The sequence below is a fragment of the Bizionia hallyeonensis genome (assembly GCF_042657385.1).
Lineage (GTDB): Bacteria > Bacteroidota > Bacteroidia > Flavobacteriales > Flavobacteriaceae > Algorimicrobium > Algorimicrobium hallyeonense.
The window spans coordinates 229,309-286,979 of sequence record NZ_JBHSLA010000003.1 but is presented as its reverse complement, the minus strand read 5'-3'; the positions used below and the strand labels follow the sequence as shown (position 1 = coordinate 286,979).

At 35.7% G+C, this 57,671-nt stretch carries 55 protein-coding genes (1 of these 55 running past the window's edge); 22 read left to right on the top strand and 33 right to left on the bottom strand.

The window, feature by feature from the left end; translation table 11 throughout:
• From ACFPH8_RS09395 to ACFPH8_RS09375, 5 genes are all read right to left on the bottom strand, one after another.
• Positions 1-261: the start of a rhomboid family intramembrane serine protease gene (locus ACFPH8_RS09395; RefSeq protein WP_376860791.1), read on the bottom strand. The gene continues 507 nt to the left of window position 1, outside the view; 261 of the gene's 768 nt are visible here — the first part of the coding sequence; it begins with the start codon at positions 259-261; the stop codon falls past the left edge of the window.
• Positions 262-274: 13 nt separating this feature from the next.
• Complete coding sequence (gene mutL, locus ACFPH8_RS09390; protein WP_248395032.1) at positions 275-2,128, bottom strand: DNA mismatch repair endonuclease MutL; 1,854 nt, start codon at positions 2,126-2,128, stop codon at positions 275-277.
• Positions 2,128-2,412 (bottom strand): riboflavin synthase subunit beta, encoded by a 285-nt coding sequence (locus tag ACFPH8_RS09385; RefSeq protein WP_376860431.1) that lies wholly within the window; start codon positions 2,410-2,412, stop codon positions 2,128-2,130. Before ACFPH8_RS09385 ends, mutL begins: the two co-directional genes overlap by 1 nt.
• Before the next feature lie 378 nt (positions 2,413-2,790).
• Positions 2,791-3,270 (bottom strand): 6,7-dimethyl-8-ribityllumazine synthase, encoded by a 480-nt coding sequence (gene ribH, locus ACFPH8_RS09380; RefSeq protein ID WP_376860429.1) that lies wholly within the window; start codon positions 3,268-3,270, stop codon positions 2,791-2,793.
• Between the two features lie 3 nt (positions 3,271-3,273).
• On the bottom strand, positions 3,274-4,047 hold the full coding sequence (locus ACFPH8_RS09375; RefSeq protein ID WP_248395035.1) for a tetratricopeptide repeat protein: 774 nt from the start codon (positions 4,045-4,047) through the stop codon (positions 3,274-3,276).
• A 123-nt stretch (positions 4,048-4,170) separates the two neighbouring features.
• On the opposite strand from ACFPH8_RS09375, the gene recF reads away from it, so the two are divergent.
• From recF to ACFPH8_RS09360, 3 genes are read left to right on the top strand one after another with little or no spacing between them, the layout of a single operon-like run.
• Complete coding sequence (gene recF / locus ACFPH8_RS09370; RefSeq protein ID WP_376860427.1) at positions 4,171-5,250, top strand: DNA replication/repair protein RecF; 1,080 nt, start codon at positions 4,171-4,173, stop codon at positions 5,248-5,250.
• Positions 5,251-5,263: 13 nt separating this feature from the next.
• A complete protein-coding gene (locus ACFPH8_RS09365) occupies positions 5,264-5,695 on the top strand; it encodes a hypothetical protein (RefSeq protein ID WP_376860425.1) in 432 nt (143 codons plus the stop codon).
• Positions 5,695-5,991 carry a DciA family protein gene (locus ACFPH8_RS09360; protein ID WP_376860423.1) on the top strand — a complete coding sequence of 99 codons (297 nt, stop codon included), beginning with the start codon at positions 5,695-5,697 and terminating at the stop codon, positions 5,989-5,991. Before ACFPH8_RS09365 ends, ACFPH8_RS09360 begins: the two co-directional genes overlap by 1 nt.
• A gap of 107 nt (positions 5,992-6,098) precedes the next feature.
• On the opposite strand, the gene ACFPH8_RS09355 is transcribed toward ACFPH8_RS09360, so the two are convergent.
• Together ACFPH8_RS09355 and ACFPH8_RS09350 are read right to left on the bottom strand one after the other, a co-directional pair.
• Entirely contained in the window at positions 6,099-8,672 is a 2,574-nt protein-coding gene (locus tag ACFPH8_RS09355) for a M4 family metallopeptidase (RefSeq protein ID WP_376860421.1), read from the bottom strand.
• A gap of 99 nt (positions 8,673-8,771) precedes the next feature.
• Positions 8,772-9,191, bottom strand: a complete 420-nt coding sequence (locus ACFPH8_RS09350) for a nucleoside-diphosphate kinase (protein ID WP_066255829.1) — start codon at positions 9,189-9,191, stop codon at positions 8,772-8,774.
• Positions 9,192-9,344: 153 nt separating this feature from the next.
• Between ACFPH8_RS09350 and ACFPH8_RS09345 the strand changes: the two genes are divergently transcribed.
• From ACFPH8_RS09345 to ACFPH8_RS09335, 3 genes are read left to right on the top strand one after another with little or no spacing between them, the layout of a single operon-like run.
• Positions 9,345-10,364, top strand: coding sequence for a DHH family phosphoesterase (locus ACFPH8_RS09345; protein ID WP_376860418.1), 1,020 nt, complete (start codon positions 9,345-9,347; stop codon positions 10,362-10,364).
• Entirely contained in the window at positions 10,357-10,902 is a 546-nt protein-coding gene (gene gldI, locus ACFPH8_RS09340) for a gliding motility-associated peptidyl-prolyl isomerase GldI (RefSeq protein ID WP_376860416.1), read from the top strand. The genes ACFPH8_RS09345 and gldI overlap by 8 nt, the downstream gene beginning before the upstream one ends.
• 31 nt (positions 10,903-10,933) lie before the next feature.
• Positions 10,934-12,094: a peptidylprolyl isomerase gene (locus ACFPH8_RS09335; RefSeq protein ID WP_376860414.1), complete on the top strand. Its 1,161-nt coding sequence runs from the start codon at positions 10,934-10,936 to the stop codon at positions 12,092-12,094.
• A 74-nt stretch (positions 12,095-12,168) separates the two neighbouring features.
• On the opposite strand, the gene ACFPH8_RS09330 is transcribed toward ACFPH8_RS09335, so the two are convergent.
• Positions 12,169-13,632 (bottom strand): aminoacyl-histidine dipeptidase, encoded by a 1,464-nt coding sequence (locus ACFPH8_RS09330; protein WP_376860412.1) that lies wholly within the window; start codon positions 13,630-13,632, stop codon positions 12,169-12,171.
• Positions 13,633-13,705: 73 nt separating this feature from the next.
• Here ACFPH8_RS09330 and ACFPH8_RS09325 point away from each other — a divergent pair, with 73 nt between their 5' ends.
• The 5 genes from ACFPH8_RS09325 (at position 13,706) to ACFPH8_RS09305 (ending at position 21,359) form a co-directional block, all read left to right on the top strand.
• A complete protein-coding gene (locus ACFPH8_RS09325) occupies positions 13,706-14,767 on the top strand; it encodes a DUF3810 domain-containing protein (protein ID WP_376860410.1) in 1,062 nt (353 codons plus the stop codon).
• An 88-nt stretch (positions 14,768-14,855) separates the two neighbouring features.
• Positions 14,856-17,831 carry an amidohydrolase family protein gene (locus ACFPH8_RS09320; RefSeq protein ID WP_376860408.1) on the top strand — a complete coding sequence of 992 codons (2,976 nt, stop codon included), beginning with the start codon at positions 14,856-14,858 and terminating at the stop codon, positions 17,829-17,831.
• Positions 17,832-17,850: 19 nt separating this feature from the next.
• A complete protein-coding gene (locus ACFPH8_RS09315; protein ID WP_376860406.1) occupies positions 17,851-19,146 on the top strand; it encodes an amidohydrolase family protein in 1,296 nt (431 codons plus the stop codon).
• A gap of 87 nt (positions 19,147-19,233) precedes the next feature.
• Complete coding sequence (locus tag ACFPH8_RS09310) at positions 19,234-20,031, top strand: TrmH family RNA methyltransferase (protein ID WP_376860404.1); 798 nt, start codon at positions 19,234-19,236, stop codon at positions 20,029-20,031.
• A gap of 95 nt (positions 20,032-20,126) precedes the next feature.
• On the top strand, positions 20,127-21,359 hold the full coding sequence (locus ACFPH8_RS09305) for a M48 family metallopeptidase (protein WP_376860402.1): 1,233 nt from the start codon (positions 20,127-20,129) through the stop codon (positions 21,357-21,359).
• Here ACFPH8_RS09305 and ACFPH8_RS09300 read toward each other — a convergent pair.
• Entirely contained in the window at positions 21,356-22,006 is a 651-nt protein-coding gene (locus ACFPH8_RS09300) for a sterol desaturase family protein (RefSeq protein WP_376860400.1), read from the bottom strand. The two genes, ACFPH8_RS09305 and ACFPH8_RS09300, sit on opposite strands and share 4 nt — an antisense overlap.
• Before the next feature lie 114 nt (positions 22,007-22,120).
• Here ACFPH8_RS09300 and ACFPH8_RS09295 point away from each other — a divergent pair, with 114 nt between their 5' ends.
• The gene (locus ACFPH8_RS09295; RefSeq protein WP_248395051.1) at positions 22,121-22,363 is read left to right on the top strand and encodes a hypothetical protein; all 243 of its coding nucleotides are present in this window, start codon (positions 22,121-22,123) and stop codon (positions 22,361-22,363) included.
• A complete protein-coding gene (locus ACFPH8_RS09290) occupies positions 22,360-22,677 on the top strand; it encodes a DUF3784 domain-containing protein (RefSeq protein ID WP_248395052.1) in 318 nt (105 codons plus the stop codon). The genes ACFPH8_RS09295 and ACFPH8_RS09290 overlap by 4 nt, the downstream gene beginning before the upstream one ends.
• On the opposite strand, the gene guaB is transcribed toward ACFPH8_RS09290, so the two are convergent.
• From guaB to ACFPH8_RS09255, 7 genes are all read right to left on the bottom strand, one after another.
• Positions 22,678-24,150 (bottom strand): IMP dehydrogenase, encoded by a 1,473-nt coding sequence (gene guaB, locus ACFPH8_RS09285; protein WP_376860397.1) that lies wholly within the window; start codon positions 24,148-24,150, stop codon positions 22,678-22,680.
• 73 nt (positions 24,151-24,223) lie between these two features.
• Positions 24,224-24,928, bottom strand: coding sequence for an Insecticidal toxin complex protein (locus ACFPH8_RS09280; RefSeq protein ID WP_376860395.1), 705 nt, complete (start codon positions 24,926-24,928; stop codon positions 24,224-24,226).
• A gap of 40 nt (positions 24,929-24,968) precedes the next feature.
• A complete protein-coding gene (locus tag ACFPH8_RS09275) occupies positions 24,969-25,469 on the bottom strand; it encodes a hypothetical protein (RefSeq protein WP_248395055.1) in 501 nt (166 codons plus the stop codon).
• A gap of 1 nt (position 25,470) precedes the next feature.
• On the bottom strand, positions 25,471-25,992 hold the full coding sequence (locus ACFPH8_RS09270) for an FMN-binding protein (protein WP_376860393.1): 522 nt from the start codon (positions 25,990-25,992) through the stop codon (positions 25,471-25,473).
• Positions 25,993-26,112: 120 nt separating this feature from the next.
• A complete protein-coding gene (locus tag ACFPH8_RS09265; RefSeq protein ID WP_376860391.1) occupies positions 26,113-27,291 on the bottom strand; it encodes a hypothetical protein in 1,179 nt (392 codons plus the stop codon).
• A gap of 155 nt (positions 27,292-27,446) precedes the next feature.
• Positions 27,447-28,310: a hydroxymethylglutaryl-CoA lyase gene (locus ACFPH8_RS09260; RefSeq protein ID WP_376860390.1), complete on the bottom strand. Its 864-nt coding sequence runs from the start codon at positions 28,308-28,310 to the stop codon at positions 27,447-27,449.
• A gap of 51 nt (positions 28,311-28,361) precedes the next feature.
• On the bottom strand, positions 28,362-28,952 hold the full coding sequence (locus ACFPH8_RS09255) for a LysE family translocator (protein WP_376860789.1): 591 nt from the start codon (positions 28,950-28,952) through the stop codon (positions 28,362-28,364).
• A gap of 134 nt (positions 28,953-29,086) precedes the next feature.
• Here ACFPH8_RS09255 and ACFPH8_RS09250 point away from each other — a divergent pair, with 134 nt between their 5' ends.
• Positions 29,087-30,991, top strand: coding sequence for a T9SS type A sorting domain-containing protein (locus tag ACFPH8_RS09250; protein ID WP_376860388.1), 1,905 nt, complete (start codon positions 29,087-29,089; stop codon positions 30,989-30,991).
• Positions 30,992-31,017: 26 nt separating this feature from the next.
• On the opposite strand, the gene ACFPH8_RS09245 is transcribed toward ACFPH8_RS09250, so the two are convergent.
• On the bottom strand, positions 31,018-32,061 hold the full coding sequence (locus ACFPH8_RS09245) for a quinone-dependent dihydroorotate dehydrogenase (protein WP_376860386.1): 1,044 nt from the start codon (positions 32,059-32,061) through the stop codon (positions 31,018-31,020).
• Between the two features lie 116 nt (positions 32,062-32,177).
• On the opposite strand from ACFPH8_RS09245, the gene pepT reads away from it, so the two are divergent.
• Complete coding sequence (pepT, locus tag ACFPH8_RS09240) at positions 32,178-33,419, top strand: peptidase T (RefSeq protein WP_376860384.1); 1,242 nt, start codon at positions 32,178-32,180, stop codon at positions 33,417-33,419.
• Between the two features lie 182 nt (positions 33,420-33,601).
• Here pepT and ACFPH8_RS09235 read toward each other — a convergent pair whose 3' ends face one another.
• Positions 33,602-35,974, bottom strand: coding sequence for a TonB-dependent siderophore receptor (locus ACFPH8_RS09235; RefSeq protein ID WP_376860382.1), 2,373 nt, complete (start codon positions 35,972-35,974; stop codon positions 33,602-33,604).
• Positions 35,975-36,157: 183 nt separating this feature from the next.
• Here ACFPH8_RS09235 and ACFPH8_RS09230 point away from each other — a divergent pair, with 183 nt between their 5' ends.
• The gene (locus ACFPH8_RS09230; RefSeq protein ID WP_376860380.1) at positions 36,158-36,754 is read left to right on the top strand and encodes a YdeI/OmpD-associated family protein; all 597 of its coding nucleotides are present in this window, start codon (positions 36,158-36,160) and stop codon (positions 36,752-36,754) included.
• A gap of 3 nt (positions 36,755-36,757) precedes the next feature.
• Here ACFPH8_RS09230 and ACFPH8_RS09225 read toward each other — a convergent pair whose 3' ends face one another.
• The 8 genes from ACFPH8_RS09225 to ACFPH8_RS09190 form a co-directional block, all read right to left on the bottom strand.
• Entirely contained in the window at positions 36,758-37,345 is a 588-nt protein-coding gene (locus ACFPH8_RS09225) for a hypothetical protein (protein WP_376860378.1), read from the bottom strand.
• 24 nt (positions 37,346-37,369) lie between these two features.
• Complete coding sequence (locus tag ACFPH8_RS09220; RefSeq protein ID WP_376860376.1) at positions 37,370-37,795, bottom strand: hypothetical protein; 426 nt, start codon at positions 37,793-37,795, stop codon at positions 37,370-37,372.
• Positions 37,796-37,797: 2 nt separating this feature from the next.
• Positions 37,798-38,004, bottom strand: a complete 207-nt coding sequence (locus ACFPH8_RS09215) for a hypothetical protein (RefSeq protein ID WP_376860374.1) — start codon at positions 38,002-38,004, stop codon at positions 37,798-37,800.
• A 114-nt stretch (positions 38,005-38,118) separates the two neighbouring features.
• Positions 38,119-38,538 (bottom strand): hypothetical protein, encoded by a 420-nt coding sequence (locus ACFPH8_RS09210; protein WP_376860372.1) that lies wholly within the window; start codon positions 38,536-38,538, stop codon positions 38,119-38,121.
• Positions 38,539-38,635: 97 nt separating this feature from the next.
• Entirely contained in the window at positions 38,636-38,929 is a 294-nt protein-coding gene (gene yajC / locus ACFPH8_RS09205; protein ID WP_248395067.1) for a preprotein translocase subunit YajC, read from the bottom strand.
• 8 nt (positions 38,930-38,937) lie between these two features.
• Complete coding sequence (locus ACFPH8_RS09200; protein WP_376860370.1) at positions 38,938-39,519, bottom strand: DUF1573 domain-containing protein; 582 nt, start codon at positions 39,517-39,519, stop codon at positions 38,938-38,940.
• 49 nt (positions 39,520-39,568) lie between these two features.
• Positions 39,569-40,513 (bottom strand): transcription antitermination factor NusB, encoded by a 945-nt coding sequence (gene nusB, locus ACFPH8_RS09195; protein WP_248395069.1) that lies wholly within the window; start codon positions 40,511-40,513, stop codon positions 39,569-39,571.
• A 76-nt stretch (positions 40,514-40,589) separates the two neighbouring features.
• Positions 40,590-41,693: a Glu/Leu/Phe/Val family dehydrogenase gene (locus tag ACFPH8_RS09190; protein WP_376860368.1), complete on the bottom strand. Its 1,104-nt coding sequence runs from the start codon at positions 41,691-41,693 to the stop codon at positions 40,590-40,592.
• Positions 41,694-41,836: 143 nt separating this feature from the next.
• On the opposite strand from ACFPH8_RS09190, the gene ACFPH8_RS09185 reads away from it, so the two are divergent.
• Positions 41,837-43,594: an ABC transporter ATP-binding protein gene (locus ACFPH8_RS09185; protein WP_376860366.1), complete on the top strand. Its 1,758-nt coding sequence runs from the start codon at positions 41,837-41,839 to the stop codon at positions 43,592-43,594.
• Between the two features lie 162 nt (positions 43,595-43,756).
• Positions 43,757-44,143: a PUR family DNA/RNA-binding protein gene (locus ACFPH8_RS09180; RefSeq protein ID WP_376860364.1), complete on the top strand. Its 387-nt coding sequence runs from the start codon at positions 43,757-43,759 to the stop codon at positions 44,141-44,143.
• A 55-nt stretch (positions 44,144-44,198) separates the two neighbouring features.
• On the opposite strand, the gene ACFPH8_RS09175 is transcribed toward ACFPH8_RS09180, so the two are convergent.
• Both ACFPH8_RS09175 and ACFPH8_RS09170 read right to left on the bottom strand, forming a co-directional pair.
• Complete coding sequence (locus ACFPH8_RS09175; RefSeq protein WP_376860362.1) at positions 44,199-45,230, bottom strand: lysophospholipid acyltransferase family protein; 1,032 nt, start codon at positions 45,228-45,230, stop codon at positions 44,199-44,201.
• Positions 45,227-46,141 (bottom strand): bile acid:sodium symporter family protein, encoded by a 915-nt coding sequence (locus ACFPH8_RS09170; protein ID WP_376860360.1) that lies wholly within the window; start codon positions 46,139-46,141, stop codon positions 45,227-45,229. The genes ACFPH8_RS09175 and ACFPH8_RS09170 overlap by 4 nt, the downstream gene beginning before the upstream one ends.
• 489 nt (positions 46,142-46,630) lie before the next feature.
• Between ACFPH8_RS09170 and ACFPH8_RS09165 the strand changes: the two genes are divergently transcribed.
• Positions 46,631-47,188, top strand: a complete 558-nt coding sequence (locus tag ACFPH8_RS09165) for a thioredoxin family protein (protein WP_248395075.1) — start codon at positions 46,631-46,633, stop codon at positions 47,186-47,188.
• Positions 47,189-47,204: 16 nt separating this feature from the next.
• Here ACFPH8_RS09165 and ACFPH8_RS09160 read toward each other — a convergent pair whose 3' ends face one another.
• From ACFPH8_RS09160 to ACFPH8_RS09150, 3 genes are all read right to left on the bottom strand, one after another.
• The gene (locus tag ACFPH8_RS09160) at positions 47,205-47,909 is read right to left on the bottom strand and encodes a tetratricopeptide repeat protein (protein WP_376860357.1); all 705 of its coding nucleotides are present in this window, start codon (positions 47,907-47,909) and stop codon (positions 47,205-47,207) included.
• Positions 47,910-48,021: 112 nt separating this feature from the next.
• A complete protein-coding gene (locus tag ACFPH8_RS09155; RefSeq protein WP_376860787.1) occupies positions 48,022-48,954 on the bottom strand; it encodes a peptidylprolyl isomerase in 933 nt (310 codons plus the stop codon).
• A gap of 274 nt (positions 48,955-49,228) precedes the next feature.
• Complete coding sequence (locus tag ACFPH8_RS09150; RefSeq protein WP_376860355.1) at positions 49,229-51,430, bottom strand: RecQ family ATP-dependent DNA helicase; 2,202 nt, start codon at positions 51,428-51,430, stop codon at positions 49,229-49,231.
• 256 nt (positions 51,431-51,686) lie between these two features.
• Between ACFPH8_RS09150 and ACFPH8_RS09145 the strand changes: the two genes are divergently transcribed.
• The 3 genes from ACFPH8_RS09145 to lptB all read left to right on the top strand — a co-directional run bounded on the left by ACFPH8_RS09145 (position 51,687) and on the right by lptB (position 55,042).
• Positions 51,687-52,604, top strand: coding sequence for a KpsF/GutQ family sugar-phosphate isomerase (locus ACFPH8_RS09145; protein WP_371922436.1), 918 nt, complete (start codon positions 51,687-51,689; stop codon positions 52,602-52,604).
• Positions 52,604-53,437 carry a twin-arginine translocase subunit TatC gene (gene tatC / locus ACFPH8_RS09140; RefSeq protein WP_376860353.1) on the top strand — a complete coding sequence of 278 codons (834 nt, stop codon included), beginning with the start codon at positions 52,604-52,606 and terminating at the stop codon, positions 53,435-53,437. Before ACFPH8_RS09145 ends, tatC begins: the two co-directional genes overlap by 1 nt.
• A gap of 864 nt (positions 53,438-54,301) precedes the next feature.
• Positions 54,302-55,042 carry an LPS export ABC transporter ATP-binding protein gene (gene lptB / locus ACFPH8_RS09135; RefSeq protein ID WP_248395079.1) on the top strand — a complete coding sequence of 247 codons (741 nt, stop codon included), beginning with the start codon at positions 54,302-54,304 and terminating at the stop codon, positions 55,040-55,042.
• 227 nt (positions 55,043-55,269) lie between these two features.
• On the opposite strand, the gene ACFPH8_RS09130 is transcribed toward lptB, so the two are convergent.
• Together ACFPH8_RS09130 and ACFPH8_RS09125 are read right to left on the bottom strand one after the other, a co-directional pair.
• Positions 55,270-56,148, bottom strand: coding sequence for a DUF808 family protein (locus ACFPH8_RS09130; protein WP_376860351.1), 879 nt, complete (start codon positions 56,146-56,148; stop codon positions 55,270-55,272).
• A gap of 32 nt (positions 56,149-56,180) precedes the next feature.
• Positions 56,181-56,936, bottom strand: a complete 756-nt coding sequence (locus ACFPH8_RS09125; RefSeq protein WP_376860785.1) for a CDP-alcohol phosphatidyltransferase family protein — start codon at positions 56,934-56,936, stop codon at positions 56,181-56,183.
• Between the last annotated feature and the right edge of the window lie 735 nt (positions 56,937-57,671).

Sequence of the window (57,671 nt, the reverse complement as noted above, 5' to 3'; positions counted from 1 at the left end):
CCCAAAACGTTGTTCTACGGCCGTTCCAAACATCCATAACGCAAACATATTAAACAAAATATGCATAAAACCACCATGCATAAACATATGTGTAATTATTTGCCAAGGCTGGAAGGCCACATTTTTAGGAAAGTGTAAGGCAAACCAATCGTAGAACACAGTATTCTCGCCCAATGCCGCTCCTCCAACTGTAAGCGTACCTACAAACATAAGCACGTTTAAAATAATTAAATGTTTGACCGTATCGGTAATATTATTCATCATAAGATTTTACTTATATAAATTTTTTATCTATTTCATCCACGCTTATCGTAACGAAAGTTGCTTGATTTGTTGGTGAACTATTAGGGTCTTTACAAGCAAATAAACTATTCACTAAATGCTCTTGCTCCATCAAAGATAAGGATTGTCCTCTCTTAATAGCCAAACTCTTTGCCATAGATTTTGCCAATAAATCGGTTGCACTAAAATGAGTGTCTGGCACTTCGTTTTCTATGTCACTAATCAGCTGTTCCAAAATAACAGTGACTTCACTCTCCGGAACACTAATTGGAACACCTGAAATTTCAATATGATCATTATGAAAGTTAGCAAATACAAATCCAGTGTGTTCTAAATCTTCTTGTACTTCTTTTATACAATCCATTTCTTGTTGCGATAAAAACACTAATACAGGAAATAACAATTGCTGACTTACACTCTCTTTAATAGTGATATGCTTTAAGAAATTTTCATATAGAATTCGTTGGTGCGCACGATGTTGGTCAATTACCAACATACCCGATTTTATTGTACTAACTACATATTTATTATGAAGTTGATAGGTAGATTGTTTCACATCTAAACTGGAATCGTCTTGAAACATATTACCGGTTTGTTCATCGCTCTCAAAACGCATTTCGTTAAAATCAGATGTCGATTTGGTTCCTTTAGATTCCATTCCAACATACAAACCTTCCCAACTTCCAGCTGGTTCTTTTTTGTACGATGTATTAAAAGATGCTTTAGATCGGGTTTCTTCTTGAAAGGGATTAAACGAACGATCTACTTCTATTTTAGGTGTTTTTGCTTGTTTATTTTCGAAATTATAAGGCGTATCAAAATTGGAATCCCGATCAAAATCTAAAACTGGCGCAATACTAAATTGCCCTAAACTATGTTTGACTGCCGATCGTAAAATAGCGTATAAAGTATGTTCGTCATCAAACTTAATTTCTGTTTTGGTTGGATGAATATTAATATCAATAGTTTGCGGATTTACGGTTAAGTCTAAAAAGTAACTCGCATGCGTTCCATCTTTTAGTAACCCATCAAAAGCAGAATTAATAGCGTGATTTAAATAAGCACTTTTTATAAAACGGTTATTCACAAAAAAGAATTGTTCGCCACGTGTTTTTTTGGCGTATTCGGGTTTTCCAACAAATCCTGAAACGGTTAAAACTTCGGTTGTTTCATTTACAGGCACCAATTTCTCATTGGTTTTTGCCCCAAAGATATTTACAATACGTTGTCTGAAATTACTGGAAGGCAACTGAAATGTTTCGCTGCCATTATGATACATAGAAAACTGAATAGATGGATGCGCTAAAGACACCCGGTGGAATTCATCAATAATATGTCGCAATTCAACCGTATTCGATTTTAAAAAATTACGTCGCGCTGGAATATTAAAAAAGAGGTTTTTTACAGCAATAGACGTTCCTGTTGGTGTTACAACCACTTCTTGTTCTTTTACCTCGCTACCCTCAATAACTATTTGGGTGCCTACATCATCCGCTTCTTGCTTGGTTTTTAATTCCACATGGGCAATAGCGGCAATACTTGCCAAAGCTTCGCCACGGAATCCTTTGGTATGTAATTGAAACAAATCGTCAGCCGATTTAATTTTAGAGGTTGCATGTCGTTCAAAACTAAAACGTGCATCGGTAACACTCATCCCTGAACCATTATCGATTACTTGAACAAGGGTTTTTCCAGCATCTTTAATAAGCAGTTTAATTTCTGAAGCTTGTGCATCAATGGCGTTTTCCAAAAGCTCTTTTACTACGGAAGCTGGTCTTTGAACAACTTCACCTGCAGCAATTTGATTGGCTACATGATCGGGTAATAATTGAATAATGTCTGCCATTAGTTTTCAGGAAGGAATATGGATAAATCGAAACCAATAATCAGTAAAAATATAAAAACTAAAACAGCTATAATGATCAATACACGTCTATTGGCATGTTCATCAGCATTGTTTTTATAATCGTCCCAAGCGGTATTTATCTTTGTTTTTAAACCACCACTACTTCCAACGGTTGAGCGAAAATCATCGAACTTGTGTTTTATTTCGTACGGATTCTCATCACCTTTATAATAACGCGGTGTGTAGCTGTATTTTTTATTTTTTCGCTTACTAAAAACTCCCATAATTCTATATTATTCGTAGCCACTTAATATGTAAATCACTATTAAGATAGCAATCAAAAACAAGACCAAAAATAATGGTGAGGTAAGAAAACTACGTTTTCGCTTTCTATTACCCTTTAAACTTTGCCATTTTGTCTGAATATTATCTGGCTGATTTTTTTCAGGAACATCTTGGAATCTTGGTTTATAATTAAAGCTTTTATTTTTTTTAGCCAATGTACTTTCTAATTAGTTGCTTTAACTTCAAAAGTACTGAATTTACAAGGAAAAAGGACATTCAGATTGCCAAAAATTGTTAACAATATCCTGCTTGCTAGTCCATGAAGCTAGCTCATGTCTATTAAAATATATAAAATAAAATTTAAGAAATTAGGCTATTTACTTGTTTAGTGCTGCCATTTTAATAGCAGCAATAGCCGCTTCAGTTCCTTTGTTTCCGTGTTTTCCACCCGAACGATCAATAGACTGTTGGATATTATTATCGGTTAGTACGCAAAAAATAACAGGGACGTTATGTAAAACGTTAAGGTCCTTAATTCCTTGAGCAACACCTTCACACACAAAATCGAAATGTTTGGTTTCGCCTTGGATTACACTTCCTATGGCAATAACAGCATCAACCGGTTGTTGTTGCATTTTTTTACAACCAAAAATTAATTCATAACTACCAGGAACATTCCAACGAATAATATTTTCTTTTGAAACATTATTATCTAACAAAGCCTCGATGGCGCCTTTGTAAAGTCCTTCTGTTATGGTAGCATTCCATTCTGAAACAACAATCCCAAACCGAAAGTTCTTCGCGTTTGGGATTGTAGCTTTATCGTATTCTGATAAATTGTTATTTTCTGTAGCCATGTATTAGTTACTTGCCAAAGCCTCTGCTTTACCAATAAAGATGTCAATATTAGCACCTTCAGTAGACGTTGGATAGTTTTCTTTAATGTTTTTAAAATGCTTAAGCGCCACATCTGTTTTGCCTAAATCTAATGCTATAACACCTGCTTTGTATAAAAACATAGGTGTGGTAAATTCATTGGAACGCATTTTAGCAGCTTCTTCATAATAGCCTAAAGCATCTTCCTGTTGGTTTAATTGCACAAAGGCATCACCAATACAACCTTTGGCCATAGGCGCCAAAATTTCGTCATCTCCTGAAAAATTTCCTAAATACGAAACCGCATTTTTGTAATCTTTCATATTTAAATAGGCCATACCAGCGTAATAGTTAGCCATATTTGCAGATGGTGTTCCACCATACTCTGAAATAATATCTAACATACCAAATTTCCCTTCACCTCCATTTAAGGCTAAGCTAAATAAGGAATCTTTTTCAGCCGTTGCATTTACTGCTTGGTCATAATATTTTTGAGCTTGGTACATATCATTCATAGCTTCCGTTTGCTTTGGTTTTGCTATAAACTCGTTATACCCTAAATAACCTAAAACTACGGCGGCTACCAAACCTATAATAATGAAAATGTATTTCTGATTGGCAATTACCCAATCTTCAGTTTTGGAAGCACTTTCATCAAGTGTATTAAAAACTTCTGCCGTTGTTGAGTTCTCTTCAACATCATGCTGCTTTTCTTCTTTCGTTTCTGGTTTATATCCTCTCTTCTTGTACGTTGCCATATATTCTAAATTAATGCGGTGCAAAAATATAATATTTCTTTAGATTTGAAAGCCTATTTATTTGTTATTTTTCAATAATTTGCACATCCTTTAAACTGAACACCCTTTTAAGTTTCTTTTTACATGATTTTGAAATCCTTATCGGTACTGAATTATAAAAATTTTGATGAACGCAGCTTTGTTTTCAATGAGAAAATAAACTGTTTTGTTGGAAACAATGGCGTGGGTAAAACGAATGTGTTAGATGCCATCTATCACCTATCGTTTGGGAAAAGTTATTTTAATCCTATTGCATCCCAAAACATTAAACACGACGAAGCTTTTTTTGTGGTAAATGGTGAATATGAAAAGGAAAATACGGCAGAAAAAATTGTGGTGAGTTTAAAACGTGGTCAGAAAAAGATTATAAAACGAAATGGCAAAATTTATGAAAAGTATAGCGACCATATTGGTTTTTTGCCTTTAGTGATTATTTCGCCAGCCGATCGGGATTTAATTATTGAAGGAAGTGCTACCAGACGGAAATTTGTGGATGGTGTTATTTCGCAAAGCGATAAAAACTACCTGAATGCCTTATTAAAATACAATAAAATTTTAGCACAGCGTAATTCGCTCTTAAAGTATTTTGCTTTAAACCATACCTTTAATAAGGATACTTTAGATGTTTATAATTTACAACTCGATCAATACGGACATGAAATTCATGAGAAACGTCAAGCATTTTTAGAGTCCTTTATCCCTATTTTTAAGGCACGTTATGAAGCCATTAGCAGCGGCAACGAATCCGTAGAATTGGTGTATGAAAGTGATTTAACAGATAACCGATTGGAGGCCCTGTTAAAAACCGTTATTAATAAGGACAAGGCCATTCAATACACCAGTGTTGGCATTCATAAAGACGATTTAATATTTAACATCGCCGGACATCCAATTAAAAAATTCGGTAGTCAAGGACAGCAGAAATCATTTTTAATTGCTTTAAAATTGGCACAATTCGATTTTATAAAATCCAAAAGTCAGGTAAATCCTATTTTGCTATTGGATGATATTTTTGATAAATTAGACGAACAGCGGGTATCCCAGATTATTAAATTGGTAGACGATGAAAATTTTGGTCAGCTTTTTATAAGCGATACACATGCAGACCGGACGGAAGCTGTTGTTAAGCAAGTGCATCAATCTTACGAAATTTTTAAACTTTAGAACCGTTTTCATTATGAAACAGAAACGTCAAAACCTCATCTTACTGCTCGTTACTGCGCTTGTTATTTCCAGTTGTACTAATACCCCAGACGAGTCTTTAAAAAATCTTGAAGGGTATTGGGAAATTGAACGTGTTACCCTAAAAGATGGCCGTATTAAAGAATATAATTTTAATGATACAATTGATTTTATAAGTTTAGAGGATTCATTACAAGGCGTCCGAAAAAAAATGAAACCTAATTTCATGGGTACGTTTGAAACTTCTAAAGATGCGGAAACCTTCATTATTAAAATTGAAAATGATAGCCTGAATGTGTATTATACAACACCTTTTGATTCTTGGAAGGAAACCATTTTGTTAGTAACTAAAGAGCAACTAAAAGTCGTAAATAAGCATGAAGCCGTATTTTTGTATAAACGCTACAAACCTTTAAATTTAGACTAATGGCCAAACGTAATAATGAAAACTTAACAATTGCAGACGCACTTAAGGAGTTTGTGGAAACCAACCGGTTAGAACAGGGGTTAAATGCGGTAAACGTGCAGGATGCATGGCAAAGCATGATGGGTAATGGTGTAAATAATTACACGACAGCCATTCAACTTAAAGGCGACACATTGTATGTGCAATTAAGTTCTAGTGTCCTGCGTGAAGAATTAAGTTACGGGAAAGAAAAAATTATTTCTATGCTTAACGAAAATTTAGGGAAGAACATTATTAAAGAATTAGTGCTACGTTAGTTGGTAGTTGTTAGTTCATGAAATATTATTAGAAAAAAGTCCAACTATACGTTTAAAACAAAAAATCCCGCAGTTTGCGGGATTTTTTAGTATAATATAGGACTCAATTAGTCCTTAATCAATTTAATAACGGTATTTGCCGTTTTAGTATAGACTTTCATAAAGTATAAACCAGAGGCCACACGAGAAATATCTAAAGTAGTTGTTTCCTGAATTCCAGATAAATCTATAGACTTCACTAAACGTCCATTGATATCCATAACATCAGCTTTCACTAAATCTAAATTTCCAATATTCTTCATTGTAAATTGACCATTTGATGGATTTGGATATACTTTTATGCCATTTTCCACAGCAGCAAAGTCTTCAACCGATAAGGCGTAGCTACAATTATAAATAGAAATATCATCTACATACCAACCTACTCGACCATTACAGCCATCGGTTCCCATTTCAAATCGAAACTGAACTGTACTTCCTGCTACGACACCAGTAATAGATGACAAATTCACAATACTACGTCCCCAACTTCCGGAATTAGATCCACTATCAGTTCCTGTAAAACCATCTTGACCAGCCAATGGGTTATCATTATCGTCTCTTACAGGGTTAATCCGTGCGTTATATTCATTAGCAGTAAAGGCGGTTTTAGGAAGTAGTCGCCAGTTACCAGAACTGTTTAATCGGTATTTAATATTTCCACCATCCCAACCTTCTTCGGTAGCGATATAATGCATAAACGTCATTTCAAAAGTTCCTGTTAGATAATCGATAGGAATAAAAATTTCAGGGCTTTCTAATCGGATAATTCCATTTTGCATGGAACTGGTACAATTGCCATTTATGGGATCTGCACCAAAAACAGCTTGTCCCAATCTCCCTTGGGGCAGACTACTAGTAACCTCCCAATCTCTAGACTCCCAGGAATTTGAGTTGACTGGTAACTGCTCTAAGGTCCAGTTTCCTAAACCAGATTCCCAATCTTCATAAAATATTGGATTGTTAGTTGAAGCTTCACAAGGATCATTAGTTGCCGCTAAAATAGCTTCATACCCACAAGACTCTGGAAGAATGCGTAATTCCACCGCTAGAATAACTTTCACTAATTCATTATAGTCTACCATAGTCAGAATTTGATTGGATGGTCCAGCAGCAGTTGCTACTGTGGATAAACCTTCTAAATTAATTCCTAATAAATCTGTACACGACGCTTCAAGAGCATCTGCCAACGTGAAAAAATCACTTGTTGAAGTTAGATATGTGCTTTGCGCACGCCAAAAAATATGAGCCGCTTTTGTCAAGCCAATGCCATTAATAGTTTGTCCATTATAGGTACCTCCATCAACCAAAAGTGCATAGGCGTGATTTGGAATTCCAGAATTAGAATGTACACCTCCAAAATCCCCCTCACCACAACGAAATAAGCCATCGGTAACTTTTCCTGGGTCGTTATTACATGGCGGGTTCCACATATCGCGAATAGCACCACCAAAAGCAGTCGCATCTTCGCCAATTCGCCAACGATCAGAACTATTGCAGCCTGTTCGTAAGGAGACATCATCATCTTCATCCGCGTAATCATTTAATAAATCAACCGTTTCTCCCCATATATCTGAAAATGACTCATTCATAGCGCCCGATTGCCATGCGTAAATTAAGCCACTTGTATATTCAGTATAAGCGTGTCCCCATTCATGCGCAACCACGTCATCAGTTGCTGTACCATTACAATAGTTAGCAGAAACTCCATTCCAGTTTGCATTAGGACAATTAAAATTGGGATTGTTACTGTTATTAATGGTTATCATTTGCGCATCCGCATTATTATAAGACACATAACCAAAGGCGTTATTAAAAAAATTATAGACATGCCCTGAAGCTTCCACTTCATTACGTTGCCAGATAGTCAAATTACCTGGAAAAACATCACCCTCTTGCCAAGCAACAGTAGTTGTATCTCCTTCATAAACAATACGATCTAAAGCATGTGGCATACCAGTAAATTGCTCTACCAAAGTACCATCATGCGCATTGACATAAAAATATTCTCTAACATCTGCATTGTTTCTGGCTTCCACCTCATACACCAAATAACTTGATCCTAAATTATTTTCAATAAGGCCTTTTTGAAAAACAAATAAATTTGTTTCATATGCAAAAACGGTTTCACCAGAATAGTTAAGATCCTGTTTAGCTAACATATTTAGAGCAGCAGCATTTGCCGCTTGCTCTGAAATTGAAGGAACAGCATTTACTTTAATATTTGTAATGTAGTTGCCATTTATGGCCGTTAGCTGATTAGAATGATTAAAATGAAATCGCAATTGGCCATCAAAAACAGGAACACCTTGATGTTGCTGATTCAGGGTTACACTTTGAAAACCATAGCTGTCTTTTTTAGCGGGTTGAAATGTAAAGTTGCTTAAATCTTGACTGTCATTAAACAACCCTGTATAGGTTTCTAAAAACGTTCGGATTTTTTCTTGAAGCGTACCACCAGACAACGTTAGTGGTTGATTTGCAGGAAATTTAATAAACTCGGGAACTCCAGATTGGACATTCACCGAAACTTGCGCTTGCGTAACTATTTGTAATTCATTGATAGCTTTTTGAGAGTTTTGGGCTATTAATAAGGTAGAAAACAGGACACAAACTAATAAGGCATAGTTTGTTTTTTTCATAGTATTCTTTTTTTAGAACACAGTAAAGGTAATACTTTGAATAAAAAAAGCCTAAAATGATAAACATTTTAGGCTTTTTAATTTTTATAATGCATGTAACTAAAACATCTCACGTCCAGAAAAATGGAATGCGCTTTCAATAGCAGCATTTTCATCGCTATCACTTCCGTGAACAGCATTTTCTCCCATAGAAGTTGCATATAACTTACGAATAGTTCCTTCAGCAGCATCAGCAGGATTTGTAGCACCAATTAAGCTTCTAAAATCTTCAACAGCATTATCTTTTTCTAATATAGCTGCTACAATTGGACCACGTGTCATGAACTCAACTAATTCACCAAAAAATGGACGCTCGTTATGCACTGCATAAAACGCTTCAGCATCAGCTTGTGTCATTTGTGTTTTTTTCAATGCGACTATTCTAAAGCCTGAAGCATTGATTTTCTCTAAAATTGCGCCAATGTGCCCGTTTTCAACTGCATCTGGCTTAAGCATGGTAAATGTTCTATTTGTTGCCATTCCTTTGTTTAAGTTATATTTCTATTAATGGATTCTAATTAAGAAAAGCTATTTACTATCTAAATTTCTTTCCTTTAAATTTCGTGCAAAAGTAATGTATTTCTTAATAAAAACCATATAAACCAATACTAAAAAATTGTATATTCGTCACCTATGAAAAAAGAAGCTATTTCAGACATCAAACAACTGCTCCGATCACCAAAAAAAATGGTTATTGTTCCGCATAAGAATCCAGATGGTGATGCTATTGGTTCAACCTTAGGACTCTATCACTATTTAAGGATACATAATCAAGAAGCTGTGATTATTGCACCTAATGATTATCCCGAATTTCTAAAATGGATGCCAGGCGAAGACAGCATTTTAAAATATGACACAGATTCAGAAAAATGTGATGCCTTAATTCAGGATGCGGATATCATTTTTACGTTAGATTTTAATGCGTTAAACCGAACGGGCAATATGGAACCGGCTTTGAAAGCCAGCGCTGCCATGAAAATAATGATAGATCATCATCAACAACCAGATGATTATGCCACCTATATGTATTCGGATGTTAGTATGAGTTCCACCTGCGAAATGGTGTATCATTTTATTGCTATGCTGGATGACAAAAACCTTATCAATCAAGATATTGCTACGTGTTTATATACTGGAATTATGACAGATACAGGGTCGTTTCGTTTTGCTTCAACTACAAGCGAAACACACCGTGTTACGGCTTTCTTAATGGATAAAGGTGCCCAACATTCTGAAATCCATAATGCGGTTATGGATGCTAATAGTTTTGAGCGTATGCAACTTTTAGGCTGTGCATTATCTAATTTAAAGGTTATTCCAGAATCTAGGACAGCCTTTATAACGTTATCTCAGGACGAATTAAACACCTACAATTATAAAAAAGGTGATACAGAAGGCTTTGTAAATTATGCATTATCCCTTCAAAATATTATTTTTGCTGCTATATTTATTGAAGATAAACAAAACAATATTATTAAAATATCGTTACGTTCTAAAGGCGACTTTTCCGTGAATGAATTTGCACGTGCACATTTTGAAGGCGGTGGTCATACTAATGCAGCGGGTGGGAAGAGCGATTTGTCGCTTCCAGAAACGGTTGAAAAATTTATTAGTATATTACCCGCTTATAACAATGCCCTGAAAAATGAATAGATTTTTAGTTATAATATGTCTACTATTAACTGCTTTTGCTTGTAAATCACCAGAAGCAAGACGTCCCATTTCTGCTAAATCGGGTTCGTTTATTGATCAGTCTGTAGAACGTAATAAAAATTTAATTAATAAGGAACGCGCTGTTTTTGAAACCATAATGGCTAAAGATTCTGTAACAGATTATATAGCTTCCAACAGTGGATTCTGGTATTATTACCAAACCAAAGCGGCAGACTCATTAATAACTCCTGAATTTGGGGATATTGTGACTTATAACTATACTATTAAAGATATTAATGAAACAGTAATATATAGTCAAGCCGACTTAAAGCAGCAAACCTACATCATGGATAAGCAGGAATTGTTTACCGGATTGCGCGAAGGTTTAAAACTAATGCGTGAAGGCGAAACGGTTACATTTTTATTTCCTTCCCAAAAAGCGTATGGCTATTATGGAGACGAGAATAAAATAGGCACCAATGTGCCACTTATATGTGAAGTTTCATTGATAGACATAAAAACAACAGAACCCAATTAAATTGATATAAACACTTATTTAAAACTCAAAAATGAACACATTGAAACATACCATGAAATTATTAGTATTGGCACTTTTAGTAAGTTTTACATCTTGCAGTCAGCAGTATCCTGATTTAGAAGATGGACTTTACGCGGAATTTGTGACCAACAAGGGTACCATGGTTACCAAATTATTTTACGACAAAGTTCCCGTAACAGTTGCCAATTTTGTGGCATTAGCAGAAGGTACACATCCTAATGTTTCCGATGCTTATAAAGGAAAGCGTTATTATGACAGTTTAACATTTCACCGTGTTATCGATAAATTTATGATTCAGGGTGGCGACCCTACAGGAACAGGATCTGGAGATCCTGGTTACAAATTTACCGATGAATTTCACCCAGATTTAAAACATACAAAACCAGGTATGCTTTCCATGGCTAATTCGGGACCAAACACAAATGGTAGTCAATTTTTCATAACAGAAGGACCAACACCGCATTTAGATAATAAGCACTCTGTTTTTGGGGAAGTTGTTATTGGCATGGACGTATTAGATACTATTTCTAATGTAGCCGTGGAACCAGGAAGTAACAAACCGGTAGTACCAGTTATTATTGAAAAATTAAATATCATTAGAAAAGGTAAAGCTGCGGAAGGTTTTAATGCTGCCGAAGTATATAAAGAAGAACTGCCTAAAGTATTAGAAAAGCAAGAAGCTTTAAAAGAAGCGGCTCGCGAAAAAATTAAAGAATCGGCTAGCGTGGCTGCAGAAGCATTTATTGCTAAAAATGCAGACTTAAATGGAACCGTTAAAAAACTAGATACAGGCGTGGTTATGATTTTTACGGAAGAAGGTGAAAACACGAAGCCATCAAGTGCAGATAAAGTACTAGTTAATTATGCTGGTTTCTTTGAGGATGGTCGTTTATTTGATACAAGCTGGGCCGAAGTTGCTAAAGCAAACAACGCGTATAACGAACAACGTGATGCACAGGGTGGTTACAAACCATTTGCTATGATTTATAATGAAACTGCTGGATTGGTTCCTGGTTTTAGAGAAGCCATGTTAAATATGAATGTTGGGAATAAAGCCAAAGTATTTATCCCTTCATATTTAGGATATGGTGAAAATGGCTCTGGTCCTATTCCTCCAAACTCAAATTTAATTTTCGAATTAAAAATTGAAGGTATTCAAGGAAAACAATAATCCAAACACTCTATAAAAAAAGCCGCGTTTCTAGTTTAGAAACGCGGCTTTTTTATGGTATTAATTGATTTATTTTATTGCTTCTTCGGGATATTCTTTAAAATCTCTAAAACAAATTTCCAGTATTTTTGTGCTGATGAAATTTGGGCACGTTCATCTGGACTATGCGCTCCTTTAATATTAGGTCCAAAACTAATCATATCCATCTCTGGATAGTTCTGACCTAAAATACCACATTCCAGTCCTGCGTGACAAGCAGCAACGTGTGGCTTTTCATCATTCATATCTATATAAAGCGTTTCTAAAACTTGTAATATTTTAGAATCCATATTTGGTGTCCAACCTGGATATTCGCCTGAAAACTCTACTTCACATCCGGTTAATTCAAAAGTAGCTCGTAAACTATTGGCTAAATCCCATTTTGCACTTTCAACTGAAGATCGTGTTAAACAGGCTATTTCTATATTACCATCTTTTATAACAACACGGGCAATATTATTCGAGGTCTCCACCAAGTCCTTAATATCTGCACTCATTCTATACACACCATTTACGGCCGCATACAATGCACGCGTAACACCTTCTTGAACACCTAAATCCATAATGGTTTCAGGCGTTTCTACTTTGGAAACTTCAATTTTTAAATCGGGTTCCATCGTTTTTAGCTCGGTTTGAATAACCTGCGCATAGTCTGCCATTTCGGCAACAAAAGCATCTTCATGAATGGAATCGATGGCAACAATAGCATGACTTTCACGTGGAATGGCATTGCGTAAGCTACCGCCATTAATTTCAGAAATACGTAAACCAAAATTCTCAAAACCATCAAATAATAAACGGTTCATAATTTTATTAGCGTTTCCTAAACCTTCGTGAATTTGCATCCCGGAATGACCACCTTGTAAGCCTTTTACAGTAATGGCATACCCGGTTTTAAATTCTGGTGTTTCTTCTTCTTTGTAGGTTCTTCTAGCAGTTACATCAACACCGCCTGCGCAACCTACTCCAATTTCATCATCTTCTTCCGTGTCTAAGTTTAAAAGTATTTCGCCTTGCAGTAAACCGCCTTCAAGTCCCATAGCGCCTGTCATTCCCGTTTCCTCATCAATAGTAAATAAGGCTTCTATTGCTGGATGTTCAATATCAGTGCTTTCTAAAATGGCCATAATAGTAGCCACACCTAACCCGTTATCGGCTCCTAGCGTTGTGCCTTTGGCACGCACCCAATCGCCATCAATATACATATCAATTCCTTGGGTGTCGAAATCGAAATCTGTATCATTATTTTTTTGATGCACCATGTCTAAATGCGACTGCATGACAATGGCTATTCTATCTTCCATGCCTTTTGTTGCTGGCTTTCTTATAATGACATTTCCTACGCTATCTTCTATAGTTTCAAGACCTAATTTTTGACCGAAATCCTTCATAAATGCAATAACCCGTTCTTCTTTTTTTGAAGGTCGTGGTACCGCATTTAAATCGGCAAATTTATTCCATAAGGCTTTTGGTTCTAGTTCTCGTATTGCTTCGTTCATATCTGTATTTTTTAAGTTTTACAAAGGTAATTATAATGTATAGAGTAATAAAACAATTCCTTATTTTTGAAATATGCAGAAAAACCCAAAGCTTTTAATAGCGCTCGCGCTTATCCCACAGATTATCCTTATTAATATTTTGGCGCAATTTCCAGAATTTGTAGAAACCTATTACAGTCATGGAATTTACCAATGGGTTTCTGCCATATCCCGTTATGTTTTTGGTTGGATGCCATTTTCTTTTGGCGATATTTTTTATGCAGCAGCCATCATTTTCATAATCCGTTGGTTGCTTATAACTAGAAAACGGATTTTTAAAGATTTTAAAAATTGGATTATTGATATTTTCGCAACCATCTCTTTAATCTATTTCGCTTTTCATGTTTTTTGGGCTTTTAATTATTACCGATTACCGCTTCATAAAAACCTGAATCTGAAAGCCGATTATTCAACCGAAGAACTTATAATGGTTACCGAAAAATTAATAGAAAAATCGAATGCACTTCATGTTAAGGTAGCTATTAACGGTACCGTAAAAGTAAATCTACCCTATACTAAAAAAGACATTTTAAACATGGCGCCTTTGGGTTACATACAATTACAAAAGCAGTATCCACATTTGGAATACCACCCAAAGAGTATTAAAATGTCCTTGTTTAGTGTACCGCTAACGTATATGGGATTTAGCGGCTATTTAAATCCTTTAACCAATGAAGCTCAAGTAGACGCACTCATTCCCGTATATAAATTCCCAACAACCGTTTCTCACGAAATTGCGCATCAGTTAGGTTATGCTGCCGAGAATGAAGCTAATTTTATTGGGAGTCTGGCTGCCATGTCACATACAGACCCATATTTTAAATACAGTGGAACAACCTTCGCGTTACGCCATTGCTTAATGGAAGTTTTTAGGCGAAATCCCGAAAAATATCAAGAACTATTATTGACCATCAATATAGGTATTCTGAAAAACTATCAAGAAGTTCAAGATTTTTGGAGGCGTTATCAAAACATCACAGAACCCGTTTTTAAAGAAACTTATAATTCCTTTTTAAAGGCCAATAACCAACAAGGTGGTATGAAAAGTTACAGCTACGTTGTAGCCCTTTATGTGAATTACTTTTTGGAATCCTAAACAAAATGTTAAAAAAAATCCAATTCATTTAGCACCCATTTCTTATTACTTATATTTAAGTTTTTAAATTTGAAACCAACCTAAACCCATGAAACAACTCCTTACGCTTTTGTGTTTTGTGTTCAGCACAACGCTGTTTTCACAAAACTATTTCCCAAAAAATGATGGTGTAAAAACTGAAAGTCATAGTTATCATGCTTTCACCAATGCAACCCTTCACATTTCCCCAACAGAAACCCTTGAAAATGCCACATTATTAATTAAAAATGGCAAAGTTATTTCTAGTGGAAAACAAGTTCAAATTCCAGAAAATACAACAGTTATCAATCTGGAAGGCAAACACATTTATCCCTCATTTGTGGATATATACTCATCGTTTGGAACCAAAAAACCTACACGTGCAGAAAACTCAAACAGCCCACAATATGATGCCTCACGCGAGGGTTACTATTGGAATGACCATATTAAACCCGAACAAAATGCTATTGAAGGTTATGCCTTTGATGCTAAAACAGCAACCGAATTACGCGAAGCTGGTTTTGGAACCGTAAACACCCATATTCCAGATGGCATTATTCGTGGAACAGGTAGCTTAATTGCGCTATCCCCAAGTGGAACAGATGCCTCTCGCATTTTATCAGATCGTTCTGCACAGTATTTGTCAACCAACAAAAGTGTTACGTCTAGACAAGCATATCCAACCTCTTTAATGGGAGCTATGGCGTTAATTAGACAAGTAAACTATGATGCTGATTGGTACGCCAAAGGTTTATCAGAAACAAAAGACCGATCATTAGAAGCGTTCAATAACAATAAAGATTTAGTTCAAATTATTCATGCAGGAAGTAAAATGAACGACTTGCGTATGGACAAAGTTGGAGACGATGTAAACACCCAATATATTATTGTAGGCGGTGGTGATGAGTATGAGTTAATTCATGAAATTAAAGCTACAAATGCATCATTCATTATACCTATCAATTTTCCAGATGCATTTGATATGGAAGATCCCATCATGGCAAACACAGCAAGCTTATCGGATATGCGTGAGTGGAATCAGAAACCAAGTAATCCTGCTGTTTTACATAAAAACGGCGTGCCATTTGCCCTCACCTTACACGACTTAAAAAAACCGTCTGAATTTATGCCAAACTTGCAAAAAGCCATTGAATACGGTTTGGATGAAACAGCAGCTTTAGCAGCGTTAACAACCGTTCCTGCTAAAATTATAGGAATAAGTAATGACATAGGAACCCTTAAAAATGGATCTTATGCAAATTTCTTAATTACGTCTGGAACTATTTTCGATACCAAAACAACGCTTTATGAAAACTGGGTTTTAGGTAACAGGCACCAAATTGTACCCATGAACACAAAAGATATTCGAGGCGATTATGAGTTGCAAGTTGCCGGAACGACATACGATTTAAAAATTTCTGGTGAAATTTCGAAGTTAAAAGCAACGGTTAAAACAGATACGCAAAAACTAGGCTCAAAAATTACAATGACTGATGATTGGTTAGCATTAACGTTCTCCAGTATAGATACCACAAAACAAGATTTTGTAAGACTTTCAGCTAAAATTACCAACACTCCAAATATAAGTGGGGCTGCTATTTTACCAAACGGGAATGAAGCCACTTTTTATGCTAAAAAACTGGAGTCTAAAGACGCTGAAAAATCAGATGACTCCGACGTTGATGACAATAAGGAGTCTAAATCCGATATTAAGATATTTCCAGTTACGTTTCCTAATGAAGCCTATGGTTTTACTGAAAGACCAAAACAACAAACCATTTTATTTCAAAATGCTACGGTTTGGACCAATGAAGAAGCCGGTATTTTAAAAAACACCGATGTCCTTGTTAAAGATGGTAAGATTGCTAAAATTGGCAACAATTTAAGCGCCGGAAGTGCTATGGTTATTGATGCCACAGGGAAACACATTACTTCTGGTGTTATTGATGAACATTCGCATATTGCAACAGCAGCGATAAACGAAGCTGGTCAAAATTCCACCGCCGAGGTTACTATTGAAGATGTTGTAGATTCAGATGATATAAACATATACAGAAACTTATCAGGAGGTGTTACAACCATTCAAATTTTGCATGGTTCAGCAAATCCTATTGGTGGTCGCTCTGCAATAATTAAATTGAAATGGGGCGAGTCAGCGCAAAATTTAATTTTCCCTGACAGTCCTAAATTCATCAAGTTTGCTTTGGGCGAAAACGTAAAACAATCTAACTGGGGCGATTATTCGCGTTCCCGTTTTCCGCAAACCAGAATGGGTGTGGAACAAGTGTATACGGATTATTTCACCAGAGCAAAAGAATACGAAGCTTTAAAGAAAAGTGGTAAACCGTATCGTAAAGATTTAGAAATGGAAACCCTTGTTGAAATTTTAAATAAAGACCGCTTTATTAGTTGTCATTCCTACGTTCAAAGTGAAATTAATATGTTAATGGAAGTTGCCGAACGTTTCAACTTTAATATAAATACGTTTACACATATTTTAGAAGGTTATAAAGTAGCTGATAAAATGAAAGAACACGGCGTTGGAGCTTCTACTTTTAGTGATTGGTGGGCTTATAAGTATGAAGTGAATGATGCCATTCCATACAATGCCGCTATACTTCATAATCAAGGTATTGTAACCGCTATTAATAGTGATGATGCTGAAATGTCTAGACGATTAAATCAAGAAGCGGCTAAAGCAATCAAATATGGTGGTGTTAGTGAAGAAGAAGCATGGAAAATGGTGACATTAAACCCGGCCAAATTATTACATATCGATGATCGTGTTGGTAGCGTGAAGGTTGGTAAAGATGCTGATATGGTACTATGGAACGGCCACCCAATGTCTATTTACACCAAAGCTGAAAAAACCCTAATTGAAGGAAAAGTTTATTTTGATATGGATCGTGATAAGCAAATTCGCGAAAGCATAAAACAAGAGAAAAACGAATTAACAACGATGATGTTGCAAGCCAAAAACAAAGGTTTAAAAACCAAACCCGTTGTTAAGAAAGTAGATGAACATTTCCATTGTGACACGATTTAATACTCTAAAAGAAAATAAGATGAAACATTATACTATATACATCCTTGTTATTACGCTATTTGTAGGAAGCTTTTCCTTTGCGCAACAAACACCAGGATCCAAACAAACTAAACCCATTGCTATTGTTGGCGCTACCGCACACATTGGAAATGGTCAAGTCATTGAAAATTCTGTGATTGTTTTTGAAAACGGAAAAATCACATCGGTGAATACAACAAATTCCAACACTTCTGGTATGACTATTATTGATGCCAAGGGTAAACACGTGTATCCCGGATTTATTGCGGCCAATTCTGCTTTAGGATTAGTAGAAGTAGATGCTGTAAGAGCTTCGGACGATCAAGATGAAGTTGGCGGTATGATTCCACATGTACGCAGTTTAATTGCTTACAACACAGAATCTAAAGTCGTAGAATCCATGCGTCCAAATGGCGTGTTAATGGCACAAGTATCGCCTAAAGGTGGTCGTATTTCTGGAACCTCATCCATTGTTCAATTGGATGCTTGGAATTGGGAAGATGCTGCTATTAAAACAGATGATGCTATTCACCTTAATTGGCCAAGTGCTTTTTCTAGAGGTCGTTGGTGGTTGGGAGAGCCTGCAGGTTTAAAACCAAACAAAGACTATGCTGAACAAGTAAACGAGGTCGCTGCTTTTATTACCGACAGTAAAGCCTATTTAAAAGGTGATAAAAAACCTATAAACTTACCTTTTGAAGCGATGCAAGGTTTGTACAATGGTAAGCAAAAATTGTTTGTTCATGTAAATGATGAAAAAGGAATTACAGACGCTATTCATTTCGCAAAAGATCATAAGATGGAGCAATTAGTTATTGTGGGTGGTGCAGAAGCATATAAAGTAACCGGATTATTGAAACAAAACAACCTACCTGTTTTAATTAATACACCACACACATTGCCTGCCAATGATGATCAAGATTATGATTTACCATTTAAATTAGGGAAACTTTTATATGACGCAGATGTTCTTGTAGGCATTCAAGTTGGAAATGCGGAAAACTTCCAAACACGTAATTTACCATTCTACGCAGGCACTTGCGCGGCGTACGGGATGGATAAAGAAGAAGCTCTAAAATTAATCACATCTAACAACGCTAAAATACTAGGTATTGATGCCTTTGTTGGTACTTTAGAAGCAGGAAAAGATGCCACACTTTTTATTAGTGCAGGTGATGCTTTGGATATGCGCACCAATATTTTAACACGAGCTTTTATCCAAGGTCGTGAAATAAGTTTAGAAAGTCACCAAACAGAATTATGGAGACGTTATTCTGAAAAGTATAAGAATCAGTAACCTATTATTACCATAAATAAAAAGCCTCGATGAAAATTGAGGCTTTTTTAAAATTAATAAACAATCGAATTATGTATTTTTGCATTTATGATAAAACAGATTACTAGCACACAAAATTCCTACATTAAAGAATTAGTGCTTTTAAAAGAAAAATCTAGAGCTCGAAAAAAGTCTGGATTGTTTTTAATTGAAGGTGCTCGGGAAATTGGTCTAGCCCTAAAAGGTGGCTATCATTTAGACACTATTTTATTTTATCCAGAATTATTTTCTGAAACCGATCTGGATCAGTTAGTGAAGGATTCTGTTAATCGTATTGAGGTGTCCAAAGATGTCTATCAAAAACTAGCGCATCGGGATACGACTGAAGGTGTTTTGGCAGTTACGAAAACAAAAGAACATGTTTTAGAATCTATAACTTTAAAAACAGAAAACCCCTTAATCCTCGTTGCTGAAGCACCAGAAAAACCAGGTAATATTGGTGCTTTATTGCGAACTGCTGATGCCGCCAATGTAGATTTAGTAATAATTGCCAACCCAAAAACGGATTTATACAATCCAAATATTATACGCTCTAGCGTTGGTTGCGTATTTACAAACCAAATTGCTATGGGTTCCACTTCAGAAATTATTGCATTTTTAAAAGAAAAACAGATTCCTATTTACTGTGCAGCTTTGCAAGCATCTGTAGATTATCATACTCTAGATTACACCAAATCAACGGCCTTGATTGTTGGCACAGAAGCCACAGGATTAAGTCAAGAATGGCGCGATGCGGCTACACAAAATATTATTATTCCCATGCAAGGCGAAATAGATTCCATGAACGTCTCTGTTGCCGCAGGAATTCTTATTTTTGAAGCCAAACGACAGCGAAATTTTAAATAGCCTGTCATTCCGAACAACTGTGAGGAATCTCAAATTCACGAGATTTCTCGTATTCCTCGAAATGACAACTCCAAATTTATAGAACCACTCAATACATGACTTCAACCACCCTATTCTACATCATCATAGCCATCATTATAGTAGATTTTCTTGTCGATAAAATCCTCGATGCTTTAAATGCCAAACAGTATAACGATCCTATTCCAGAAGAATTAGATGATGTTTACAATGCCGAAGATTATGAAAAATCCCAGGCCTACAAAAAAACCAATTACAAATTCGGCATTATAACATCCACATTTTCACTTGTACTTACATTAGCGTTTCTATTTTTTGATGGCTTTGAATTTATTGATAATGTAGCGAGAAGCTATTCTGAAAATCCAATCATCATCGCGTTAATATTCTTTGGAATTATTATGATTGGGAGCGATATTTTAACCACACCCTTCGCCTATTATCAAACCTTTGTGATTGAAGAAAAATTCGGGTTTAATAAAACTACTAAAGGCACGTTTATACTAGATAAATTGAAAGGTTTACTTATGATGGCTATTTTAGGAGGTGGTATTTTAGCACTAATTATTTGGTTTTATCAAGCAACAGGAACATACTTTTGGTTGTATGCTTGGGGACTGGTTACGTTTTTCACCATTTTCATGAATATGTTTTACGCACGACTCATTGTACCTCTTTTTAATAAACAAACACCTTTAGAAGATGGTAATTTACGCGATAAAATTTCGGCTTATGCAGAAACTGTCGGTTTTACTTTAGATAAAATTTTCGTGATTGATGGCTCCAAACGAAGTACCAAAGCCAATGCCTATTTTTCAGGTTTTGGAAGTGAAAAGCGCGTCACACTTTATGACACTTTAATCAACGATTTAGATGACGAAGAAATTGTTGCTGTTCTGGCACATGAAGTCGGTCATTATAAAAAGAAACATATCATCTTCAATTTGGTAACGTCCATTTTGCTGACTGGATTAACGCTATATATTCTATCAATTTTTATTTCAAATCCGCTTTTATCAAATGCCTTAGGTGTTCAAATATTTAGCTTTCATGTTGGTTTAATAGCCTTTGGTTTATTGTATAGTCCTATTTCCGAAATTACCGGATTAATTATGAATTGGTTCTCCCGAAAATTTGAATACCAAGCGGATAATTATGCTAAAAACACTTATGCTGCAGATCCGCTAATAACGTCGCTTAAAAAGTTATCAAAAAATAATTTGAGCAATTTAACACCACACAAGGCGTATGTGTTTATGCACTATTCACACCCAACACTTCTGCAACGTATGAAGAATTTGAAATCTTAATTTTTATTAATTCGGCGAGCTTTTGGTGGCATCGTGCCAAAAACGCGATCCCAAAAAGTATTAGAAACACCAAATGCCTTATTCGGGTATTGATAGTGGTGCAAGCTATGGTGATGCCATAGGTTTTTAAACCGTTTAGGCGGACGCATAACATGGGTAGCACGATGCACAAAAGAGTATAATAAGTAACCCACAAAAAAGCCAGGAAAAAAACCAAAAACTAAATTGGTTATACCTAACAACCAGAATATTGTAAAAAAGAAACCAAATAATAAGGATGCTAAAATAATTCCGGGAACAGGTGGCATAAGTAAACGCTCTTCATCTTTTGGATAATGGTGATGAGCACCATGCATAACAAAATGAAACCGTTGGGACCATTTGGCTTCGGTTACCCAATGAAATACATACCGATGTAAAACATATTCGGCAAATGTCCAGAATAAAACTCCCAAAACAAATAGACCCACAAACTGAAAAACACGTAAACCAATAATTTGAATAGCTAAATAGCTTAAGCCAATAATTACTAGTCCATAAATTACAATATTGGATACAGGATCCGTTTTCGTTAAACGTTCTAAAAAAGGGTTCTTAAAAATTTGGGCTTGTCCCGTTTTAAAATCGGTCGTTACCTTGGATTTCATAATGCGCTATTTTAGGTAAAAATCTATTCACTAAGCTATTGAAAATAATACAAAAAGTGAAATTTTAATATGAAATTTGTTCTATTTAAACGATATTTAATCTAAAATTGCACCATGAGAGATTTAAAATTAATTTGGGATTTTAGAGGGCCAGATGCCTTAAAAATTGCAGAACATCATGAAATTCATTTAAAAGAATACATTCAAAGTCAAAAATTAGATTTAGAAATCACAGGTTTTCATGCCGAGAATGATATGCATGCCATTGCGTTTATGGTGGTTCCCGAAAATATCATGAAACCCATTCGCGATGCATTAAAACCTCATCGTGGTCAACTTTATACCGAAACATTATGATTTTAACAGCTGCTATATTTATTATTTGTGCCATATTAGTCTACAACTTTAAATTCTACGATTTAATTGCAGGCTTCAACACCATGTCTGATGACGAAAAAGCAACTTATAATATTGAAAAAATAGCACGCTTGTTTGCCATAGTCATGTATAGCATGGCTGGCATTATACTTATAGGCTATGCACTTTCCAAATGGTTGGACAATGAACAAATAGGTGCTTATGGCATTATTATAGCCACTTTATTGGGTGTGCCGTTTCTCTTGATAAAGGCAAATTCCAAGGCGTATAAAAAGGATTCTGAAAACGATTAGTTATCGCGAGTAATTAGGCGATTCTTTTGTAATAGTAACATCATGAGGATGACTTTCATTGATTCCGGAAGCTGTTATTTTCACAAATCGCCCCGTCTCTTTTAACGTCTCCACATCTTTGGCGCCACAGTATCCCATTCCGGCTCGTAACCCACCAACAAATTGATGAATACTCTCATGCAATTCCCCTTTATAGGGTACACGCCCTACTATACCTTCAGGTACTAATTTCTTAATATCGTCTTCTATATCTTGGAAATATCGATCTTTACTTCCTTGTTTCATGGCCTCTACAGAACCCATACCACGGTAGGACTTAAATTTTCGACCTTCATAAATAATAGTTTCGCCTGGCGACTCTTTAGTTCCTGCTAAAAGCGATCCTAACATAACAGAATCCGCTCCTGCTGCTAAAGCTTTTGGAATATCTCCCGTATAACGAATTCCGCCATCTGCAATTACTGGGACACCCGTACCTTTTATAGCTGCTGCCACCTCTAAAACTGCTGAAAATTGCGGAAATCCAACGCCTGCCACCACACGTGTGGTACAAATAGATCCAGGTCCAATACCAACTTTAACCGCATCTGCTCCGGCTTCTACTAAATATTTAGCCGCTTCCGGTGTCGCAATATTTCCAACAACCACATCTAATTGTGGAAACTTGGCCTTTACCTGCTTTAAAATAGTTACCACACCTTTAGTGTGTCCATGAGCCGTATCAATAATAATAGCATCAACACCAGCTGCCACTAATGCTTCGGCACGTGCTAAGGCATCACCCGTAACACCAATAGCTGCGGCTACACGTAAACGACCAAAAGAATCCTTATTGGCGTTTGGTTTTTGTGTCAGTTTCGTAATATCACGGAACGTAATTAACCCAATCAATTTATTGTTATCATCAACTACTGGAAGTTTTTCAATTTTATTTTCTTGGAGAATACCTTCAGCGTCTTGTAAAGAAGTACCTTTTTCGGCTGTAACCAAATTTTCAGAAGTCATAACTTCTATTATGGGACGGTCGTTGTTTTTTTCAAACCGCAAATCCCGGTTGGTAACTATACCTTTTAAAACACCATGGTCATCAACTATAGGAATTCCGCCAATACTATATTCCGCCATATTTTGTTTGGCATCACCAACTATGGCCGTTAAAGGCAAGGTAACCGGATCGATTATCATGCCACTTTCGGCACGTTTTACTTTCCGTACTTTAAATGCTTGTGCCTCAATAGTCATGTTTTTATGAAGTACGCCAATACCACCTTCTTGCGCCATGGCAATAGCCATTTTACTCTCGGTTACCGTATCCATAGCAGCGGATACAATAGGTACATTTAACGTAATATTTCTTGAAAATTTGGACTTAATGCTGACTTCGCGAGGTAAAACTTCAGAGAACGCTGGTACTAATAAAACGTCGTCATACGTTAATCCTTCTCCTAAAATTTTGTTGGTGTGTGCTATCATGATGCAATTACAGTTATAATTGCGTGCAAATATACAATTTATAAAAAGAAAATTGTTTTAAGTTTCTTATAAATTATTCATAGCGTTTTTTACAATACATACGTAAATGGTTTAAAGCATACTGATACCGTGAATTCTGATTAGAAATATCGCCTTCAAATCGAATGGCTTTCGGTACCATCAAACTATAAAATCCGTTACCTTTTGCCATTTTTTCAATGGTTTTTAACGTGTTTTCATCAATATCATTATAAATAGGTTGGATCCAATCCCACTGCTCTTTATATAATATAGTTTCATCCCAAGCTAAAGCGGCTTCCGATTTTAAAATGGCTTCCGAATGATAAAGCGTTTTTAAACTTGAAAATACTTGCCTAAAAACCGTTTCACTTCCTTGATTGGCATATGATTTAATGGATTTATTAGTAAAAATAGTGAATGGAAATGCTTTGGTTAAACGTAATTTGGTTGAAATATAATGTGCCATTTTTGGCCATACAACCTCGTGTCCTTTGTCAGATATTGCCATATAATACCATTGGTAAAAATCACGTCGTTGCTTTATGGTGCTGTACTCTGAAGCTAATTGATTTTCTAAATTAAATGTATTGGCTTGTTGCCAGACGTGGGTGTTTTTCCGCCTGTCTGATGTTAACCAATCCTTTTCAGATAACACAGATTGTCCCGTTTCTTGTTGATAAACTTTTAGGCATGGCCATTCTGAAGCAGTGCTTATTAAAGGCAACAGACTTATGAGTATAAAGCAATATTTAATCATTAAAACGATTTAAAAATATAAAGCAAAATACAAGAAAAAATTAAAGAACCCGTTTTTTAGAAACAAAGAGTTGCTTTAAAATAATTAAAATGGAAATTGTGTACGTTAAGGTCATTAAAAACCCAGAAAGCATGACGATGTATTTCATCCAAAAAATTTCTAACCACAAGAAATACAAACCTCCAAAGGTTAAGAGCACGGAAATAAACGGTTCAACAAGTAATAAAGTCTTAAGTTTCGTATTAAGTTCTGTGGTACTCAAAATTAAACCGACTAAAAGGAAAATTAACGACATGGACAGTATATGGTTATGAACCAATGTGAGCATTTCCTTTTCGCTTTTTTTAAACTTCATAACAGTAGCAGACTCATCATTTTCATTACCTAAATATTGTTCTTCAATCCCATTAGGATTCGTCGAGGAGGTCTCTGAAACAAATAATAACCCGGTGTAGAAACCAACACTTAACACAATTACAAAGGCCCCAATTAGCAGTTTAATTTCTTTTGGAAAGGAATAGATAAGGCCGTTAAGTTGCATGTTATAGTATGTTTTTAGAACGAAGTATTTTAAGCGATTTGAGAAGATTATTCACCGCATTGGTCATAGATCTAACAGAAATAGTAGCACCTGAAATAGCCACAATATTCTGCTGATATTTTAGTTCATCATTTTGGGTTTTCCCAATAAACTGTTTAAGCCAACGTTTACTGCCTATTTCGCCTCCATAATCTTCACGATACGCCAGTACTTTTGTTTTAACAATTACCAAATCCGTATCCAATAATACCAAATAATCAAAATCATCGGTTTTACTTGGCGCCTTATTAACATAGGCGTAGCCTAGTAATTTATTTTCAGTTGTTATTTCAAAAAAATTATCCGTTTCAAAAGTAGCTGGTAATGTTTTCGCCACGCTAGGTGAAATTACTTTTTCCTTAAAGGAAAAAGTTTCAATGTCAAATGTGTTTTCTATTTCGGCATCAACTTTTTTCTGAATGCTTTTGGATAGACCAACAGACAAACCTAATAAAATGATAATACTCGCAATTTTTAAATTCATAGGGCAAAGATACTAAAAATACTAAGCGCATTTTATGACTATAATGCCTAATAGCTAAAGTGGTTTACCAACCTACTTTAGCTAAAAGACAAATAAAAACTAAATCAATAAACTAACGGCTTAAAACCAAACACCAATTCCAACATTTAGCTGATTGGGTGTTTCAAATTCTGAAGCGTTATTTTTTATTTGATAGTCGGCTTTCACAACAGCACCTGGGGTTAACTTATAACTTAAACCAAAAGTCCATTCATCTCTATTATAAGCGTCATTTCTGACTAAATCACCACTTACAGAGGCTTGTGTGTCATAATCTTCATAGCGTGTAAAAGCGTAAAGTTGTTGCTTTTTAGTTTGAGGTAATAAGTTAAAAGCTGCTTCTAAATACCAACCTTGTAAGGCACTTCCTAAATCACTACCAGTTGCCACATTATAAGCTTCCGTATCGGTTAGGTTCGCGTAAATAAACTGACCGCGAGCTGCAAAACGTTTTTTGGCGTATCGGGCATCAAAACCTACCATACTCATACCAACGGTTGCGCCATCCAGCATATCTACATCATCAGGTGCCTGTGTTTTTCCAAAATATCCAGATAGTCCTAAACGCAATCCTGGCAATCCGTAATAATCTAATTTAGCAGAAAAATTAGGAGAATTAACGGTTGATTGAATTCCTTTTTGACGGCCACCACGAATACCATTGCTTCCACCTAATTTTCCGGAAGTAATAACACCGTCTCCATCAGAGTTTACAGATTTAAATCCATTGAATATATAAGCCTGATATCCTAAAGAAATATCATTAAAACGCCCTGAAACACCCACACCAATTTCACGCCATGTAGTGGGCACAATGCTTTTATCCATGCTTGGTCTTTCTACCCCGTTAAAAGTGGTTGGCTCATGGTATTCATTAACTATACCCATTGGCACTAACATCAAACCACCTCTTAAATTCACATTATCCGCTATGCTGTATTGCAAAAAAGCTTGCTCCACAAAAACCTCCTCAACATGTTCCAGTTCTACTTCTGTAACAAACTGAACCTTATCACTAAATTTATACCCAAATAATAACACCAAACGCTGAACATCTAATTCCCCGTTATCACCATCCGGCTGGTTGTAAGTCACTTCGCCATAACCGCCTACTGTAACCCCATAACTAACATTTCCGGACAAAATACGTTGTGCAGAGTTTTGTTGATCTTTTGGACTAATGTTTAAAGAGTCTGGAACGGTTTGTGAAAATGTAATAGCACTTGTTAACATAGCTATTCCTAGTAGTAATTTTTTCATCGTTTATTTAGATTTAATACAAATAGTTAAATTTTCGAGTGCAAAAGTGATAAGCAATTTTACTTACGGCAAGTTTTATTTAGATTTATTTTAAATTAAAATAGCGACTTAGTAGTAAGTCGCTGAAAACGTGAAACGTATTTTTTAAAAAAAAATTAATGGTAGATGCTAAATATTTTAGTGGCTTCGTTATAAGCGCTTTCAAAACATAAAGCATTTAAATCTGATTTTTTCTGTGTGGTAAAATAAGACAGTAATTTTTCGGTGGGCATATTCCCTGTTAAATCGTCTTTAGCCATGGGGCAGCCGCCAAAACCTTGAATAGCACCATCAAACCGCATACAACCCGCTTTGTAGGCGGCATCTACTTTTTCAAACCAACTATTAGGTGTGGTATGCAAATGAGCACCAAATTCTATTTGTGGATATTTAGGTATCAAATTAGAAAATAAATAGTCAATGTTTTCAGGGTCAGACGTTCCTACAGTATCACTTAACGATAAAATTTTGACACCCATATTACTCAATTTTTCAGTCCACTCACCCACAATATCCACATTCCACGGATCACCATATGGATTACCAAATCCCATGGAAATATAAACAACAACTTCCTTATTGGATGCATCAGCTATTTCTAAAATTTCATGTAAGGTTACTACAGATTCGGCAATGGTTTTATGGGTGTTTCGCATCTGAAAGTTTTCAGAGATTGAAAATGGATACCCTAAATATTGAATGGGTGCATGTTTAGAGGCATCTTGAGCACCGCGTGTATTGGCAATAATAGCCAATAGTTTACTCGTCGTTTTACTTAAATCCAATTGCGCTAAAACCTCGGAAGTATCTACCATTTGAGGAATGGCTTTAGGCGAAACAAAACTGCCAAAATCAATGGTGTCAAATCCAACACGCAAAAGCGATTGAATATATTGTACCTTCTGTTCTGTAGGAATAAAAGCCTTAATGCCTTGCATGGCATCTCTTGGGCATTCAATAATTTTAACTAGTTTACTCATGGGTTTCAAAGATACTAAAGAATTGTATCTACAAAAATGTTTTCATGAAAACTACCACAAAATTAAAATAGCAATACCTATAAACACCACAATTTGAAGCCATTTTAAATACAGTCCAATGTGCTTATGCCCTTTAATGTAAACCGAAATAGAGCCTGCCAAAATAGCTATTCCAGAAAAAATAATTAAGGACACGGCCATAAACAAAAATCCTAAAATATAGAATTGCCATACCGTTGACAGCAAATCACTAAAAAGAAAACCTGGAAAAAATGCTAAAAAGAAAATACTCACCTTAGGGTTTAATACATTCATTATAAAACCCTGTTTAAATAATTGACCCACAGACTTTTTAGGAACCTGTGTTTCAGAAATGCTTAAATCACCAGAACTTTTAAAAACTTGAAAGGCGAGATAAAGCAGATAAGCTGCACCAAATAATTTAATTATAAAAAATATGGTATCGTTATTCTTTATCACGGCCGAAACACCAAAAGCTAAAAGGGTGGTGTGAATAATACAACCAGAAATTAACCCAGAAACAGTTGCTAAACCAAACTTTTTGCCATGCGTTATACTTTGCATTAACACATAAATATTGTCCGGCCCTGGCGAAATAGCCAAAGCTGCCGTTGCAAGCATAAAAGATATGAGAATATCGTGGTTCAGTGTTAAAAATTTAGAAGTCAAAAATAGTTAAAAGAAACGGGGCGTCATTATAAAATCATTTTACCTGTTATTTTTTTTTATATTGCGGGCTAAGAAACATTTAGCTTATGCCTACTTTTACACAAACAAAATCAACCTTATTTTTACTTGTTGTCGTTTTATTTCAAATTTCAGCATTTTCACAAGAACAAAACTGTGGAACTATGGAGACTGCAGAATCTTTACAATTCTTTGAAAACAATAGACAGCAGATATTAGAGATTGAAGAAAACTTTTTAAACAATGCGCAATTTCGCGCTTCCAACCCTATAACATCTGTCCCTGTTAAGGTGCATATTATTAGAACCTCTGCCGGATCTGGTGGTTTATCAACAACAGAATTAGATGATGCCATGGCAATCATGAACGGTTTTTATGCCAATGCCAATTTAGAGTTTTTTGTATGCGATGGTATAAACTACATCGATAGCGATGCCTATTATGATTTTCAAAACGATCAAGAAGCTGTTTTAACTTCGGCTAATAGCGTTCCCGGTTTAATCAATATTTACTTCACAAACTCTGTAACAAGAGTAAGTGCTGGCGATTCCGTTTGCGGTTACGCCTATTACCCTGGAGGAGCTGATACGATTTTGATGAAAAACTCCTGTGCCATTAACGGCAGTACTTTAGCCCATGAAATGGGTCATTTTTTTAGTTTACGACATACCCATGGTGGAACACCTAATGAGCTTGTAGACGGATCAAATTGTTCAACAGAAGGTGATTATATTTGTGATACACCCGCAGATCCAACGCTGTCTTATTCCAACGTTAATTCCTCATGTACATATACCGGAACTGATCTTGATGCCAATGGCGATTCTTATGTACCACAGACATCCAATGTTATGTCCTACTCGAGAAAAGAATGCCGCACAGAATTTACACCTCAACAATACGCCCGAATGTATGCCACATATACCTTAACACGAAATAATTTTAATTGCGCTAGTATTGACGTTGATTTTACGGCAGATGTAACCCAAAGCTGCCAAAGCGCATTGACCGTTGCATTTTCTGAAACTTCAAGTGGAGCAACAAGTTGGGCTTGGGATGTTGATGGTGATGACATTACGGATTATACAAGCCAAAACCCAACCCATACCTATACTACCCCAGGTTTGTATGATGTTAAATTAACGGTTTCCAACGCGCAAAACACAATTTCTAAAAGTTATGTTGAATATATAAAAGTTGGTGCAACAGAAACCCTTCCCATAAGTCGTAATTTCGATTCAACCACGGACATCACAGAAGGTGGCTGGACGGTTAAATCCAATACAACCGCTAGTTTTACTTGGGTTTTAAATTCAGGTACAACGCCTTCAACGGGTAGTGGTCCCCTAACCGATGCTTCGGGTTCTGGCAATTATATTTTTGTAGAAGGATCCAATGCTGTAGCTGGTGAAGTAGCCGAGTATATTACACCTTGTGTTGATATGAATATAGGTAATGCTGTCTTGGAATTTGATTACCACATGTTTGGTCCGCAAATGGGCGAACTTCATGTAGATATTGACACAGGTTCTGGATTTATAAATGATATTACGCCGCCACTTATTGGTCAACAACAATCCACAAATGCTGACCCCTACTTAAATAGATCTGTAGATTTAGCCAGCTATGCTGGACAAACGGTACGTTTCAGGTTTAGAGCTATTAGAGGTTCTAGCTGGAGTAGCGATATTGCCATAGATAATATCCTTATTCAAAACACCTTGAGTAGAGAAACATTTAACACAGATTCTGTTCGTATCTTTCCAAATCCGGTTCAGGATCACACCTTGAACGTAAAATTACCTAATAATAGCTATGAGGTCACATATAATATTACAAATATGTTAGGGCAGATAGTAACATCTGGAACCCTGAAGGATATGATTGATGTCTCTACATTAACACCTGGCACCTACTTTTTATCCCTAAACCTAAATGGTAACAAAGTCATTAAGAAGTTTATAAAAATGTAAGTTCAGTTTAAAACAAAAAAAACACGCTATATGCGTGTTTTTTTGTTTAATAATGCTTTGTTAATGGATTTTATCAATTTAGGTCCTTCATAAATAAAGCCTGTATAGACTTGGACCAAATCAGCACCAGCGTCTATTTTCTCTAAAGCGTCTTGAGCTGAATGAATACCGCCAACACCAATAATGGGAAATGCTTTACGACTCTTTTCGGCAAGATATTTTATAACCTTAGTAGATTTGTCTTTAATGGGCTGGCCACTTAATCCGCCATTTCCAAATTCTGATAACAATTCCGGTGATGCTTTTAAACCACTTCTATCCACAGACGTATTACTCGCTATAACCCCATCCAAATTCGTTTCAGCAATTAGCTCAATAATTTCATCTAATTGCGTGGTATTTAAATCTGGCGCTATTTTAAGTAAAATAGGTTTTTGCTTATTAAAACTTGTATTTGCTTTTTGAACAGTACTTATCAATTCCAACAAATAGTCTTTATCATTCAATTTGGCATGACTCCCAACATTAGGACAGCTTACATTTAGTACAAAATAATCTACGTAAGGATGTAACGCATTAAAACAGCTAAGGTAATCTTTGGTGTAATCATCGGGTTTGGTTTGGGTATTTTTCCCAATATTCCCACCAATTATCACCCTTCCTTTATTGGTTTTTAATTGTGCAATAGCTGCTTCAAGACCTTCGTTATTAAAACCCATCCGGTTAATAATGCCTTTATCCGCCTTTAAACGAAACAGACGTTTTTTTAGGTTTCCCTCCTGCCCTTTTGGTGTAACGGTTCCTATTTCAATAAAACCAAAACCAAAATTCGCCAATTCATTATACAAAACGGCATTTTTGTCAAAACCAGCTGCTAATCCCACAGGGTTTTTAAAAGTAAGCCCAAAAACTTGGCGTTCTAATTTGGCATCTTCAATAACATAAAGACGTCTAAAAATAGCGGACATTCCAGGTATTTTAGAGGTTGTTTTAATTAAGGAAAATGTGAAATGATGAATTTTTTCGGGGTCGAAAAGAAAAAATAAAGGTCGGAGGAGTACTTTGTACATGTTTCAATGTTTGCACAAAAGTAATTCTAAATAAAAAATTGCGCAATTCAAATGATAAAAATTTCAATAATCGTAAATTTGCAGCCATATTTGTAAAACATTCAAATTCATTTCAAATGATATCAAAGGAAAATATTATAAAACGTTTTGTAGGCTACGTAACAGTTGATACCGAATCCGATCCAAATTCAGATACCACACCAAGTACTGCCAAGCAATGGGATTTGGCAAATGCTTTAGTTGAAGAGCTAAAAGCCATTGGGATGCAAGACGTTACCATAGACGAGAACGCTTACATTATGGCAACGCTTCCAAGTAATGTAAATCATGAGGTGCCAACTATTGGGTTTATATCGCATTTTGATACATCGCCAGATTTTACGGGTGCCAACGTAAAACCCCAAATTCATGAGAATTATAACGGCAAGGATATTGTTTTAAATGCAGAAAAAGACATTGTTCTTTCACCTGATTATTTTGAGGACTTATTGTTATATAAAGGGCAAACTCTTATTACTACGGATGGCACAACACTTTTAGGTGCTGATGATAAAGCTGGGATTACCGAAATCGTTTCGGCTATGGAATACCTCATTAAAAATCCTGAAATTAAGCATGGGAAAATTCGCGTAGGCTTTACACCCGATGAAGAAATTGGTCGTGGTGCGCATAAATTTGATGTGCAAAAATTTGGTGCCGATTATGCGTATACCATGGACGGTAGTCAAGTTGGCGAATTAGAATACGAAAACTTTAATGCTGCTGGGGCTGTGGTAACCATTCAGGGTAAAATAGTACATCCGGGTTATGCTAAAGGTAAAATGGTAAACTCCATGTATATTGCTACGGAATATATTAATTCGTTACCGCGATTAGAAACACCAGAACATACGGAAGGTTACGAAGGTTTTTTTCATTTACACACCATGACGGGCGAAGTGGATCAAACCACATTAGAATATATTATTCGGGATCATGACAAGGAGCATTTTGAGGCCCGAAAGGAAGTGATGGAGAAGTTAGCCATCGAAATTAATTCGCAATACGGCCGGGAGGTTATTACCATTGAAATTAAAGACCAATATTTCAATATGAAAGAAAAAGTAGAGCCTGTTATGCATATTGTGGATATTGCTGAAGAAGCCATGATACAACTAGGTATTAAACCACTTATTAAAGCTATTCGTGGTGGTACAGATGGTTCGCAATTAAGTTATATGGGATTACCATGCCCTAATATTTTTGCAGGTGGCCATAATTTCCATGGACGTTATGAATATGTGCCTGTAGAAAGTATGATAAAAGCAACAGAAGTAATTTGTAAAATTGCAGAATTAACGGCATCAAAACATAAATAGATTGCCGTTTTTAAATGAACTTATTATTTAACACCTAGCAGACTAATATTTACGTTAAAAAATAAGATAACATTCAGAAAGAAACCCGAATACTTTAAGCGTTCACAAAACACGAACAAGTAAAAAATTAAAGCCGATGATTATAGAATCATCGGCTTTTTTATAGTCATAATTTGTGTATTTTAGAATCTATAATTTAATATAACGGCAAAACTTCGTGGATCCGTTTGATTAATATAACGGGTTCTATAGGTATTATACCCTATTTCGTTAAAGACGTTATTTAAAAGGAATCGCGCTTGCCAATGTTTATTAAACGTATAGGCGGCTTGCATATTTACCAAGGTGTAGGCATCCACATCAAACGGTTTTTGGTTTGGTACAATACCTTCATGCGTAACAGCACCAGAAGACCAATCGTTAACAGGACGTTCGCCTGTATAATATGCGCCCGCTCCTAATGACAGACCTTCCAATTGACCTTTAAACGTATAATTACCATATAAATTAAATGTATGATTTGGGGTGTTTAATGGTGAAGAGCCATAAACAAAGGAGGTGTGTTCTTTATATTCTGCATCAATATAAGAGTAACCGGCTATAACTTCAAAATTCTCTAATATACGCCCCGTTAATTCCACTTCAATTCCTTGTCGTTGATCATTTCCTCCCTTTTCATAATATAAAATAGTAGACCAAGAAGCATCATAAACGGGAAGGTTAATATCCTTATTGTTTATTTTGAAATACGTTAGATTGAAACGTAAGCGACTATTTAACCAATTTGTTTTAATACCAGCTTCCAACTGATCATAGCGCTCATTACCCAATTCTTCGCCATTTTCACCCAACCTAGCAGCTGTTCTTGGATAAGAACTATTGGTATACGAAGTAAAGACATTCACATTTTTTAAAGGACTAACAATAACACCAAACAACGGATTAAAGGCTGTGCTTCGCGTGTTTTCCACATCTCCAACTGTTTCTGTACTACTAATACGAGCGCCTAAAAAAGTTTTTAACCAGGTATTCCAAGAAATAACATCCTGCGCCACTAAACCTAAAGCTCGTGTTTCACCGCCATTATAACCGGTTGTGCCTAAAGTTAAACTAGGCAAAGTATGGGTGTTATTTTGATATACATTAATGGTATCTACAACACCAGCGGATTGTGATGTTGTGGCATATTTTGAGGTTCTATAGTCAAACCCAACTTGAAAGGTATGCTTAATTTTTCCTGTTTCTAATTCGTCTCCAATTAAATCAAATTGCAGCACACTGTTGTTATCGGAACGGGTTGATGTACTATAACTACGCTCACGAATATGATACTGCGGTTCATTGGCTACGGACACAACGTTTCCGAGGCCAGCACCTTTATCATTCAAATCCAATCCCGATGTGAAGAAAGCACCTTTTAATTCTAACTTATCACTTAATTTATGATCTAAACGAATAGAATAAGTGGAGTTTTGTGTAATAGAACGATCATTTTCAAATCCTAAAAACTGATTATAGGGTAAATCGTAAATGGCATTTACATCATTTTCACCCAAATTAACCGTACCTAAATCAGGTGTCCGGCTATCATCAAAATAATCCATTTCAACCGTAACTTTGGTTTTATCATTAATGCGCCATTCTAATGACGGGTTGATATAAAAACGCTCCGAAGAAACTAAAGAACGATAACTATCTGCTCTTTCTAAAGCACCGTTAATTCTAAAAGCTAAATTTTTCTGTGTATTTATGGGGCCATAAACATCAAATGTTGTCCGTACTTGTCCAAAACTACCCACACGTAAAGACACATCGCCACCATGGTAGTATCTGGGAGTTTTAGTTACCATATTTATAACGCCTCCAGGGCTTCCTAAATCTGTAGCAACCCCTTGTGTAATGGATGCCGTTCCTTTTAATACCTGGATATTATCAATGCCTTGCATATCTGTTAACACACCAACGCCGCGAAAATCAGAATTAACACGAACTCCGTTTTTTAATATGGGAATTCCCCTAAACCCACGGGAGCTCATACTCTCACGTTTATTACCATAGGTAGCAAATGTATAAACACCAGGTACGTTTTTCGTAGCATCAGAAATGCTTAAATTCCCTTGCTGTTCTATTAATTTATCTGAAATAATGGAGATACTTTGAATTTGCTCATAAGGTTCCAAAGGCAATCTGGTTAAGGCTTCAATTTTATCAGGATGCTTAAAACGACTTCCAAAAACTTCTACTTCATCCAAATCGGTATCACTCTGCAAAGTGATTGTTAATTCAACGGTTTCATTAGGTTGAAGCTCTATGCTCTTGTAAGCTGATTTAAATCCTACAAAGGAAACCTGAATGGTAAATGAGCCAGGTGCCACAGGTTCTAGATTAAAAAATCCATTTTCGTTGGTGGTAGTTCCTTGCTTCGTCTCTTGTATAAAAACGTGCGCATAAGCCACGGGTTCATTAGAGGCAGAAACAATAGTTCCTGATATTTTTGATTGCGAAAATGCAACCTGAAATGCTATCAAAAAAATCACATATAATATTTTGTTCATGGGTTAGTTATTTAGATTTATTTTAAATAAGCGACAAATATAATACCCTTTAATAAAAACTCAAAGCTTATTTAGACTGAATTAAAATAAAAAATAGTAGTAATCTGACATTCAATGCAATAAAAATTAGGGTAAATAATTGTTAAAAAACACGTATTTTTAAGGCAGTAATTACGTATATCTATGAAAAAAGCCAATTCAGTTGAAGACTATATTGAAAGTCATGAAAAATACAAAGAAGCACTTAATCTTTTAAGAAAAATAATATTAAAAACGGATTTAGAAGAAACCTTAAAATGGCATGCACCAGTCTATACCTGGCAAGGAAAAAATGTTTTAGGATTAGGGACTTTTAAAAACCATTTTGGTATTTGGTTTTTTAATGGTGTATTTTTAAAGGATGAACACCATCTTTTAGAACAGGCCCAAGAAAAAACAAAAGGATTAAGGCAAATGCGCTTTGAATCTGTTCATGACATTAATAAAGATGCTGTTTTGAGCTATGTAAAAGAAGCGATAAAAAACCAAAAAGAAGGAAAAGAAATTACAGCGAGCCGAAAGGGAAAGACTGTTCAGATTCCAAAAGAATTAGAGCAATATTTAAAAGATAACCCGACATTAAAATCCGCTTTTATGGCACTAACGCCAGGCCGCCAACGGGAATATTCCGATTATATTGAATCCGCCAAACGCGATGCCACCAAGCAAACACGTCTAGAAAAGATGAATCCATTAGTTCTTGAAGGTAAAGGCCTTTATGATAAATACAAAGATTGCTAAACCCTACAATAAAAAACGATAATTTAAGGATAATAAAACCGATTTTCTATTACCAAGTACACCTAATTCGGTTCGAAACATCCAGCTTTTATTGGCCTGATATTGGGCTCCAATTATACCATTCCATTTTTGTTGCACCTGTTTATCGAGGCCATATTTAATAACGGCTTCCCCATCTGCATCCGCTAAACGCTCTACTATAGGCGTAAGTATTTGATCGGCAATAACCTTTTGTGGAATACTAGCTTCATTATTATACCACTGATAATAATTATTGACTATTTCATCGCGTTTAACACCATCTGCACTTGGTAAGGCATCTTTTAATTTTAACTGTCCAGACGTATTACTACCTGTTTCCATAAAAAATCCACCAACCCAAATGGCTATATTTCTATCTGGTCTATTTTTAAAAACATGACTATGACCAAACCTAATGCCCGTAACCCGCACAGGTACGGCTTCATCTAAAAGTTCCGGCTTGTTCCAAGTAAAATTAGCATCTACCGAGAAAAAAACAGGGCCAACGGCGCCTGCGAACATAAGGCCTACACCTGCCGTAGTTACATTTTGCTCTACTATAGATTGCAAAGTAATGGGGTACACTAAATTAATTTACGTTCGTGAATGTCCATAGCCAAAAATTCCATAAACATTTAAAAACGGGAATACCCAAACATCGGGTCTTACATTAACAGTGTAACTAGTATTCACATTATTACCAAACTGAATAAAATTAACAGGCGTGAGGCCTATATTAATAAGTCGTGTATCTAAACCAAGCTGTAAATTGTCCACCGTAATGCCTTGTTCCATAAACATGAAATTACCCATAATTCCTACCGGATAAGGAATATCAAAACCTTTATTATAGGCGCCTTGTCCAAAAACAGGAAAGGTATAATTATACGTAACTTGCTTTAAACTATCTCGATATGTTTCAAACTTCTCCCTAACTTTTGTGCTAGGCTGTTGGGCTTGTACAAAATTAAAACAAACAAAAGCAAATAAACTAGAGATTATTAGTGTCTTAAAATTCATAATTAATCTGATAAGGAATCTGTTTCTATTACAGGCGCTTCTTCAATTTTTTTAGCACTTTTTTTAGCACCTATAGGAAGATTCAATTTTAAAAATATAGAATTATTTTTAGTTTTTGAGTTCTCTTTATATACGTTTACCAAGCCTTGAAAATAGCTCAATCCTACGGATAACCCGCCAATTTTTTTAAATCGGTAACCAATGCCCATCCCTGCGCCGGCTTCAATAGGGTTAACAGCATCTTTATTATCTTGACGGATCCGCGTATCTATACCACCGGCTTCATTAACATATTCTACATATGCTTTATAGCGTAAACCAAATTATGGCCCAGCTTCAACATAAATATTGTTATTAAAAACATATTTGGCATAAGCCGGAACAATAAAGTAATTAATTCTTTGGGTGTATGTTCCATCATGGCTTATAAAATTAACGCCAGACGCTTCTAAATCTGCCAAACTTAAATCCGCAGTACCTAAATTAGATTTTACCAATACACCAGTGTAAAGGTAAAGCTGCTCTTGCATTTTAAAATTGAAATAAAATCCCAAATTAAAAGTTCCTAACCGATTGGAACTATCTAAACCCGAAATATCTGAAAAATTATAACCGCCTTCTAAACCAAACTCAATATTAGGTGAGTTTAATTTGTCACCTAGAAGTAAGGTAATAAGAACTTGAGAAGAAACAGCTTGCACTGAAAACAAAAACAAGAGATTAAGTAGCGTTTTTCGTACCATATCAGTTATTTGAACTAATATCGGAATTATAATTTAAAACTAAGGCAAAAAAAAGCCACTCGTTGAGTGGCTTTCTTTTTTTTTAAACTTGTAATATTTATTTCACTTTCTCTGGTTCATTGAGTTTTTTACTCATTTCCATAGAAATTGCCGAGCGATCAAATTTTATTTTACCAGCAAGCGTTTCAATTATACAGCTGGCGTCTTTATCATTAAAGTCAACAACTTTACCATGCATACCGCTTTTGGTAATAACGCGATCACCTTTTTTTAATTCGGCTGCGAATTTTTTTTCTTGTTTTGCACGTTTCATTTGCGGTGCTATCATGAAGAAATACACGACAACAAACATCAAAATAAACGGTAAAAACGTACTTAAACTTTCTCCCATCTGATTAATTAATCGTGGTTATGGCCTTCATGACCTGGTTGTGTACTGTACTTTCTAGGTGCAGCTTGTTGGTTTGGAACAGCTCCTGCTGGCATTTGACCTTGGTTCGTTACCGCTGGTGCCGTTGCTCTAGCAGGTGCATTAGGGTCTGGCTTAACAAATGCCGAAACTTTAACTGTTTCTTTACCCATTTCTGTGTTAGCCGTTATAGTTACCGTTTTAGTAACTTTATTTGCGCCTGTACCATCAAAAATAACGGTAAATTCGCCGCTTTCACCTGGTGCTAATGGCTCTCTACTCCAATCTTTTGGTACTGTACAACCACATGAACTCTTAATATCTGTAATTACTAATGGGGCATTACCAGTATTTTCATATTTGAAAACAGTTTCCACTTTAGATTTTGCTTCAATTTCACCAAAATCATGTTCTGTTTTGTCAAAAGATAAAACCGGGAAATTAGAAGCTTGAGCATCTCTATCAGCTGCTTCGGCTACATTGGTGTCATCAATTTTTTTTGTCGCATCATCCTTACAAGATGTAAACGCGATTAAGCAAAATGCGCTTAATCCTAAAAGTACTTTTGTCATAATAATAATAATTTTTTGTTCGGGCTGTAAATGTAAGAATTATTTCTTACTACATCAACCCACGCCCTATTTTATTTAAGGTATCAGATTCTGCGTATTCTTTTACCAACTTATCTAAGATACCATTAATAAACACACTACTTTTTGGTGTTGAATATTCTTTAGCAATTTCCAAATATTCATTAATGGTTACTTTCACGGGAATTGATGGGAAATTGGTTAACTCACATATTGCCATTTGCAGTAAAACCGTATCTATATTAGCAATACGATCTGCATCCCAATTTTGAGTTTTTTGTGCTATCGTGTCATTTAAACCATTCTGTTTTAAAATGGTTTTCTTAAACAACTCTAAAGCATAGGCTCTATCATCTTCGTCTTTAAACAAGTCTGGTAAAAAGAATGTATCTGGAGAACTTGGTTTTACTTTACGCAATAATTTTAAAAGCGCGGTATTTACAACAGGCAAATCGTCTGTCCATGTTAAACTTTGATCTTCCAAATAATCATAAAGCTTATCATTGGGCGCAATGATTTCTTTAAACAACGCTACAATAAAATTTTTGTCTTCCGCAAAAGAGGAGGTTCGTGTTTGCATGTATTCAGCATACAAATCCGATGCTAGCATGTTTTTAAAAATAACATCTACATACTCGCTATCCAACTCCCAATTGGTAACCTTATGATCTTCAAAAGCATCGGCCAAACGGATATTATTTTTTAAGGCCAATAACAATTCGTTATTACTAAACTTTTTGTTGGGATCTTTATCGGCTGAAGTTGCTAATTGTTTTTGCTGCGTTTTCATCACGTAAGCTTCCGATCGTTCTTGCAACTTTATTAATAAGGATAACTGCAATAAATACAGGTTATACATGTTTTCTATACTGCGTAATAAAAATGTCTGATCGGCTTTAAAATCGCCACCTTCTCCACCTTTATAGGCATAAATGGTTTGCATAACTTTTATACGAATATGTCTTCTGTTTAGCATACTTCCAAAGAACTTTAAATTTAAAGAGGCGAAAGTAGTCCTTTCGCCTCGCAAAAATAATATTTATTTAATCGAATTACTTCGAATTCTCATTTTTTCTTGCATCAATTCTAGCTTGTGCAATATTTAGCGCGGCTGTATTGGTGGTCACCTTATTTTTATCCGCATTGTTTAATATTTCCAATGTTGTATTGTAAATATTTTCAGTTTTACGCATAATTTCTTTACGGTCGTAACCTTCCAATTCTGCATAAACATTAATAATACCGCCCGCATTAATTAAAAAATCTGGAGCCCAAACAATACCACGTTCTTGTAAAATTTTACCGTGTTTCTGCTCCACGGCTAATTGATTATTGGCAGCACCTGCTATAACCTGGGCTTTTATTTTTTGAACCGTATCGTCATTAATAGTTGCTCCTAAGGCACATGGCGCATAAATATCCATAGGTTCTGAATAAATATCCTTACCTCCATAAATGGACACTCCATACTTACTGCGTACTTCTTCCAAGCGTTCTTGACTAATATCAGAAATAGTTACATGGGCACCTTCATCTACTAAATGTTCTACTAATGCTTCCCCCACATTTCCAATGCCTTGAACAAATACCGATTTACCTTCTAAAACATCACTTCCAAATTTGTATTTAGCCGCAGCTTTCATACCCATAAATACGCCATAAGCGGTTATAGGGGAAGGGTTTCCCGCACCTCCAAGAGATTCTGAAATACCAGTAACATAAGGTGTCACTTCGCGAACCGTATCCATGTCTGCTGTAGTCATTCCAACATCTTCTGCTGTAATATAACGTCCACTTAAAGAATGTACAAACTCACCAAATTTACGCATCAATTCTGGCGTTTTTTGGGTTTTGGCATCGCCAATAATAACCGCTTTTCCGCCACCAAGGTTTAAACCGGTTATAGCAGACTTAAAAGTCATACCTCTTGAAAGCCTCAACACATCATTTAAAGCCTCCCATTCATTTTCATAATTCCACATTCTAGTACCACCTAAAGCAGGTCCTAAAACGGTATTATGAATTCCAATTATTGCTTTTAAACCTGTATCTTTGTCGTTGCAAAAAACAACTTGCTCGTGATTATCGAATGAGTGTTGACCAAAAACAGGATCAATCTTATGTAATTCATTCGCATTAACAACGTCTGTTACCATAGTAATTATAGTTTAATGTTATTTGTGTTTTATTATATCTGTAAAAACAACGTGCAAAATTAAGGGAATATTAATGTTTAAACAACATAATTAATAGTAAAATACGAATTTGTTAAAAACTTTATGCAAACGCAAATCAATTAATGAAAGAATTAAAGCATTTAAATAAATACTTCTTAAAATATAAAGGGAAAGTTATTATTGGCATTATTATTACCATAGTATCTAAAATATTTTTACTCTTTACGCCGGAACTAATTGGATCGTCAATTGATGTGGTGGACGACTTTAGAAAAGGCCTAATTACAGATGTGGATATTGTAAAGCAAAAACTCCTTATCAATATTGCTTACATTATTGGTGCTGCCATTATAACCGGTGTATTGACCTTTTTTATGCGCCAGACCATTATTAATGTGTCCCGCTATATTGAATTCGATTTAAAGAATGAAATTTACCAGCAATACCAACGGCTTTCTTTAAATTTTTATAAAAAGAACCGAACGGGCGATTTAATGAACCGCATTAGCGAGGATGTTAACAGTGTTAGAATGTACGCAGGCCCAGCTATTATGTACAGTATTAACACCTTTACGCTTTTTGTTATCGCTATATTTTTCATGTACCGCCAGGCGCCTACCCTAACCTTATACACCATTATTCCGCTGCCTATTTTATCAATTATCATTTATAAATTGAGTAAAAAAATCCATAAACGCAGTACCATTGTACAGCAGTATTTATCTAAATTATCATCCTTTACGCAAGAAACATTTAGCGGAATTGCTATTATAAAATCCTACGGCATGGAGCCACAAGCATCCATGAATTTTGATGAGTTAGCTACCGAAAGTCGCGAGAAACAATTGGATTTAGTGCGAATTAATGCCTTTTTCTTCCCCATGATGATTTTATTAATTGGCTTAAGTAACCTTATCGTTATTTACGTTGGTGGCTTGCAATACATTGCGGGAGAAATTAGCCTTGGTGTTATTACCAAATTCATTATTTATGTCAATATGTTAACATGGCCCGTAGCTACGGTTGGTTGGGTAACATCCATTGTTCAAACGGCTGAAGCATCGCAAAACCGAATTAATGAGTTTTTAAAAATTTCACCTGAAATTCAAAACAAAGCGCTGCAGGCATCAGAAATTAAAGGAGATATCCTATTCAAAAACGTATCCTTCACCTATGATGATACCAATATTCAAGCCTTAAAAGACGTATCGTTTACCTTAAAAGCAGGTGAAACATTAGCTATAATAGGAAAAACAGGCTCTGGAAAATCAACCATATTGGATTTAATTGGGCGCTTATATGATATTAAAAGCGGCGAACTTCTCATTGATGGTGAACCCATAGACCGCGTAAACCTTGATGATCTTCGGGATGCTATTGGCTATGTACCCCAAGATGCGTTTTTGTTTTCAGATACTATTAACAACAATATCAAGTTTGGTAGAGAGGATGCCACGGACGAACAGGTCATTCAAGCAGCTAAATACGCTCAAGTCCATAAAAATATTATCAGTTTTTCTAAAGGGTATGAAACGGTTTTAGGCGAACGCGGTATTACGCTTTCAGGTGGACAAAAACAACGCGTTTCCATTGCAAGAGCTATAATTAAAGACCCACAGATTTTATTGTTTGACGATTGTTTATCTGCGGTTGATACAGAAACAGAAGAGAAAATCCTTAATAATCTAAAGAAACTTACCTCGGGCAAAACAACCATAATAGTTAGCCACCGCATTTCAGCAGCTAAAAATGCGGATAAAATAATTATTTTAGATGCGGGTAAAATCGTTCAAGCCGGCACGCATGAAGCCTTAATAGAAACAGATGGTTACTATAAAAACTTATATGAAAAACAATTAAGTGAGGCTACCAACTCCTAGGCAAAAAACCATAAAACGCGCGTTTTTAACAATGTCATCCTTAATTACTTAAATGCGTTTTAACGAGATACATAAAAGAAAATTCATAATTTGTTGGTTGGTATCTGATTTTTTTAGATTTTTGAAGAACTTATAATTTGTGTTTCTATAATATATATGACTATGGATAATAATGGAATGATGGAGAAAGAAGAGATTTTCTCAAAAGTATTACGAGCTGGAAGACGAACGTATTTTTTTGATGTAAGATCTACAAAAGCAGGCGATTATTACCTTACCATTACCGAGAGCAAAAAATTTACAAACGATGACGGCTCTTACCACTACAAAAAGCATAAAATTTATTTATACAAGGAAGACTTTTCGGAATTTAATACCATTCTAAAAGAAATGACTGATTATATCATCAACGAAAAAGGCGATGAAGTGATTAGTGAGCGTCACCAAAAAGATTTTAAGAAGGAAGAATATACCACTGGAACCGAAACGGCAGATGAAATACCAAAATCTGCAGAAAGGTTTACAGATATAGATTTTGATGATATTTAATTATCAACCATCGCACACATATATAAAAAACCACTTTTTAGTGGTTTTTTTATGTTTACAATTTAACGGCTAAAAGAGATATCAATAAAGATAAGCTTACATAAATCAATGCCACCTGGAAGCCCATACCAACCGCAAGTATAATGGCCACCACAAAAAGCCACAAAGGCACTAAACTGATAGCCAAACCAAACCGAAAGGTGGCTACAAACTCAACGTCTTTAATTTTGGGTTCTGCAAGAAATTTCCAAATAACATAAGGACCAAGCAACAGGACAATCATAAAAAACTTAAAAAATGCCTTTAGGATTTTAGGTTGTTGGGTTCTTTTAAAAGAACATTTCTTAAAATTGGAATTCAAACACCTATTAACGGCTTCGGGGTTTAGAAAGTCGGCGTTAACGGCCTGTAGTCTGCTTAAGGATTCTGTGTACGTATCAGCGGGTATATGTGTTGTTAATTGGGTAATAGCCTGCCAAACATCATGTTTCAATCGCAGTGCTTCCGAAGTCCGTTCTGATTCTAAATAAGCTTTAGCTGAAATTTCGGTACCAAAATAAACCGCTACACTATCGGCAAACGCATCCGCTTGTTCATAATTTAATCCTATGGGAATCAGCTTTAAATCGGTTGATGGAAACCGGGTTAACGTTTCAAAAACAATCCGTGTAAACCCTTTACTTAATGGTCTCACGGTTCGGTTTATATGATGATTCCCTTCTGGAAACAATGCAACCGCTTCGCCTTGAGACAAACACTTGCTGCAATTTGCAAAAACGGCTGTATTATTGGTAACCGTATGCCATCCATCGCGAACGCGATAAACAGGAATCATATTCAAACTCCGTAAAAGTGCATTAATCATCGGTTTTTTAAAAACACTAGCACGTGTTAGAAAATAGGAAAACCTACCAGATTGGGTGGCAATTAACAAGGCATCCATAAGCGCGTTGTTATGATTGGAAACAAATAGAAGGGGTTCCTGTAACGGTACGCGTTCGCGATATTTTACATGAATGCGTCTGTAATAAAAAAACAGCCCAAGGCCAATATAAAAACGAACACTATGTAACCAGATGTTTTTCAAACGGCTTGAGCTTTAGTTACTAATTTAGACGACCAAAAATAGGAGAGTATTAATCCGGAAACAATATGCCAAATCCCCCAAAATGCCGCCATAATAGCCATACCGCCTAGTCCATTAAAAAAGGTAAATATCAGTAATAATCCAATCCCTGAATTTTGAATCCCAGTTTCTATGGTCAATGTTTTCTGATTTTCATAAGAGAGTTTAAAAGCACGTGCTATTAAAAAGCCTAATAAAAAAGCGAGTATATTATGACTGATACCAAGTACTAAAACATGATGTATAAATTCAGAAAAAACATCCAAATTATTCAGGAGCGCAACAACAACGATGCCCACAAATACGATTATGGAAAATGGTTTTAACCAATGTGCCAAACGGACGGCAATTTTGGGGAACTGATACCGAACTAACATGCCACAAATTAGAGGAATCCCTAAAATTAGTAACACAATTTCAACCATATCAAACGGATTTAACGAGACATCCTGCAATAAAGCTGCAGTTGGCTGATATAAATGGCCATATAATTCAAAATTAAAGGGCGTCATAATTATCGCTATAAAAGTGGAAAAAGCGGTCAAACTTACTGAAAGCGCCGTGTTTCCACCCGCCAAATGCGTCATAAAGTTGGATATATTTCCACCAGGACAAGCGGCCACCATCATCATACCCAAGGCTATACTTGGTTGCGGATTCACCACAACTATAAAGGCATAAGTTAACATGGGTAATAAAACAAATTGGGAAAGCAATCCAATTAAAACAACTTTAGGTGCTTTAATCAAGGCTTTAAAATCTGCCATTGAAATTCCTAGTGCCACGCCGAACATGACAACAGCAAGCGCCACGTTTAGAATCCACAAATTATTGGAATCAAAATGAATTTGAACGCGGTCAAGTTCCTGCATGAAAAAAAATGCGTTAGTTAGTAGGCTAATTAGAGTTGTAATATGATAGTAAAATTTTAAAATAGCAAATCAAATTCCAATAAATTGAATAAGCCTTATCCTTGATTGAATTTAGTTTTGACCTAAACATTTTATTTATAACAGTATACCCTCTGTGCTTCTTGACAATTCTAAAACACGTGTGATGATAATTACGTTAAAGACTCCTATTTACGGCCTATCGAAGATTTATCGTAAAATTTGCAATGAAGATGCCTATAAATTTTAGGCTGCCTGCCTACCTGCCGGCAGGCAGTTTTGTTTCTTTTTTAGGCAAAGCAAATCAAAAGTTCATGAACACCTAAATTTAAAATAAACAAGAATGGTAAATAAAAAATTACTTGAGAAGGAATTGATTATAATCATTAGAAGAATAAATTACATGTCAACAAATTGGGCGTAAGTCAAATATTACTTAACTTTATTCCATTAAAAATAAATTAATATTATATGGCGCAAACAGCTTCAAACATGCTTCCTTTAGGTACTAAAGCTAAAAGTTTCAATTTAAAGGACACCGTTTCGAATGAGATGGTAACCCTAGAAAGTGCGAAAGGTGTTCATGGAACGGTAATCATGTTTATTTGCAACCATTGTCCATACGTTACTCATGTGAATGCTGAGCTTGTAAAATTAGCAAAGACATACAAAAGTAAAGGTATCAACTTTATTGCTATTTCTAGTAATGATGTGGAAAACTACCCCCAAGATGCACCAGATAAAATGGCGCAACACGCCATAAATGAAGGGTATATTTTTCCGTATTTATTTGATCAAACACAAGAGGTAGCTAAAGCCTATCAGGCTGCTTGCACACCAGATTTGTTTGTGTTTGATAGAGATTTAGAACTCACCTATCGCGGTCAGTTGGACGATTCCCGTCCGGGAAACAATATACCAGTAACAGGATCAGATTTACGCCATGCTTTGGATTGTATTATTGATAATAAAGAAAATAATAGAATCCAAAAACCGAGTATGGGTTGCAATATTAAATGGAAAAAGTAATTCGTATTTTCAATTCTTAATCCGTCACTTTCAATGCATAAGCCGAAACATATTTCTTGGCGCGTTTGTTACTAGGATTTAATTCAAGTGCTTTTTTATAATGCGTAAATGCTAATAGGCTGTCACCTTGGGTTAAATAGCCATCCGCCAAACTATCATAAGCATTATCACTATCAGGATGCAACGCCGTATTCAGTTTAAAAACAGCAATGGCATCACCATATTTTTTATCCCTCAAAAATTCATAGCCCATACTATTAAAGTCACGCTCGTTTATAAATAACGAAACAGAGTCTTGTTTTCTAATGGCTAGAAAACCTTGAAGTGCGGCTTCATAATTTTTATTTGCTAAATGCATAGACGGCGTATTAAAAGTATCAGGCACTTTTTTATAGACATACCTAATAGAATCACCCTCGTTTTCTGGAATAATAGCCAAATAGGAAGTTTTGGTACTTGGGTGTTTCAAAAATCGCAATTTCTGATACATATCAGGTACAAAAAAAGTGTATTCATCCAGGGCAACCGGTTTAATTTCGGCCCCTCGCCAATTTAAAAACAAATGATCATTTTTATAAAAAACGTCAATAACAGCATCGGGATGGTATAAATACCGACCCGAAGTCTCTGCCTTTATAGCATCTGTATACTGGATACTGTTTGAACAGCTAATAACAAAAACAACAATGAAAACTGATAGATAGGTATATGCTAACTTCATAAAATTATATTTTTTGTGATGATTGCTAAAATTTAAGCAAAAAAAAGTCCCATTAAAAATGAGACGTTTTTTTGACTATTTGTTACAGTGTAAATCTGTTTTCTTCTAAAAATTATTTAACGTTAACCAATTCTACATCAAAAATTAAGGTGGCATCGCCTGGAATAACACCTCCAGCACCACGGGCACCATATCCTAAATGACTTGGAATAACCAATCGAGCCTTATCACCTACTTGCAATAAGCAAATACCTTCATCCCAACCCGCAATAACCTGACCAACACCAACTTGAAATTCTAACGGTTCCTTACGCTTGTATGATGAATCGAAAACCGTTCCATCCGCCAACTGACCTTTATAATGTACCGATACCGTTTGACCTTTTTGTGCTTGTGCACCGCTTCCTTTTTGAAGGATTTGGTAACGCAAACCACTTTCTGTTTTGTCAAAACCAGCGGCTAATGTATCTAATTCTGCTTCACTTGCTGCTTTTTCTTCAGCCAAGCGCTTTTCGCGAGAACCTTCAAACGTTCTAAAAGCTTCAACGGCATTAAATTTTTCAGCATCTTCTCCAATACGTATAATTTCTAATGTATCAAGCGTATCACTTTGCGCAATAGCATCAACCACATCTTGTCCTTCCACTACCTTTCCAAAAACGGTATGATTACCGTCTAACCAAGGTGTCTCAACATGAGTAATAAAAAACTGACTCCCATTTGTTCCAGGACCGGCATTCGCCATCGATAAAATTCCCGGTGCATCATGCTTTAAATCCGGATGAAATTCATCGTCAAATTTATAACCTGGATTTCCTGTTCCGGTTCCTTGTGGACAACCACCTTGAATCATGAAATCTGGAATAACACGGTGAAATTTTAAACCATCATAATAAGGTGTGCCTTGTTTTTTAGCAGAATTCTCTAAATTTCCTTCAGCCAAAGCAACAAAGTTACCCACGGTTCCTGGTGTTTTTTTATATTCTAAAGCTACCAAAATGTCGCCTTTACTCGTGTGAAATTTTGCGTATAATCCGTCTTGCATCATATTGTTTTTTTAATGAGGTGCAAAGATATGAAATTGAACTTAAAGTAAAATTGAAATCCAAGTGGAACTTGAAGCTAAAAGCAAAATAAGAACCTAGCAATGAAGAGCCTTTTGAAATATAATCCTTAAACCATCCCCGACTGCCAACACAGAAACCCTTGCCTGCCTGCCGAAGGAAGAAACTTGGAACTTTAAACCTGTCTATGTCCAAAACGCTGCTGCGCTTCCAAACTAAAAGTCTCAAAATCTAAAAGTCTAACAATCAAAAAATCTAATTCGCTACCTCACTAATAAACTTAATACGGTATAAACGCAATTCTTCATCGTCATAATCCCCATCAAATTCATCTATAGCAACATCTATTTTATCCGTGTCGGCTTCCATGAAATAATCATGAATTTCTTCTTGTTGATCTTCATCCAAAATATCCTGAATCCAATAATTAATATTCAATTTAGTTCCAGAGAAAACTATAGCCTCCATTTCCTTGATAAATTCGCTCATAGACATCCCTTTTGCCAAAGCAATATCGTCTAGCGGTAGCTTTCTGTCTATATTTTGAATAATGTATAACTTGAGTGCCGAATTCATGCCTGTCGATTTCACAATCATATCATCCGGTCGCACAATATCATGCTCGTCCACATAGCGTGTTATTAAATCCACAAAGTCTTTACCATACTTTTTAGCTTTCCCGTCTCCTACACCATGTACATGGCTCATTTCTTCAATAGAAATTGGATATTTTAAAGCCATATCTTCTAATGATGGGTCTTGGAAAATAACAAATGGCGGCACCCCTAAACGTTTGGCATTGCGTTTTCTTAAATCTTTAAGCATGTTCATCAATGTCACATCGGCAACGGCTCCACCACCTTTAGAGGCGGTAATAATGGCGTCATCTACTTCGGCATTAAATAAGTGATCTTCCGTCATCATAAACGACTTCGGATTTTCCAGATACGCCAAACCTGCTGGCGTTAATTTTATAACACCATAGGTTTCAATATCTTTTTTAAGCAAACCAGCAACTAATACTTGGCGTATTAAAGCCATCCAATATTTATCACTTTCCGAACTACCCAGCCCAAAAAATGGCTGTTCGTTGGTTTTATGAGAAATAATTAAGGCATTTTCTTTACCTATTATAACTTGTACTAAATCTTTAGATTTATATTTTTCATTCGTTTTGGAAACGGTTTCTAGCAGCAAAACAACATTCTTCTTGGCTTCATGCTGCTTTTTAGGATGACGCATATTATCATCCATATCAGCACCGTCGCCAGTTTCTGAATCAAATGCTTCACCAAAATAATGAAGAATGAATTTTCGTCTGGATATAGATGTTTCGGCATATGCCACCACTTCCTGAAGCAAGGCATGACCTATTTCCTGCTCAGCAACAGGCTTGCCTGACATAAATTTCTCTAACTTTTCAATATCTTTATAGGCGTAGAATGCTAAACAATAGCCTTCGCCGCCATCACGACCAGCACGACCCGTTTCTTGGTAATAACTTTCTATACTCTTCGGTATATCATGGTGTATTACAAAACGGACATCCGGCTTGTCAATGCCCATGCCGAAAGCAATAGTTGCAACCACAACATCCGCATCTTCCATGAGAAACATATCTTGATGGCTAGCCCGCGTTTTGGCATCCAATCCCGCGTGATACGGCACAGCTTTAATACCATTTACTTGCAGGGTCTGGGCTAGTTCTTCAACACGCTTGCGACTTAAGCAATATACAATTCCCGACTTTCCTTCGTATTTCTTGACAAAGCGAATAATATCCGCATCCACATTTTTGGTTTTTGGGCGGACTTCGTAATACAAATTAGGTCTATTAAAGGATGCTTGAAAGGTCATAGCATCATGAATTCCCAAATTTTTAAGAATATCTTCTTGAACCTTTGGTGTGGCCGTAGCCGTTAAGCCAATAATTGGAATGTTATCGCCTATACGTTCAATAATACTTTTTAAATTTCGGTATTCCGGTCGGAAATCATGACCCCATTCACTAATACAATGGGCTTCATCAACGGCCATAAACGAGATTTTTACAGATCGTAAAAACTCAACATTTTCCTCTTTAGTAAGCGATTCAGGTGCTACATATAGCAACTTGGTAATGCCGGCTGTTATATCGTGTTTAACTTGTTTTATTTCGGTTTTATTCAAAGACGAATTTAAAACGTGGGCAACACCATGGTGATCAGAAACACCACGAATAGCATCTACTTGATTTTTCATTAAAGCAATTAAAGGAGACACGACTATGGCGGTACCCTCTTGCATCAACGCTGGTAACTGGTAACATAATGATTTTCCGCCACCCGTTGGCATGATTACAAATGTATCTTTTCCCGATAAAAGACTTTTTATTACTGGTTCTTGCAAGCCTTTAAATGCACTAAATCCAAAATAGGTTTTTAATGCGCTGTGCAAGTCATTTTCATTTACAGACATGTATCGTTTTTAAAATTTTATTTTCCCTCATTTAAAACGCACTGTATTGAATTTTGCTATTAATTAATTACGAGTGCATTTACAGAACTCTCATAATTATTTTTGTTAGCTTTGCAACATTCAAAAACCAACAAATTAATTATTTAGTTTGAATAACTTTAAAGATAATAAAATCTTTATAAGCATCAACCCAAAAAAATAATAAATTTTGAAAACTCAAAATACCATCTTAGACACTGCCAAACAGACTATTAACATGGAAAGTCAGGCCATTGCTAACCTGTCTTCCTTAATAGATACCGATTTTTCGGATGCTGTTACCTGTATATTTAATTCTAAAGGCCGTGTTATTATTACCGGTATTGGTAAAAGTGCTATAATTGCGACTAAAATTGTAGCCACGTTAAACTCAACTGGAACACCTGCCGTTTTTATGCATGCAGCCGATGCCATTCATGGCGATTTAGGTTTAATTCTTGAAGACGATGTGGTTATTTGTATTTCAAAAAGCGGAAATACACCAGAAATTAAGGTGCTGGTACCATTTATTAGACGTGCAAAAAATAAAATGATTGCCATTACAGGTAATCGCGATTCGTTCCTAGCAAAAAACTCGGACTTCCTACTCAATACCTTTGTAGAAAAAGAAGCTTGCCCTAATAATTTAGCACCAACAACAAGTACCACGGCACAATTGGTTATGGGTGATGCTTTGGCGGTTTGCTTATTAGAACTTCGCGGATTTACCAGCAACGATTTTGCCAAATACCATCCCGGTGGTGCATTGGGTAAAAAATTGTATTTACGGGTAAGCGATATGAGCGACGTAAATGAAAAACCACAAGTAAACCCAAACACCAATATTAAGGAGGTTATTATTGAAATTTCTGAAAAAATGTTAGGTGTTACAGCCGTTGTAGACAACCATAAAGTTGTGGGTATTATTACCGATGGCGATTTAAGGCGCATGCTGACAAAATCCAACGACTTTAGCAATTTAACCGCTAAAGATATTATGGGTCCAAACCCAAAAAGTATTGATGCAAATGCCATGGCTGTGGATGCCAAAGAATTGATGGAATCCTATGGTATTACCCAATTATTAGTTGAAAAAAATGGCCAATATGCGGGCATCGTTCATATTCATGACTTAATAAAAGAAGGCATTATATAATGGCAAAAAAGAGTATCAATGAGATGTCCTTTTTGGACCATCTGGAAGATTTAAGATGGCATTTAATTCGTGCAACATTTGCTATTTTAATAGCAGGATCTTTCGCTTTTTTATTATCCGACTTCATTTTTGAAACCATTATTTTCGGCCCAAAAAGAATGAGCTTCCCCACCTATCAGTGGCTGTGTAAAGCATCTCAATTTATAGGCATTGAAACCACCTTTTGCCTTGAAGAGTTTCCATTCCGTATTCAAAACAGAACCATGGCAGGCCAATTTTCTGCACACATCTGGACCTCTATTTATGCCGGATTAATTATAGCATTTCCCTATGTGGTATACCAATTCTGGAAATTTATTAGCCCAGGGCTAAACCCAAATGAACGTAAACATTCACGCGGTTTTATTATCGTTACCTCAATCCTGTTTTTTATTGGCGTCCTATTTGGTTACTATATTGTTACACCCTTATCTATTAATTTTTTAGGAACCTATACGGTGAGTAGTGAAATTTCAAATGAAATAGATTTGAGCTCATATATTGCTTTAGTACGATCGTCATCCCTAGCCTCCGGACTCGTGTTTGAACTCCCTATTGTGATTTATTTTTTAACTAAAATTGGACTTGTAACGCCGCAAATTCTAAAAAAATACCGCAAGTTTGCCTTGGTAATTGTCTTAATTATTTCGGCCATTATTACCCCTCCGGATATTGCGAGTCAAGTTATTGTGGCTATTCCTATTTTGCTATTATACCAAATTAGTATTTATATTTCCAAAATAGTGGTTAGAAATCAAGCCAGACAAGCTAAAAAAGATTTAAAGAAGAAATAAATTGTAAACCGAAAAGGCGTTAAACTTTCTTTAAATGGATTGCATTCGTTTTATTAAAGTCATAATAGTTAAACATGATATTATCTTTCTTTAAACTCTAAATCGGCCTATCGAAAATTTATCGTGAAATTTGACATAATAACAACGTGAAATTTTAGGCTGTTTGAGCAATCAATTTTTTAAAATCGAGCAAAATTTTGTTAGCGAGTTCCTAAAATTTAGTTGTTGAATGAAAAATTTAGATAAAGATTCGTAAGCCTAGACTTTTTTGTTTCTTTTTTGGGCAATGCAAAAAAGAAAATTTAAATTCGAAGTCGATATATGTGTTTGTGGCAATTGAAACTAAATCAAAACGTCCTGTTACTTTTAACAAGCAACAGGAAAATTTTAAACCGAAAAGGCGTTAAACTTTCTTTAAATGGATTGCATTCGTTTTATTAAAGTCACAATAGTTAAACATGATATTATCTTTCTTTAAACTCTAAATCGGCCTATCGAAAATTTATCGTGAAATTTGACATAATAACAACGTGAAATTTTAGGCTGTTTGAGCAATCAATTTTTTAAAATCGAGAAAAATTTTGTTAGCGAGTTCCTAAAATTTAGTTGTTGAATGAAAAATTTAGATAAAGATTCGTAAGCCTAGACTTTTTTGTTTCTTTTTTGGGCAATGCAAAAAAGAAAATTTAAATTCGAAGTCGATATATATGTTTGTGGCAATTGAAACTAAATCAAAACGTCATGTTACTTTTAACAAGAAACAGGAAAATTTTAAACCGAAAAGGCGTTAAACTTTATTTAAATTCAATTAGAAACATAAAATTGTCGCCATGATTTTACTATTTTAGCCCAGAGTATAAGCCTATGAAACTAAGAGCAGAACATTTAATGAAATCCTACAGCGGCCGGAAAGTCGTTAAAGATGTATCTTTAGAAGTTAACCAAGGAGAAATTGTTGGTCTTTTAGGACCTAATGGTGCTGGTAAAACGACCTCGTTTTATATGATTGTAGGTCTTATTAAACCTAATGGCGGCAACATTTTTTTAGAAAACACCAATATTACCAAATTCCCTATGTATAAAAGGGCGCAAAATGGTATTGGTTATTTGGCGCAAGAAGCCTCCGTTTTCAGAAAATTAAGTATTGAAGATAATATTTTAAGCGTTTTACAACTCACCAAATTAAGCAAGAAAGAACAAGTACATAAAATGGAATCGCTTATTGATGAATTTAGCTTGGGACATATTCGAAAAAGTCGAGGCGATTTATTATCAGGTGGTGAGCGTCGTCGTACAGAAATTGCACGTGCCCTAGCAACCGATCCTAATTTTATTCTTCTAGATGAGCCCTTTGCAGGAGTAGATCCCGTAGCCGTTGAAGATATTCAGCGTATTGTGGCACAATTAACTAAAAAGAATATTGGTATCTTAATTACCGATCACAACGTACAGGAAACATTAGCCATTACAGATAGAACCTATCTCATGTTTGAAGGTAGTATTCTAAAAGCAGGCGAACCTGAAGAATTGGCTAGTGATGAAATGGTACGTAAAGTGTATTTAGGACAGAATTTCGAACTCCGTAAAAAGAAAATTAGAGAGTAGATGTTGGTTTTTAAAACAAAATGACCACTGTCATTCAGAGGAAGGTACGACCGAAGAATCTCATTTTCACATAAGTAGTTTAAATTTATATCATACACCTATTCCAAAATCATAGCACCTCTGCCACTTGTCACCTTGGCACCTCTGCCTATTTGAGATCCTGCAAGAAAACTATTCAACGCCACAACCCTGTCTGCCGTTAAGCAGAAAACAACGCCACATCCTGTCTATCCTCTCACCATCCCAATAACCCAAAGCACCACTTTAAAAACAACAACGGCCAAAAGCCCAATAACCAAACCAATTAGAAACTCTCTAATAAGCCCGGGCCAAGATGCTAATACGTGATGAAAGAAATCTAAATTATGGGCGAAAATACCGCCCGAAACAAGTAGCAAAGCAATAGTTCCAATGACTGATAAACTTTTAATAACATAAGGCAAAGCACCAACCAACAGCGTTCCAAATCGGTACCCAAACCCCGTTCCATCACTATTTTCTATAAGTTTTAAACCAAAATCGTCCATTCTAACAATTAAAGCTACAATACCATAAACACCAACTGTAGCAATAATAGCGACTATAGTCACAACAATAATTTGAAGTAATAACGTCTGTCCCATCACGGCACCCAAAGCAATAATCACAATTTCAACCGATAGAATAAAATCCGTTATAATAGCAGATTTCACCTTTGTTTTCTCTAATTCAAGAACCTCTTCTTCGGTTAGTACTACGGCAACATCAGGCGTAGAACCTTCAGCATGTTTATGAGGTACTACATATTCATAAATTTTTTCGGCACCTTCAAAAGCCAAATAAACCCCTCCTAAAACTAAAATAACCGTTACAGCGGCTGGAAAAAAAGCGCTCAATAAAAAGGCTATCGGTAGAATAATCAATTTATTAATAAAGGAACCTTTGGTAATGGCCCATAAAACGGGGATTTCTCTTGAGGATACAAACCCAGACGCTTTTTCGGCATTTACAGCCAAATCATCACCTAAAATTCCGGCTGTTTTCTTGGTGGTTACTTTGCTTAAAACCGCCACATCATCCATGAGTGCACCAATATCATCAAGTAAGGCAAAAAATCCTGAAGCCATAAAAAGTTAAGTATTAATTAAGTTAAACCGCATTACGCTTGAATGCTCTTAGCGGTTAGTAAAGACAATAACACATATAGTAAAATCACCAAAGGTATTGCCGCAAATTGTAAGACTATTAACATGACAATGGTTGCTATTAAAAACAAATAGCGGGTCATGTTGGATTTAAAATCGTAAGTTTTAAATTTTAATGCAAATAATTTCACCGGCGCATTCAACATATAGGTACTAATAAGCGTTATGATAATTAAAAACCACGGGGATAATATCAAAGCATTCATCCCGTCATGATTTTGGAACTCAATAATGAGCGGTAAGGATAAAATTAAAAGAGCATTGGCAGGCGTTGGTAAACCTTTAAAATAACTTTGCTGATCTTCATCTATATTAAATTTTGCCAAGCGGTAAGCCGATCCTAGCGTTATAAAAAAACCAATATAGGCTAACGGTGCATAATGCAAGCCATCAAAAAAGGAGGACTGACGCCATAAGGATTCTGAATCTACTAAAGCGGGATTCCCCAAGGACATATGCAAGAGCTTAAACATTACCACACCCGGCACCAAGCCGCTTGTAACCATATCCGCAAGCGAGTCCAATTGAACACCCAAAGGACCTTGAACATGAAATTTACGCGCGAAAAAACCATCGAAAAAATCAAAGAATATCCCTAAAAAAACAAAAATGGCAGCAGTTACAAACTGATTATTTACAGCTAAAATAACAGCTATACAACCACTCAACAAATTTAATAGCGTAATAAAATTAGGAATGTGTTTTTTCATCATTATCGGTATAATCCTGTAAAAATAGTAAACTATTGCCGGCAAACAATACCGTTGGAAACGTTTTTATAGGCAAAATACAATTCAACAACTTGTCAAGCTTGATAAAGGTTGTAGTAAAAAATAGCAGCATGTTCCTACATATCAATTGAAACTTCTAACTTCAAAACCCTAACCTTGGAACCTGGCCTGCCTGCTGAAGGAAGGAACCCCAAACCTCAAACCCACTACAATTAACCACAACAATAAGTCCTCAAATTAAAATAGCCGCAATGAACTTGAAGCCATTCCCGAACCATTTTCAGAAATAGAGAGCTACCAACTTATAGTTAACCATACTAATCAAGGGAGTTATGAATCAAAGTAATTTAACAATCCATTTTTATATAAAGAAAAAAGCAAACGTCACACAGTGAACTGCAAAACACATCATCAAAACCTAAAGCTAGTCATAATAATAAAATTGAAAAAAATATAATAAAGCTGACAATCGGCCTACGTTTCGTTTCCGTAGTAAAACAAATAAAAGCCGCATAAAGGACAGCGGAGGATGGCCTAGCGCAGCGGTTGCCATCCGCAGGCAAAGACTTTTATCCAGTTTTCAAGAAAACGAAAATCAGCCTAGATTTTTTTGGTTCGTTTTTTTATCAATGAAAAAAATGAACAAAACATTATAAATAATGCAACTCTAAAAAGTTATAAATCAAAGTAATTTTACAATCCAAGTTAACTTAA

Bases quoted from the DNA above. Each gene is read 5' to 3' on its own strand.
- ACFPH8_RS09305 (WP_376860402.1), top strand. From the start codon at position 20,127: ATGACTTCAACCACCCTATTCTACATCATCATAGCCATCATTATAGTA.
- yajC (WP_248395067.1), bottom strand. From the start codon at position 38,929: ATGGGAGAAAGTTTAAGTACGTTTTTACCGTTTATTTTGATGTTTGTT.
- ACFPH8_RS09180 (WP_376860364.1), top strand. From the start codon at position 43,757: ATGGATAATAATGGAATGATGGAGAAAGAAGAGATTTTCTCAAAAGTA.
- ACFPH8_RS09165 (WP_248395075.1), top strand. From the start codon at position 46,631: ATGGCGCAAACAGCTTCAAACATGCTTCCTTTAGGTACTAAAGCTAAA.
- ACFPH8_RS09325 (WP_376860410.1), top strand. From the start codon at position 13,706: ATGCAGAAAAACCCAAAGCTTTTAATAGCGCTCGCGCTTATCCCACAG.
- ACFPH8_RS09160 (WP_376860357.1), bottom strand. From the start codon at position 47,909: ATGAAGTTAGCATATACCTATCTATCAGTTTTCATTGTTGTTTTTGTT.
- ACFPH8_RS09300 (WP_376860400.1), bottom strand. From the start codon at position 22,006: ATGAAATCCAAGGTAACGACCGATTTTAAAACGGGACAAGCCCAAATT.
- ACFPH8_RS09200 (WP_376860370.1), bottom strand. From the start codon at position 39,519: ATGACAAAAGTACTTTTAGGATTAAGCGCATTTTGCTTAATCGCGTTT.
- ACFPH8_RS09310 (WP_376860404.1), top strand. From the start codon at position 19,234: ATGATAAAACAGATTACTAGCACACAAAATTCCTACATTAAAGAATTA.
- ribH (WP_376860429.1), bottom strand. From the start codon at position 3,270: ATGGCTACAGAAAATAACAATTTATCAGAATACGATAAAGCTACAATC.
- ACFPH8_RS09345 (WP_376860418.1), top strand. From the start codon at position 9,345: ATGAAAAAAGAAGCTATTTCAGACATCAAACAACTGCTCCGATCACCA.
- ACFPH8_RS09320 (WP_376860408.1), top strand. From the start codon at position 14,856: ATGAAACAACTCCTTACGCTTTTGTGTTTTGTGTTCAGCACAACGCTG.
- gldI (WP_376860416.1), top strand. From the start codon at position 10,357: ATGAATAGATTTTTAGTTATAATATGTCTACTATTAACTGCTTTTGCT.
- ACFPH8_RS09270 (WP_376860393.1), bottom strand. From the start codon at position 25,992: ATGAATTTAAAAATTGCGAGTATTATCATTTTATTAGGTTTGTCTGTT.
- ACFPH8_RS09210 (WP_376860372.1), bottom strand. From the start codon at position 38,538: ATGGTACGAAAAACGCTACTTAATCTCTTGTTTTTGTTTTCAGTGCAA.
- ACFPH8_RS09185 (WP_376860366.1), top strand. From the start codon at position 41,837: ATGAAAGAATTAAAGCATTTAAATAAATACTTCTTAAAATATAAAGGG.
- ACFPH8_RS09365 (WP_376860425.1), top strand. From the start codon at position 5,264: ATGAAACAGAAACGTCAAAACCTCATCTTACTGCTCGTTACTGCGCTT.
- ACFPH8_RS09130 (WP_376860351.1), bottom strand. From the start codon at position 56,148: ATGGCTTCAGGATTTTTTGCCTTACTTGATGATATTGGTGCACTCATG.
- ACFPH8_RS09375 (WP_248395035.1), bottom strand. From the start codon at position 4,047: ATGGCAACGTACAAGAAGAGAGGATATAAACCAGAAACGAAAGAAGAA.
- ACFPH8_RS09220 (WP_376860376.1), bottom strand. From the start codon at position 37,795: ATGAATTTTAAGACACTAATAATCTCTAGTTTATTTGCTTTTGTTTGT.
- pepT (WP_376860384.1), top strand. From the start codon at position 32,178: ATGATATCAAAGGAAAATATTATAAAACGTTTTGTAGGCTACGTAACA.
- ACFPH8_RS09280 (WP_376860395.1), bottom strand. From the start codon at position 24,928: ATGATTAAATATTGCTTTATACTCATAAGTCTGTTGCCTTTAATAAGC.
- ACFPH8_RS09145 (WP_371922436.1), top strand. From the start codon at position 51,687: ATGGAAAGTCAGGCCATTGCTAACCTGTCTTCCTTAATAGATACCGAT.
- ACFPH8_RS09125 (WP_376860785.1), bottom strand. From the start codon at position 56,936: ATGAAAAAACACATTCCTAATTTTATTACGCTATTAAATTTGTTGAGT.
- ACFPH8_RS09230 (WP_376860380.1), top strand. From the start codon at position 36,158: ATGAAAAAAGCCAATTCAGTTGAAGACTATATTGAAAGTCATGAAAAA.
- ACFPH8_RS09235 (WP_376860382.1), bottom strand. From the start codon at position 35,974: ATGAACAAAATATTATATGTGATTTTTTTGATAGCATTTCAGGTTGCA.
- ACFPH8_RS09170 (WP_376860360.1), bottom strand. From the start codon at position 46,141: ATGCAGGAACTTGACCGCGTTCAAATTCATTTTGATTCCAATAATTTG.
- tatC (WP_376860353.1), top strand. From the start codon at position 52,604: ATGGCAAAAAAGAGTATCAATGAGATGTCCTTTTTGGACCATCTGGAA.
- ACFPH8_RS09335 (WP_376860414.1), top strand. From the start codon at position 10,934: ATGAACACATTGAAACATACCATGAAATTATTAGTATTGGCACTTTTA.
- ACFPH8_RS09350 (WP_066255829.1), bottom strand. From the start codon at position 9,191: ATGGCAACAAATAGAACATTTACCATGCTTAAGCCAGATGCAGTTGAA.
- ACFPH8_RS09150 (WP_376860355.1), bottom strand. From the start codon at position 51,430: ATGTCTGTAAATGAAAATGACTTGCACAGCGCATTAAAAACCTATTTT.
- ACFPH8_RS09290 (WP_248395052.1), top strand. From the start codon at position 22,360: ATGATTTTAACAGCTGCTATATTTATTATTTGTGCCATATTAGTCTAC.
- recF (WP_376860427.1), top strand. From the start codon at position 4,171: ATGATTTTGAAATCCTTATCGGTACTGAATTATAAAAATTTTGATGAA.
- ACFPH8_RS09295 (WP_248395051.1), top strand. From the start codon at position 22,121: ATGAGAGATTTAAAATTAATTTGGGATTTTAGAGGGCCAGATGCCTTA.
- ACFPH8_RS09355 (WP_376860421.1), bottom strand. From the start codon at position 8,672: ATGAAAAAAACAAACTATGCCTTATTAGTTTGTGTCCTGTTTTCTACC.
- nusB (WP_248395069.1), bottom strand. From the start codon at position 40,513: ATGCTAAACAGAAGACATATTCGTATAAAAGTTATGCAAACCATTTAT.
- ACFPH8_RS09330 (WP_376860412.1), bottom strand. From the start codon at position 13,632: ATGAACGAAGCAATACGAGAACTAGAACCAAAAGCCTTATGGAATAAA.
- ACFPH8_RS09250 (WP_376860388.1), top strand. From the start codon at position 29,087: ATGCCTACTTTTACACAAACAAAATCAACCTTATTTTTACTTGTTGTC.
- ACFPH8_RS09255 (WP_376860789.1), bottom strand. From the start codon at position 28,952: ATGCTTGCAACGGCAGCTTTGGCTATTTCGCCAGGGCCGGACAATATT.
- ACFPH8_RS09260 (WP_376860390.1), bottom strand. From the start codon at position 28,310: ATGAGTAAACTAGTTAAAATTATTGAATGCCCAAGAGATGCCATGCAA.
- ACFPH8_RS09245 (WP_376860386.1), bottom strand. From the start codon at position 32,061: ATGTACAAAGTACTCCTCCGACCTTTATTTTTTCTTTTCGACCCCGAA.
- guaB (WP_376860397.1), bottom strand. From the start codon at position 24,150: ATGATAGCACACACCAACAAAATTTTAGGAGAAGGATTAACGTATGAC.
- ACFPH8_RS09315 (WP_376860406.1), top strand. From the start codon at position 17,851: ATGAAACATTATACTATATACATCCTTGTTATTACGCTATTTGTAGGA.
- ACFPH8_RS09215 (WP_376860374.1), bottom strand. From the start codon at position 38,004: ATGGGCATTGGTTACCGATTTAAAAAAATTGGCGGGTTATCCGTAGGA.
- ACFPH8_RS09385 (WP_376860431.1), bottom strand. From the start codon at position 2,412: ATGGGAGTTTTTAGTAAGCGAAAAAATAAAAAATACAGCTACACACCG.
- ACFPH8_RS09155 (WP_376860787.1), bottom strand. From the start codon at position 48,954: ATGCAAGACGGATTATACGCAAAATTTCACACGAGTAAAGGCGACATT.
- lptB (WP_248395079.1), top strand. From the start codon at position 54,302: ATGAAACTAAGAGCAGAACATTTAATGAAATCCTACAGCGGCCGGAAA.
- ACFPH8_RS09190 (WP_376860368.1), bottom strand. From the start codon at position 41,693: ATGGTAACAGACGTTGTTAATGCGAATGAATTACATAAGATTGATCCT.
- ACFPH8_RS09265 (WP_376860391.1), bottom strand. From the start codon at position 27,291: ATGAAAAAATTACTACTAGGAATAGCTATGTTAACAAGTGCTATTACA.
- ACFPH8_RS09360 (WP_376860423.1), top strand. From the start codon at position 5,695: ATGGCCAAACGTAATAATGAAAACTTAACAATTGCAGACGCACTTAAG.
- ACFPH8_RS09275 (WP_248395055.1), bottom strand. From the start codon at position 25,469: ATGCAACTTAACGGCCTTATCTATTCCTTTCCAAAAGAAATTAAACTG.
- mutL (WP_248395032.1), bottom strand. From the start codon at position 2,128: ATGGCAGACATTATTCAATTATTACCCGATCATGTAGCCAATCAAATT.